We start from the raw sequence: 57,671 nt of genomic DNA, 5'->3' as shown, positions 1-57,671 counted from the left end.
CTCATCAACATCTTCTATTCGCATCAATTTCAAGTAATGTGACCAACTAAGATAAAATTTTCTTCCCGTGTTAATCGATGGAAGATCCTTGAATTGGCTAAACACTGTTTCGCCAATTTGATCCGCAGAATAAACCTTATAAAATTGACGAATATTTTTTAAATTTCCAACAGAAAATCCTTTTCCAAAATTCTGTGTTAAATAATCAGATAATCCCTTCAAGAGTTGCTGTCCATATGCTGCTCTCCGTTCTCCGCGCTGTTCTTCCTCTACGATTATTCTGCCAATTTCATAATAGGCATATACCATAGTGAGATTAACTGCCGTTTTAGCATTCTTCCTTGCTTGTAACAATACATTTCCTCATCTGTATATCCTACAAATGACTTGATATTGTATATTTTTTGTAATAAATCATAATCCATATACATTTCTTTTTATCCTAGCAATTATTTTTTTTTAACCATATTCATTAATAATTCTTCCATTTTAGGAGATAAGCAGCTTTTGGGCTTAAGCATTCTAATTATTTCACTTAAAACAGCACCAAAATCATCTATTATTTCTAACTCACCATGGTCAACCCAAACAAAATTCCTTGTTATTTTTGAAAAACATAATTGTTCACCATCACCTATTAAATCTGCAATTACAATCAAGTCTTCTGGTAAGTCTCCAGAGTTCATAACAAACTTGTCCGGCCCATAAAAATGTGCCAATGAGTTTCTAATTTGTGCTTCATTCGTGAAACTTAACCATTCTTTATATGTTTCAGGAATAAAAACATTGTGTTTATTTTCCCAATTAGAAATCATTTCATCTGATGCAGGTTGTTTGAACCATGAAGCATCGTCACCATAATCAGATGCAATCTGTTCGCATAAGCGCACAAGTTCTTTGATTTTCTCCATTAAACTATTGTGAGGAATATTCATAATAGTATCTCCCTGATTCTCATCCCGGTTTTAAGTTTCGGTTTATCAACTCTCAATCCACAATTTCATACCCTGCTGCCGCCAGAACTTCAAGTGCATCTTGAAAATTCTCCTTCTTCACCATAACATAATCCGTATTATATGTGGATACTGCAAATATCGAAATTCCGTTATCCGCCAGAACAGATGCGATCTTAGCCAGAATCCCGATCAAAGAAAACTCCAGTACTCCCTGAATGCGGAAGGCTCTCCAGCCATCATCACGCTTTATAACATTTGCCGGCACTTCACTCACCGGGCATACCAGAGACTTTTCCTCATCAGTTTTTCCTAGAAAACAATACTCAGAATCGAGATTCGCATATGTATAAGCTTCCACCTGACACACTGAAAATTCTTCATCAATCTTTTTTATCTCCATGACCTCTCCTTAAATCTATTTTGTAAGCACCTTTTTGCAATATCTATGTGCACCACAATGAGGACAAACTAATTTACGCTTTGTTAATGTATGTGCTCCCATTACATATGACTTCATATCCGGAACAAACCTTGTGTTGCAATCAGGGCATTCAAATGCTCCTGCCTCTCTATCAAGAATACACGCAATCACTATTCCGCCACATACCACTACTAACCCTATTGCGATAAGCAGAACCCTCAGCCAATTCTCCATCTCCAGAATTCCTGACAATAAAAACAATGGAAATGCCGCAACTATCGTAAGTGCCGCGACCATTGCAGACAAAATAATTTTCTTTTTGCTTTCCTGTGCCTCTCTAACTAAATTCACCATATTAACCTCCGCTTTCTTTCTATAATCCTCCTCAGATACTCTTTCGCCAGACAGTAATTCATTCACTGTTATCTCTAATTCATCACATAACGGCAACAGTAATGAAACTTCCGGAAAACCATTTCCCGTTTCCCTTAATTAAAGATATTGTTGGGTAAAAAAAGAAAGGTCAGTCGATTTTGCCGATGAAGCGGTAGTAGATTTCTACTTCCTGCTCACGGCTTCCATCCTCGCCCTTGACAGCTTCGTGGACGGTTATTTTTTCAATTAGAGTGTTCAGAAGTTCGGCGGTCAGCTCCACAGGGTTGACATACTGTTTCATTAGGGCAATCCACTTTTCAGCATCCGCTGCGGTCTGTACGGCGGCTTCCATCATTTCGTGAAGCTGTCTTATTTTTGTTTCAAGCTCCTTTTGCTCGTTCTGGTACTTCTCGGACAGCATATTGAAGTTATACTCGGTTATGCGTCCGGCAGACCAGTCCTCATACATTTTAGCAAACAGCCCGTCAACCTCGGCTTTACGCTTCTCTGCCTTTTTCAGCTCCGCAGCCTGCTTTTTCTTCGCAGAGTTCCTTTCCCTGTCGCTGACATTGAGCAGCCGTTTCAGCAGCTTGTCCTCATCTTTCTGTGCCAGCATAGACCAGTATTGCAGTCTTGCAAGCACATAGGCATACAGTACATCATAGCGGATATAGTGCATGGAACACTGGCGTAATCCCTGTCCGTTCTTGCTGCAATGGTAGTACCCGTATGGGTTTTTGTTCTGCTTGTTTTCCCCATAGGCTAAAGACCATCCGCAGTCTGCACATTTTATCAATCCTGCGAAAATCTGTGTCGTACCGTTTCTGCGTTTCCTGCGTCTGCTTGCAATCAGCTCTTGAACTTTTTGGAACACTTCTTCGGAAATGATGGCTTCGTGGGTATTTTCCACACGATACCATTCTTCCTGCGGCTTCCGCACCTTTTTCTTGTTCTTGAATGAAATGTTGCTCTGCTTGTTGTGAACGCTGTGACCGATGTAGGTTTCCTCTTTCAAAATGCTCTTGACCTGTGCAATCGTCCACGCATAGGCTTTTTCTGCGGGCGCACCGGCGTAGATATTGGCGAAAGTCCCGTATCTTTCATAGTTCAGCCAGCCGGGGGTAGGTACTTTTTCCTCCACCAGAATCCGTGTAATGCTGGCGGCTCCACGCCCGTGTACAGCAAGGTCAAAAATCTTCTCTACAATCCAGCGTGTTTCCGGGTCGATCAGAAGATGACCTTTTTTGTCCGGGTCTTTTACATAGCCCAGCGGTGCATAGGCTCCATAGTGTGCGCCATTGGCAAATCTTGTGTGCATGGCAGCCTTGACCTTTTTGCTGGTCTGTCGGGCGTGCATTTCATTCAGGATGTTTAAGAACGGTGCAAGCTCGCTTTCTCCGTTGATGGTGTCCACATTGTCATTGATGGCAATGTAGCGTACTCCCTTGCTGGGGAAATAGATTTCCGTGTACTGACCGGTCAGGATATAGTTTCTTCCCAGACGGGATAAGTCCTTTGTGACAACGCAGTTGATTTTCCCGTCTTCGATGTCATCAATCATCCTTTGGAAACTTGGACGCTCGAAATTTGTCCCACTCCATCCGTCGTCAATGTACTCGTCTACAACGGTCAGCCCATGCTCTGCGGCATACTGTCTAAGCATCATGCGCTGGGTCTGGATACTGCCGCTTTCCCCCTGTAATTCATCGTCACGGCTCAATCTCAAATATAGTGCAGTGTTATAAATCGTTGTATTGTATGGTTGTTTCACGGTTAAAAATCCTCCTTCTAAAAGAAACAACCCACGCTTATACAATACTCGCTGGTACAAGTATATCATAAGCGTGGGCTGATTGACAGTCGTTATTCCGTATTTTTTCAGGAAGCGGCGGCAGCGTGCTGGATCACATCTTCCAGCAGGCTGTCAAGCGGCTTCCCATCCTGTGCGAAATGCTCCGATACCTTGATACGGACTTTCCCCATGACAAAATACTGGGTGCCGTCTTTTTCGGTAAGCAGGGTGCCGCTGTTTTTGTTATTGCTCTCGTTTTTGCTTTTTGCCATAGGCAGTTACCTCCATAAATGAAATATGCCCGACAAGGGAATGTCAGACAGGTGTACAGCCGCAGACTGTCTCCGTGTCAACCAAACCGTGTCAACCGGCAGAAAAGACTTTGAAAACAATCCATAGGCGCTCTATTATTACTTTTTACTTTTTCTTTGATTTCTTGGTTGACATGGTTGACAAAGGAGAGAAATGCCCCAAATATCAGGCTTTTCCCCGTCAACCGGCTGTCAACCAAAGCGTCAACCAAACTGTCAACCGGTGGCTTTTCAGAATGGAAGTTCCATTTGCCGGGCTTCTTCTTCCGTGATTTCCTGAAAACCGTCCCCCTCCGGCGGAGCTTGGTTGACACGCTCCCAGCCTTTTTGAGAACCGTATTTCTTATACCGCTTCGGGCTTTTGTAGGCTACCCAGCCCTGTATGATGCCGCCCGCAATGCCGGTATTCATAATCTCGCAGATTGCCCGTGTCTCCCAGTCTGCCGGGGAATTTAAGTTCCCCAGCGCTTCCTCATAAAGCTGCTTGGAACATACCCTGTCGCCGGTGTAGTCCTCCAAATAGGCGTAGATCATGCCGGCCTGTGTGTCTTCCTGCATAAAGTCCTGCTGGTGGGCGTTCAGGTATCGGTTCATTTCCATGCTGAATGACAGCTTATACTTCCCACTGCGATAAACCGTCATGGCTTCCGCCCACATCTGTTCGATATACGCCCTCGCCGCCGCTTCATCGTCCAGTATGTGAACCTCCGCCCGTTCCGGGTACACCGTCACGGGGAGAAAGCGCCGGTTGCCGGTGCGGTCACGGGGCAAAAAGTCCTGCCGGTTGGTCGTCCCTCCAAATACACATTGCCGCAGCCGGTCTGCCGGATGTGTCTCATACGGCACTTTGTAGGTTTCTTTCTGGCGGCTTAAGAATGACTTGATTTCCTCAATACTCTTGGCGTTGGCTGTGGCAATCATCTCCGACATCTCGATAATCCAATGCCCTTGCAGCTTGCGGTACACATTTTCATCGTCCAGCTTTTTCAAATCGTCTGAAAACCATTCGTCCCTGCCTGCCAGCAGCCGGAAAAAGGTAGATTTCCCGGCTCCCTGACCACCAACCAGACAGAGCATGACCTCAAACTTGCTCCCCGGTCTGAATACCCGCCGGATGGCTCCCATCAGGAACAGTTTCAAGGCTTCATAGGTGTATTCGTCCGTATCGGCTCCCAGAAAGTGATGCAGGGCGTAACGGATGCGCTCTGTGCCGTCCCATTGCAGGCTGTTCAGGTAATCCCTGACTGGATGGTAGCGGTTTTCATTGGCAACAATCTTGATGGCGCTCTGCACCTTTTTCTCGCTGGTAAGCCCGTAATTTTCTTCCAGATACAAAAGCAGGTAGTTCATGTCCATGTCGGTCAGCGTGGTACTGGTGCGCTCCCAGCCCAGCGGCTTCACAATGTCAATCTGCTCCGTCAAAAGGTTCAGGCGCAGCGCCCCGCGAAACAGAGGGTCACGCTGGAACACCGTCAGGCAGTTTCGGATGCTGTTCTTCACGCCGCCTTTCTGCGTCCCCTCTAATGTTTCCCGGATTTCTGCCGGTGTCTGCGCCGGTTCCATTGTGTCCATCGTCCTTTTGACCGCTTCCTGCGTTTCCGGCGGCAAGCTCTGAAATTCGCTGTTCAAGCCGCAACACCTCCTTTCCCTGTGCGGCGATCAATGCCGCTTTTTCTTCTATTTCTCCGTATAACAAAATATCCAAAAGGTATTCTGTGTAGCTTATCCTCTGCAACGCTTCCACAAAAAGAGGATGCCAGATGGCATCCTGCGGCTGTGGGGCGTGTGCTGTTTTCCAATGCTCCAGCAGGCGCAGATAATCGCATAGCACCCGGAAACAATACCGTTCCGTTTCCTGAAATCTCTGCTCCGCTGATTTTTGTCGGGGCTGTGACCTGTTGTGACGCTTCCTATCTGGCGGCGCATTGCCGGATTTCTCATAGGAAACGCCGAAGTCCTCCGCAAGCCTGACCGCAGCTTCCCGTTTCCCCAATCCATGCAGCAAAGCGGCAAAGTCGATCACATCCCCGGAAGCCCCGCAGCCGAAGCAGTAAAAGCGGCTGTCCACTTTCATGCTGGGCGTGCGGTCATTGTGGAATGGACAGCAGACCATGCCGTTTCTCCCCACCCGGATTCCATAGAATGAAGCAGCCTGCCGAGTGGTAACAGACTGTTTCACCGCTTCAAATACATTCAAATGCTCCCTCCATAAAAATACTGGTAGCGGTAAAGCTGCCGATTATATCATAGCTCCATCTCATGTTTCTTTCTCTGTACTGCCTGTGGCTGCTCCCTCCGGCGCAGTGCGGTATCTACGGCGTTCTGCACCTGCCGTAGCCGTATGACTTCCTCCCGGAGTGGCTTGTGCTGCGGAGACAGTTCGGCATACTCTGTTTTTAACTGTGCGTATTCCTGTTTCCATGCTTTCAGGGCAATGGGTTTTCCGTCCAGTTTTTCTTTCAAAATACGGCGGGCGGCATAAAACAGCCGTAACTCCGCATCGTGGGATGTTTCAAATTTCTCCCTCTGTTTCTTAAACTTGATATTGTTCAATTCCGTATGAACAGGTTTTAGCCGCTGGTAATTCTCGCCCTCCCGTATCAATTCCTGCAATTCCTTTATCCGGGCAGATTTCTTTTTCATGGAGTCGCTTAACGCTTCAAATTCTTCGTTGACAGAGGAAAGACGCTCCTGCAAATCCTCTAATGTGAGCAGCTTGTTTTCCGTCAGATAATTGACGGCTTCGGCGAACTGCTTTAAGTTTCCGGTTCTGGCTTTATTGCTCCATGCCCCTGCGTTGCGCTGGTTGTAATAAGCGATCAACAGGTCGGCAAGGCTCGGTGTCTGCGGTTTGGAAAGTTCTTCTTTTACCTCTGCCATCCAGACAAACAGGGCTTTGATCTTCTTCCTCACATCCTGCATGAGCCGGTTGGTGGCTTTAATCCAGCGGTTCAGTTCCCCTTTCTCGGTGCGGATGCCCTTTGCTTCCATCTGCCGGACATTAGCTCCCTCGTGGACAGTAGGTATCAGGTCAAGCCCCTGCCGCACATAGGAACGGTGGTCGATACGCACATCCAGCCCTTTTTCCTCAAATTTTGTATTAACGGCAGCCGCCCACTGCTCCCGCCAGTGTTCCAGCGTTTCCGGCTCATGCCAGTCTGTTGTATGGACAGCGTTAAACATATAATCGCCGTTTTTATCCCGGATTCGGTTTCCATCTTCATCAAGAAGATATTCCCGACGCTGTTTTTGTCCCCATGTGCCATCCGGGTTCAAAGGGCGCATGGTTGTCATCACATGAAAATGCGGGTTAGGGATGCCGCCGTCCTCTTTCTCCGGGCTGTGAAAAGCAAGGTCGGCAATCATGCCTTTTGTCACAAACTGCTCCTGTACGAACTTCCTCGCCAGCTCCATGTTTTCTTCCAGCGTCAATTCATTCTGCATGGCAATATCAAAGGAATAGGCAAGCTGTGCTTTTGGATGTTTCTCGCAGTTCTCCACAGCATTCCAGAGGGTCGCCCGGTCAAGATATATTTCCGGCGCATGGGGCGGCAGCATGATTTCCGAAGCGATCACGCCGCCCTTTTTGGTGTAGTCGCTGACTTCTCCATAGTAGCTGCTGTAAAGACGCTCCCCGGCTCGATAGGCTGCGCTGGCAATGGCGCTCTGACCGGCGCTGCGCTTGATCTGTGCGATTGAAAAATGATAAAGTGCTATCCTTAGTCACCGCCTTTCTCCTGCCCGGAAATACGGGCGTGGTTCTCTGTGGCAGACCGGATGAAATGCTCCGCCTGCGGCAGATTCAAAATGCTTTCCATGAGGGAATAAAATTCCGCTTCGGATAGCTCCTTTGTCTGTGGTGCAATGCTCTCAATAGCTGCCCCACGGGTAATCAGCCGGTGCGTCCTCTGTTTCCGGGAACCGCTTTCCAGATACGCCTGCCGGTTTTTCAAACGCTGCATTTTCCGTTTTTCCTGTTCCAGCAGGACAGTGGTTTTTTCATATTCCTGCTTCAACTGTTCCAAAGATTTTTCCATGTTCTCACATCCTTTGCTGATAAGATAAAGAAAGACCATCCGCAGACAGTCCGTGTGTCAGTGCTTCTATAAAACCCGATGAAAAGGGAAAACCGCAGAGCGGATTTCTCTTTGCGGCGAGTACACAGGGGATAGCCGCTTTAGCGGCGCAAGGGGGTGTAGCCACCTTGTCGGAGCGAAGCGAACGCAGACCTCGGATTGCTGATTTTATCAGCGGCAGAGGTAAGCTCCGCAGGACGCACGATACATGGTCTTTAGACTATGTATAGAAGTGCGCCCTTAGTTCCTAAGGGATTTTGCCGTTTCCGGCAGTCTTGTCCTTTTTCTTGGAACGCTTGGAAAGATACTTCGGGCAGTCAACCACAACCGCCCGGAAGCTCTGTTTACATTCGTGCTGGCATTTCCGGCACAGTTCGTTGTAAGTGATACGGCTGCGGTCATTTAAGAAGAAAGACCATTCCAACCGCCGCTTGTTACTCATTCTTGCCATAACCGGCTCCTTTCTCCGTTTCTATCTGATGTACGCAGATAGGCTGTTTTGATGTAGCGTCTCGGTATCATTTTTAAGTTTTTTTCCCTCTGTATGCCCCTTTGGAAAGTGCGGCAGTATTGCAAGTCAGGGAATGATACCTCACGCTTATTTGTCGCTTCCCGGTACGGTTTCGGAGCCTTTTGCCATCCATTCAAAGAAAGCAATTTTGCTGACCTTGATAAGTCTGCCCCTGCGGAACGCTGGAAAGCCGGGTGTGTGTACCAGCTCATAGGCGCTCGCTCTTGAAATTCCCATAATCCACTGAATGTCCGCCACATCCAGAACCAGCGGTAAATCCTCGTAGCTGTTCAATCTCTTTTTATCGTTCATTCTGTTCCTCCCATAAATCAAATAGGTTAAAATGCTTCCTGTTGCCGTTCTCCCCAAAAGCCGTTTTCCTGCCCCATTCCTGCGGTGTTTCCCTGCATTGGTGCGCCGAATGCGTCACTTCTCCTGCCGGTCATATCCCTTTTGGACGGTCATTCACTTGTCAAGGTACTGTGCGGTACGAAATTACCAACCGCAATCATCATAGCGTACTATCCTTGACAAAACAATGATTCTGCGATACCATGAGTGTAACGGATATAACTGAATTATATAATTACCATAAACAAAGGCAGGGGATAGGGATGGAGAATCAGTTTATACGGCATGAGCCATGTTTTGAGAGGATTTTGTTTGTCCTGACGCTGGACAGGAAGAAAATGAAAGAGCGGATTTTGATTGGGGAAGAACAGCAGATCCGCTTCCGTCTGAACGGGAGCCAAAACGCAGAGGTGCTTTGTGATATGACACGCCCACTGGGAACTTTTTTGATAAACTTTGAGCGTGACACGGACAGAGACTGGAACTTATACGGGCTTTCTCCGCTGCGGCAAGCTCTCCACTCCAACCGATGGAAACAGCCGGAGCTGGAGCAGGCGGCAAGCGAATTTCTTTGGGAGAAATATCTTAGCAACGACCCTCTGAAAATGTATGTGGCGTTCCGTATCTGGAACAGCTATCTGCTTGCCAGAGAACCCCGTGACCGTAACGCTGCCTGTGACCGCTTCATGGATAAAATGAGCAGACTGACCGGGGTATTCCAAAACGAAACCATGAGCTTTGACAGGGAGACAGGAAAACCGAAACAATTTCAAGCTGGCAGCCTTTATTTCAAAGGCGCACCGTCAGAAGATACCCGGCTTGACCTCTGGTTCCCGGACAACCGGCGCACAGAAGAATGTGTGTCTGCCTATGCGTCCCTCTACCCGTTGATTACCTATTATCTGAACAGGCTGAATGACTGGGGGCTTTGCTTCCGGCGGTGCAAGGTCTGTGGAAAATATTTTCTGGCAAAGAGCCAGCGGTATGAGCTGTGCAGCGACAAGTGCCGAAAAGCACAGGCGCTTCAAAACAAGCGGGAATTTGACGAGAGGTCAAGAGAAAATAACTATGACCTGCTTTATAAAAATGAATGCCAGAACTGGCGCAACAAAATAAACCGGGTAAAAAATACCGCAGGCTTTCCGGCTGACCGTCTGGAAAAAATACAGGCTTCCTTTTCCGACTTTAAGAAAGAAGCCTTACAGAGAAAAAAGGCTGTAAAAACAGGAACGGCCAGCCCGAAAGAATTTACGGACTGGCTGTATCAGCAGAGTAATGTAATTGTTGAGCTGACCGAGATATGAAAAACTTTCTATCGTCAATTTCGCATTATTGCAATAACAGATTGCTTCTTCCATGAATGGTAATATTATCATCAAACTTTTGGAAGAACTATAAATGTCCGAGGTGCCTTTGATTTCGACAGAAAAACAGGCTGAATTGTTACAACGCTCGGACATTTCAAAAATTTCTTTGAGAAAAGGCGAAAAAGGCGGAGCAGCACACGCCGCCCCGCCGATCCCATGAGGTTATTCCATTGCCCGCATTTGTTCAATCAGAGATTGTTTTTTCTGTCTGCGGATTGTCCATACAGACAAGATCAGCTCCATTCCGAACAACACCAGAATGAACAGCCCCATTTCCAAAACCGGGAATTGATAAGGCACTACATTTCCGGCAAACATGGCAATACTCATTTCTCTGCAAGCAAAGATGGAAGCCGGAAGCCCAACGGTCAGCGTCGCTAATGTTGCAAAGAGTGCATAGCACAGCCCCTCGCAGATATTCATTTTACATAGCTGTTTTTGTGTTAGGCCGATGGAACGCAAAACACTGTTTTCCTGCTTTCTGGACATCTGGTTAGAGAGTGTCGTATTGATAAGGTTGATAACACCAAAAAGGAATACCAGCCATGAAAGCACTTCCATACTTCCGAATGCCACCTGATCTTCCGACTTCATATATTCAATCTGTATATTTATTTCATCTAAAGCAAGGTTACTATGGCTGGCAACAATATTTTTTAAGCCAGCTTTTACGGTTTCCGCTTTTTTCGGATCGCTTACAATACTCCACGAATAGTCAAATGAAGTAATTTCTGGGTGCAGTTCGTGGAACAATACTTCTGGTGCAAATGCAACAGCCCCATTGATACCTAATTTCCCCTGCCCTGTATATGTGCCCGGGCCAAATAGCCCTGATATAGTAACAGGAACGGATGGCTGTCCCTCTCCGAAAGATATTTCAACCGTCGAACCAACTCCCATATCTTCATAATGATCTACAATCGAGCCTGAAATTACGATACTATGAGAATCTGTCGGCATCGTTCCCTCCGTCAATGCTGCCTCAACCTTAGCATAATTCTGGTCGGTCAGCATATCACAGTTTCCAGTGTTCTGATTGATGTCCCCCTTAAAAGTTGTATGAAGCGTTTGTCTGTTTACAATTACATCTGTGACACCATCAATAGATAAAATTTCCTGCTTTAATTCCTCGTTCAGTGGATTTTCCACTGCCATAAGTTCTTCTTTTGGCACTTCTGATTGTAGATAAATTTTATAATCGCCATCTGGAAAATAAAGTCTTGCCCGTGCTTCCGGGGAGCGCGTTAATACAATGGAAGATACCACAAGTAGGATAATTCCGCCCAAACTCAATGAGGCTACAATAGCAACTGTCTTTTTTCGGTCACGCCTAAAATTCGCAATTCCCATTGAAACAGGATTGAGCTTGATATTCTTTTTCCGACTGCGGATGTCCTTTTGTGCCGGGGTAAAACGGACGGCTTCAATCGGGGAAATCCCTGCCGCAATTTTTACTGGCTTACGGATGGAAATGGACACCATAAACCAGCAGCTTATGAGTGTCAGGGAAATCATAACCACATAGGAAACAGCGTTAAATCCCTTGGAAAACAGGAGAAAACCAGCGCATACGCCCAGCACTGTACCAATCAAAATTCCGATACTGCCGAGTTTGCGTCCCTCCCGCTTTACAATCCGCCTGATTTGCTTTGGCGTTGCACCAATCGTCCGAAGCTGCCCGTAGCTCTTGATTTTGTCATTGATGGAGATACGGAAGATACTCTGGATCACAATATAGCCGCCGATCAGCACAATGGCAATCACGCCAGCCATCAGTGCAAAATCAAAGGGCTTAGAAACATAAGTAAAATACCTGTTGTTCATGCGGGGATTAGGAAGCTGATATTTCTCTGCAATCTCCCTGCAATAAGAGGTTATCAGTTCCTCACCCAACTGGTCGCTGTTTTTGAGATGGACATAGGCGCGATAGCCAGCCGGGTCAAACCCATTCCATTCTGTCAGGGCAGCTTTGGAAAGAATGATAGCGCAGGTATTCGCTTCTTTTTCATTTACGCTGTTCATAATGCCGGTAACGACATAATCACCCTGAAAGCTCTCGGTGTCTAAGGTCACAGTGTCCCCAATCTTGGCATTGTTTCCATAGGTGGAAAGAAAGTATTCGCTTACGACAACTTCATTTGCTTTTTCAGGAACCCGGCCCTCTAACAACTCCATCTGCGCCTTGGCAATCTCCATCATTTGCGCGTCGCAATACACATAGGACGCATGATAGCCTTGTTCCGAAAGTTCCTCACCGAGCATATAGTAGCCGCCTACACGCTCAAACTCCGGCAGTCCTTTCAGGGTTTCAATATCGTTTTCCTCTACGCCCAGCCAGACCGCCTCATAAGTATCGACAACCTGATTGCGCTGCATTTGTGTCAGGGAAGTAGACACAATTCCTGTAAAGCAGATCAGAAACGCCGCCAGCGCAACGGCGATCACCACCATCAGATTCCGGCGCTTCTCACTTTGTAAACTTTTCTTTGCCAGCTTCTTTGTAATGGCGCTGGTGTCATTCTCAAAAGGCCATGTCATAGCCTGCCACCTCCTTACTCCACAATCTTTCCGTCCTCAATGCGGACAATCCGATCTGCAAGGCGGGCTATGTCGTCATTGTGGGTAATCATCACAACCGTTTGCCGGAACTCTGCACTGGTACGCTTGATAAGCCCCAGCACCTCGGCGCTGGTCTTGCTGTCAAGGTTGCCGGTCGGCTCGTCAGCCAGCACGATAGCCGGTTTGGTAATCAGGGCGCGGGCAATCGCCACACGCTGCTGCTGTCCGCCGGAAAGATTGTTCGGCATATTTTTCAGTTTATCTTCCAGCCCCAGCAGGTGAACGATCTCGTCCAAAAACTTCTGATCCACCGTGTCCCCGTCCAGCTCCACCGGCAGGACGATGTTCTCATACACATTCAGGATGGGAACAAGGTTATAGTTCTGGAAGATAAAACCGATGTTGCGGCGGCGGAAGATGGTGAGCTGTTCGTCATTCATTTTTGACAGCTCTTTGTCCCGGACAATCACATTGCCGGAAGTAGGGGTGTCCAGCCCGCCCATCATGTGAAGCAGGGTGGACTTGCCGCTGCCGGAGGTTCCCACAACGGCCACAAACTCGCCGTCCTCCACGGAGAAGTTCACGCCGTCAAGGGCGCGGGTGATGTTCGGCTCTGTGCCGTAATACTTTTTCAGGTCGATAGTCTGTAAAATGCTCATAAAATTCAATCCTTTCTTTGTTTGTTGTAAATGCGGAACGCTGCTACGCCAGTGGCCGCCAACTGTACCAGAATCAGCACAGCGAACAGGTCGAAGCTCTCATAGTAGAACAGTTTATCCCAAAACAGGAAAACATCACAGAGAGCAGTCAAGGCAACCGTCCAGCGGATGTGCCGGGCCAGCCATTGCCAGAACACCAGCACAAGGGCAACGGGCGGGACGATCAGCAGCGCCAGATTCAAAATCAAGGTCGGGGTCAGTTCCATTGCGTCGCCTCCTCACTTTTGTTGATAAGGGTATTGTAAAACCCAAATGTCCGCGAAATGTTACAGCGGCCAAAAATTTTCATTGAAAATCGGGGTGAAATGTTACAAAGCTCGGACATTTCAAAATCAGTTTGCCATTTTGATCCGTTCCACCAACGAATTTCTGCATTGAATTTTTAGACAGATAGCAGAAATTATAATAGGTGTTATTATTAAGCAGACACCGTAAATCAGTAATGGAATAAAAGGAAAAGCATATTGAAAATAAGTTAATCCATTCGCAGACAATATCCGTACTAACAAATAACCCATCAAGGTTCCTGCCACAACCGTAATAATCAAGCATGGAATAATCAGTAAGACACTTTCATGCAGCAGCATTTTCTTTATCTGTTTTTTTGTCATACCGATAGACTCTAATATTCCAAATTCTTTTCTCCTTGTACTGATACGACTAATCAAGGTGTTTGTCAGATTAAAAATGCTAAACATAATGACAAAGGCAGATACTCCATAAACTTGTACGCTGGTATTATGAATCGTATTTGCCGAAGATGCTTTTACCTCTTGTAAGGTTTCCATTACCAAATCAGGGTGTCGGGACAGTATTTTATTTAATTTGCTTTCTACTGATTTACCCACTTTTTCATATTCAGGTACGGACAAAGTTAAGGAAGCTGTTAAATCCATATCGCCCCACAACTTTTCTATGGTTTCTTTTGGAAGATAAAAGCCCTCATTCATACTTTTTTCGGAAGTACCGGCAATCAAAACATCTATGCTGTGTTCAGTTCCATCAAACCATCGTAATGTCACTTTTTCTCCTATTGACGGGCAAGTATGATAGACTTCTTTCTGTACGCTTGTTCCCAATATAACCATAGCGTCTTGTTCCACCAATGTTTCGTATGTCCAATCAACAGGAAACGTTTTCAAAATTTCTTCCTGATTATCAGGCGTAATCGGAATAATGGGAATTTCTAATTGTTCATTGTGATACTCAATAATAGCTGCGGTTCTCTCCGTAGCATAAATCTCTTTAACTTCCGGGATTTGTTGCAATTCTTCCATGAGTTCCTGTGAAAAAGGCGTATCAACTTGATACTCCGAAATACCATACGGTTTCGGATTGACTAATGTATTGTGGTTAATCGTAATATAATATTCTCCATCTTCCAAATTCCCCATTCTCGCAAAGGAATCTGGATTCCATGATGATATAAAAGTGGCTCCAACCATAAATAAAATCCCGCCGATTGCAAGCGAGGCAATCGTCAGATTGTGTTTTTTTCGATTCTGCTTTTCGCTCAATACGGCTAAAGAATACGGTGAGAGACGAATATGATTTTTCCTGTTGCACACTCTACTTTCTTTTAGTTCTGGATCGTTTCCAACATATTTTGTTGCTTCAATAGGGGAAATATTTGAAGCTATTTGTGCGGGCTTGTATACGGAAATTTGTACGATGATAATACCTAATATTATTGCAAAAATACTTGTGGCTATGGCATTGATAATCGTTATTCCATTCGGCTCTAACAAATATGCAAATATGATACCTACTGTAATACCGGCAGGTATTCCGAACAGGCAGAAACGATACCCCTCTTTACGAATCATCCGCTTAATCTGTTTTTCTGTCATGCCAATAGTTTTGAGCTGTCCAATCTGCGACACTTGATTTGATACCGAAAGGTAGAACACACTGTATATGACAATTCCGCTTGAAAATGCAATAAAAAGAGTAGCTAAAAGAACACCTCCCATTCCTGATCCACTAATAAGTGAGGAACAGAATTTGCTATTAAAATAAAGTTGGTTCCTGCTTATGTCTTGGGATAAAGCCAGACGATATACTGTATTCTCAAAATCAATAAGTCCCATTTCCGTGGCACCATTTACACGAATCAAGGCACTATATGGAATATCAGATAATAACACACCCTGTTCTGCATACGCTGGGGAGACATAAAAGTAAAATGTTCCTGTTTCCACATTATCAGTAAAACCAGTAATGATGAAATCCTCTGTTTTACTCCCCGCCGTTGGTAAAGTGATGGTATCTCCTATATTTAGCTGATACCCCAGCTCTAATTGAACATTTTTATCAATTACAATTTCATTGTACTGTTCTGGACAGGTTCCACTGACTAATTCATAGGATTTTATAATTCCAAAACCAGTCGGCATATAAACCGCTTCAAATTTGATCCCATCCATCAGAAAACTATCACTATGCTTATAGGGTACAATATCTTCAAGATCAGGTTCTTTTTTCAGAACTTCTATCTGTTCTGCTGTAAGCCCCCCGATGGTAGCTTGCTGCATTTGATTCAAAATCTTTTGTTCACTAATTTTGCTGCCTTGTTGGAATAAGGAGATTCCCACAATCAAACTAATTGCCAGCGCAATGGTCAAAACATTAAAAAAGCAAAAAATACGATTTGAAGATACATTGCGTTTTGCTAATTTCTTTACAATGACGCTGGTATCGTTCTCAAAAGGCCATGTCATAGTTGTATCACCTCCATATTTGATAAGGGTATTGTAAAACCCAAATGTCCGCGAAATGTTACAGCGGCCAAAAAATTTCATTGAAAATCGGGGGGAAATGTTACAATGCTCGGACATTTCAAAAAAATTTACGGCGGGCAGCCGGAAATGGCCGTCCGCCGCGTTCTATTTTGTAGGCAGCATAATGGAAAATTCCGAACCCTTGCCCGGCTCCGAAATCACCTTGATATAGCCGCCCTGCCGCGTTACGATCTCGCGGGCCAGATACAGGCCAATGCCCACGCCCTGCTGTTCGTGTACTTCTTCCTCACGATAAAATCGCCGGAAGATGGCGGCCTGATTGCTTTCGGAAATGCCCTTGCCGGTGTCGGTCACTTTGATCTCTACATACATTTCCCACAGCACCACCAACACAGCGATTTTCCCGCCTGCCGGGGTGTACTTTACCGCATTGTCCAGCAGGTTAAAGAGGGCTTCGGATGTCCACTTGCTGTCATGGGAAACGGTCAAATCCTCCGGGCAGTCCACGGACACAGCGATTTCCTTTTTCTCCGCTGCATACACGATCCCACTCATGGCCTGCGCCACGGTATCAAAGAGGCGGCCCGGCTTCTTATCCAACTGGATCACGCCCGTTTCCAGACGGGAGGTTTTCACAAGGGCCTGAAAGAGAAAGTCCAGCTTATCCGTCTGGCTGCGGATTCCCCGGATAAAGTCGGTGCGCTCCGCCTCGGTCATAGGCTTTTCCAGCAGGGTGTCCGTCGCCATTTTCAGATTGCTTACCGGCGTTTTCACCTGATGGGAAATATCTGATACAAGGGTCTGTAACTCCTGCCGTTCCTCGTCCACCCGGCGGCGGTTCTCCTGCATGATCTGGTAAAGCCTTGCCAGCCGGTGTCCGATTCTGGCAAGCTGGGTTTCGCTGTCCTCCGGGCGCTGGGGCGCTTCATTTCCGGCTATCATGTGGTCTAAGGTCTGGCACAGGTCAGCGGTAAACTGCGACAGCCGCTTTCCAAACGCCTGCGTCAGTACAAAAATCCCCACAAGAGCGCACAGCAGCAGCGCCCCGCCTGTCAGCAGCACCGCCGTCTGTTTTGTCACAAGAAACAGGGCTATGGTGATCCCGGACATGGAAAGGACAAGTCCTATTGCCACCCGGCCAAACAGCCGCTTTACCGATAGGTTTTGAAACTTCATTTTGCCTCGCCCCCCGTCCATTGATAGCCCATGCCGTAAACGGTCTTGATGTAGGGCGCGCCGCCGTCGGCTTCAATCTTGCTGCGAATCCGGCTGATGGAGGTTGTCAGGGTGTGTTCGTCCACAAACCTTTCGTCTATATCCCACAGCTTTTCCAAAAGCTGCCCACGGGTCAGCACTTGCCGGGGATTTTTGCGGAACAGGTTCAGCATTTTATACTCCATCGGGGATAGGGTCAGGGGCTTGCCGTTTAAGGAAGCCGTCTGCTCCGAGAAGTCCAGAAACAGCCGCCCGTCGTCGTAAATGTCCTTGGCCGGTTTGTGGTGTTCCAGCATAGCGAACATGGCTTTGATTTTTCGCTGCAAGGCCCCGATCACAAAGGGCTTTGTGATGTAGTCCACCGCGCCCACCTCATAGCCCCGTATCTGGTCGCTCTCCTGATCGTTGGCGGTCAGGAATATTACGATGGTGTCCGGGTGCTGGGGCTTTATCAGCTTGCACAGCTCAAAACCGTTCCCATCTGGCAGGTTAATGTCCAACAGCACTAAATCAAATTCCCGCTGGCGGATGGCTTCGGCTGCGGTTCTGGCATTTAGAGTAGAAGTCACGCCGTAGCCGTCTGCGGTCAGGTTATAGGCTAACATCTTATTCAAAAAACTGTCGTCCTCGACAATTAAAATCTGCTTCATATCCTCACTTCCTTTGCTTTTTGCAGATAGTATAACAGGCAAATGTCCGAGAATTGTTACAAGGACAAATATATTTATCATATTACAGCTTTTTTATGTGTACTGCAATTTTATAAAAGAAAGGACAGCAGTATCATCAAATTGCTGTCCTTGCGGTTTATTATAGCTGGTAGTGTATAAGCGTGGGTTCATCATATTTGGTGTGGTATCTTTAACTATGGGAAACTCCTCGTTCCCATTTTGAAATTGTTTTATCGCTGATTCCAAGTTTTTCAGAAAGCTGTTTTTGAGTATATCCCTTTCTCTTTCTCTCATCAGCGATGAATCGCCCAATTTTAATCTGGTTCATCTGCTTTCCTCCTTTCTGGCTCAATTATCTCCCCATTTTATTGCCAATCACACCCACGAGGCGTAGAATATGGTGAATCTATGCGGGTTCTACGCTTCGTAGACTAGGCAAAATAAGCTATTTGCTCTGAATATTCCATACATATCCCCTTGCATTTATTATCAACGCAATTGAACATACCACTGTCATAAACAACGGCACCACAACAAATCCAGCACTAATATTTTCTTTACTTCTAAATGGCGTTTTTTCCACCTGACAATTATGTCTTGAAATAATTCCATCTATTTTTGTCACATATTTCTCATCAAAGCTACTTATATCTTCTAAATCACTTACCATCTACGACAGCCTGCAAACCATTATATATTCCTCATCATTCTCATCCACTATCTGGAATCCGACTTTTCTATACATTCCGACCGCATAGTTCTGCTTTTGCACAGACAGTGAACCGCTCTTATATCCACAGTTTTTCAGCTCCTCCAGCATCCTTTTCATCAGCTCTGTTCCAATGCCGTAATTCCTGTATTCTTTGAGTAGTGAGATTGCAAAAGACGGTGTATCGTCATCAACATGCCCATAGTCATCCATAATACGAACCCACACAGCTCCAACAACTTTATCATTTGTCTCTGCGACAAATGCCATATCCCCCGCTCTGTTTCCAAAGTCGTCAACGTACACTTGCAATTCCGGCTGATTGATAATGTCCCTTGGAGGTGCCTCCACGCCCTCCGGAATAAATATTGCCTCATATAAAAATGTATCTAATATCCCGGTTTCTTCCTGTTTTAATCTTCTTATTGTGTAATCCATAAAGTCCCTTATTTTTTATTTTCTAAAATAGAATCACGATCTCTTCTTTACCGGATGCCTTATAACAGTTTTACATTTTTCCGGTGCAGTTTTTCTTGGGTCTGATAGATAGATTTCGTGATGATGTCGTTCATCAGTGAAATCATTTACATACCCATTATCTTCCAAATATTTATCCATCACTGCTACTGTCTCAGGTTCATTATCAAATGCTCCTATATGCATGATCTGAACACACAAACCTTCATCAATACTCAGAAATTCTGCATTGGTACAATCCATCTTTTTCTTCCTTGACGCAGTCTCAACCGCCCAGTCAAAATCCTTCTTTGTTACAAAATCAGGAAGACGAATAACAGAAATCCAGTTAAATGCAGATTTATCTGTATAATCCACACCTTCCACATTATCCTGCCACCAAAAGCCTTCAAGCGGTGGGACTACATATTCAAAAAATCCCTCTATTTTGTAATCAGTCTTATAACTCATCTTGAGAGTGTACGCAACAGTATATAAAACGCCAATCGCAGCTTTATATTCTCCGCCCTCTTCATTCGGGTCGCCCTTGCTCCTTACCGCTATGTAATTCGCCTTTGGAATCGTTACGACCTGTGGCTTATTTTTCGGCAAATAAAACCCTTTGTATTCTTTCTTAAAATCAAACGCCATAACTTATCTCCTCAATCTTAGCAATATCACCATATTCATCCTGTTTTTTTCAAGCTTATTATCATAACCCTTGATAGTCCATATACGCACTATGACAATGCTGTTACTTATCGTAACAGGTGTTTGCCGAGCCCATTTTTCATTCTCATGTATATTCAGTATTGTGTATCGAACATATGTTTGTTATAATATATTTGGTGCTACCCTATTCGGTAGGCGGTTAACCTTCACCACAGGAGTTTGTAGCCTGTGTTTACATAGAAAATCCATTTATGGAAATCTATCACGGAGGTTTTTGCTTATGCTTACAACGGATCTTTTTATAGCCATCATCAGCTTATGTCTTACTTGCTTTAATCTTGGTTATGCCGTTGGCTCTAGGAGCAAGAATAAGACAAAAAAATAACCGCCCAGCCTGGTAAACTGTGAGCGGTTATTTTATACCATTCATATATCAAGGCTAACCGTCTATCGGTAGCACCTTTTGATATTATACTAGCATTTAGCCGCTTGCATGTCAAACGTATATTTGCTTATCATTTACCCTTATAATTTTCACCTATCTCACTTATCCACTATCTCAAGCTCATCCCGTGTAACCCGGCACGTGAGATTTAACACCTCCACGCCGGCTGCCTTCGCCTCATAGAAAGTCTCCGCGAACTCCCTGTGTATTTCCGCATTTGGCCTGACCTCAGTTATCCCTGTCATCGGAATGACAAATGCAACATAGCATTTATATCCCTCGGAGACCGCCTTCATCAGCTCCCGCAAATGCCTGACTCCCCTGTCGGTGGGTGCATCCGGGAAATATCCTATACCACCGATCTCCTGAGTGCAGCCCTTGACCTCCATGAGATACTTCGTGCCATCCTTTTCCATATAGAAATCAATCCTTGAATCCCCGTATACATACTCCGGCTTTATAAAGTCATAATCCTTAGTTTTAAGCCATTCCAAAACCACCTTATTCGGCACCTGACTATCCACGTTCACCCAGCCAAGCTTTGGATCCTCCACCGCTATGAGATCGTATTTCGTCTTGCGGTTTGGATTTGCAGACTTCTCAAGGCTGACCGTGTTCCCCGGTATCAGCAGACTGATAAGCCTCCCCGTGTTCTTTACGTGCACGGTCTCTGTAACTCCGTCTATCTCCACATGGGCTGTGAACCTGTTTGGCCTTTCTACGAACTTGCCTGAGATAACATTTGTATATTTCACCTTGCCTTACATCTCCCATCTATTCCACAACAGAGCGGTTCATCATGTAGAATGAGAACCTTGCCTTGTCAACAAGCTGTCCCTTGTCATCGTAAATATTTGCCTCGTACAGTGACACCTTCTTGCCCTGGCGGATCTCGATTCCCTCACAGATGAGATACTCCGTGTTCATAGCCGGAGCTATATATGTCATGGTTCCATCTATAGTTGAAGAAAACTTTCCGTAGGTACATGCCGCGATTCCGCTCACTATATCCGCAAGTGAGTACAGGCATCCACCATGCACAGAACCATATGGATTAAGGACATCCTCTGTGACCATCATCTTGCCCTTCACATATCCAAGGCTCATATCGACCAGCTCTATCTTCAGGTTCTGAACATAGATGTTGTCCTTGTTAAACCTTATCAGTGCCTGTTTCACATCCTCGGACATAGCTTTTTTGTTGTCGTTTATCTCATTCATGCTCCATTTTACCTTTCAACTCTATTTTCAAGTTCATACATCCTGCGCACATATCAAAAGCACTTGTCCAGAATATCCGGATCAAGTCCTTTTCTTCCCGTTATAAACCCAATCCCAAAGTACAGCACCGCACCTACCATCAGTCCCCACACGACCGCATTTATCCCAGCGATCTTGATAAAATACGTTGCAAATATATATGTCGCGATCGCACCTACGCTGCTGCACACCGCCGCCTGCTTAGTTCCCTTCTTCCAGAACAGACCTCCCACAAGAGGCCAGAAGAATGTGCATTCAAGTCCGCCAAATGCAAACATGTTGAGCATGAAAATTATATCCGGCGGATTGATCGTGAGAACCATCACCACCACGCCGAGCAACATCGTAAGTACCGTGCTCACCAGCTTGACATTCTTGTCGTATTTCTCATTTTTCACCGGATCATCACCCACCACGTAATTCTTCCACAGATCCTTCACTATAGCTGCTGTGGCAAGTATGAGGAGCGAATCCGCTGTCGACATGACTGCTGCCATCGGCGCTGCGAGGAATATCGCTGCTATTCCAGGCGGCATGATCTTCTGTACTATATATGGTATAAAATAATCCGAAGTTGGAAGATTGTCCGTATCGACAAGTGCGCCAGCCCATGTTCCTGCAAGATGCATTCCTACGATTACAAAGCTGCATGTGAGAACTCCGATCCACATCGCTCTGTGCATGCTCTTCGTATCCTTAAATCCCATGGCGCGCACAGCAGTCTGGGGAAGTCCCAACGTTCCAAATCCCACAAGCACCCAATAGCTGAGCAGTCCTCCTGGCGTGTATTTCGAGAAAATGTCATCGTACACCTCCGGCAGATTTGTCTGAAGACCGGCATCTATCGCGGCAAGACCGCCCCCGCTCCTTAAGACAAAGAATATAAACAGGAATGTTCCGATACACATTACTATTCCCTGAATCGTGTCAGTTATGACAACCGCACTGAATCCGCCGATGGCTGTGTACAGGATCACGACTGTGCCAAATATCAAAAGTGAACTCACATGATCCATTCCCGTTATGGATGCTATAAGTGTGGCCCCTCCCGTAAACTGGCTTATCATCTGTGCTATGAAGAAAACTATAAGTCCAAGGCTCGTGATGACCACCAGCGCATCGCTCTTGTATCTCGCCTTGAAGTAGCCCACTACTGTCACAGCACCCGTTCGTCTGGACACTATCGCAAGCTTATTTCCAAGCACACCGAGCACCAGAAATGTGACCGGGATCTGAATAGCAGCTATCCACGCCTGTGCATATCCATATGTAAGACCCGCTGCACCCGGTCCTGATATAAATGAACTAGCGGAGGTATATGTTGCCATGATCGTCATGGCTAGGACTATTCCATTCATATTTCTTCCGCCTATGAAATACTTCTTCTCGGACGTTGTGTGCAGACTTTTCTCCGCCCTTCTGCTGTAGACAAAGCTCACCACAACATTGAATAATAGATATCCGAGAAAAACCGATAAGATCAATATCTGATTACTGTTCATTTTCACCCTCACTCTCATCCTCTTCATATTGGAAATCTACAAACACAAACTTAAGCAGCCAGAATACACCGATTACCGCAAGCACCACTGTTCCAAGCACCGAGACCACAAACCACGCCGGCATATGGAACACCGTCCACCCGGTGCCATTTAGCAGGAACGCGGTTAGCACATGCCATAAAAAACATATAAATACCACAAGCAACGTCGCTTTGATCTCTTTTATACACTGCCTGTGCTGTTCTTCCTTTGTCAGTTTCATCATAATAATATATCCCCTTATATTTCATAAATACATCGAACAATGCTCATTATATCACGCTGATCAGTTTTTTCATAGTTGCCCCGCCAGCCACCCAAATCCTGTGCATATACAAACTCTGTATTGTTGTCTGCACAAAAAAACTGGCGCACAGACGTTTCGTCCATACACCAGCTATTTATAGTTTACTGTATACCAATTTATGTTATGCTATTTTATCTTTTACATTTTCCAATTCATATAACGTATCCGGATCTATATCCAGACATTTCGATGTATCCCTCGTTCCTGTCACATCCCATGCCAAAGTTCCATTCAAAATTGTACATGAATTCAAAAAGAAATCTTTGTCTCTAAGCGGTTCAAACACTTTCTTATCCAGTAGTGGTTTTGCATCATAACATACAATTTTGCCATCCTCAAAATACACATATACTGTATAATCTTCAAATGGAACTACCTGTACTATATCATATATCATGCCAATTCCCCCTCTCTGTATAATACATAACTTTTAAATCAATGGATTTATTCTGTTTAATGGCAAACCATCCTTCGATAATTCCCAATTCTGCATTAACTCATCTTGATGAATTACGCACCATGCAAGTATGAGCTTTAACTGCCTTGAAGGCAATGCACCTTTTATAACCCGTGCTTCATTTATATCTATTATAGCTTTATTTCCGTTATATTCTGCCTGAAAATGTGGCGGATTATGATCATCATAATACATAGTTATTCTGATTCCATAAAACAGTGATATTTCTGGCATACTATCAACCTCCAATTATTATTGATAATATTATACTATATCATTCCAAGGCTGTTCAATAACTATCATGACTATATCAAAAGATAACCTAAGTAGATTTAGTCTTTTCTAAAACAGCATACACACCCCGGCGACCACAGCGCAGATAGGAATATATATAATAAAGTGCATAACATGCATCTTCATATTGTATCCGAACATATGAGGTCCCACAACTCCCTTGACCTCCGGATAATAACGCGGGAAGAAGTTTGAATGACAGAGCAGCACCCAGTCAAAGAAACCTATATCATAGATCTCCATCACATACATTATCACTATGAATCGCGCGAAGAACTTCCAGTAGCCGAAATCATGCCGTACGCCATCCCACACGCTAAGCACGATAGCTCCTATAAACAGCAGAAGTGCAACTACTTCTATACACCATCCAACCGCATGAGCTCCGCGAAATCTCTCTTTTCTGTCAGGAATCACCGCCAGATTCTCCTTCGGTGCTGTGCTCATAAATCTCTTATCCTGTACAAATGCGACCATTCCATACAGAAGAAGGAAATAGGCCACCATAACAATTACCGCCGCAACTATTGTCACCAACATCTCTTTTGCCCCCTTAACACTCTTTTGTATTAATTTTTAGGTTAGTTTTCACTAACCACACTAACACATCTATTTCCAAATGTAAACCTTAGAATGTACCTATTCGTACCTTAGCAAATGCAAATCTAATGAAATTACGACAAGAATTTTTATGCGTAGAATTGAGCTGTCTGTCAGTCCATGTAATCCGCATTCCGCCGCAAAATGACACCCATTCAATATATAAAAAGCGCCGGCACATAAGCTTGTTGATATGTCCGCAATAGAACAGATATATCAACACCACTAATGCACCAGCGCCATGTTTACTCTATATACATTTTAATTCAGATCTTTATACATTGATCTCCGCAGTAACGCCGAGGATATCCTTGTTCTCATCGAGGATAGGCTGAATGACCTCTGCAAGGAACTCTCTTGTCTGCTCAGGAGCACGACCTACGAAGTTCTTTGGCTCAAGGATAGATACGATCTCCTCCTTTGTCATACCAAAGTCAGGGTCTGCTGCGATACGGTCAACGAGGTCATTCTCTTTTCCAAACTTCTTGACCTGCTCGCCTGCAAGCATTGAGTACTCTCTGATCTTCTCATGAAGCTCCTGACGATTGCCGCCACGCTTAACAGCATCCATCATGATATTCTCTGTTGCCATGAATGGAATCTCCTTCATGAAACACTGGTAGATAACCTTGTCATATACCACAAGACCATCTACAACATTCAGGTACAGATCAAGGATTCCATCAACTGCAAGGAATGCCTCTGGAACTGAGATACGCTTATTTGCTGAGTCATCCAGTGTTCTCTCAAACCACTGTGTTGCGGCTGTGATAGCAGGATTGAGCGCGTCGCACATTACATAATTGGCAAGTGATGCTATTCTCTCACTTCTCATTGGATTTCTCTTGTATGCCATAGCTGATGAACCGATCTGGTTCTTCTCAAATGGCTCCTCTATCTGCTTTAAGTGCTGGAGAAGTCTGATATCATTTGAGAACTTGTGTGCACTCTGTGCGATGCCTGAGAGCACATTAAGAACTCTTGAGTCGACCTTTCTTGAATATGTCTGGCCTGATACAGGATAGCACTCAGCAAATCCCATCTTCTCAGCGATCTTTCCATCTATCTTTCTCACTGTCTCGTGATCTCCTCCGAAGAGCTCAAGGAAACTTGCCTGCGTTCCAGTTGTTCCCTTTGATCCGAGAAGCTTCTGCTGGCTGATCATGTACTCTATATCAGAGAGGTCAAGGAGCAGCTCCTGCATCCAGAGTGTTGCACGCTTGCCGACTGTCGTTGGCTGTGCAGGCTGGAAATGTGTAAATGCAAGAGTTGGAAGATCCTTATACTGATCTGCGAACTTTGCCAGCTCATTTATAACATTGATGAGTTTCTTTCTGACAAGCTTTAATGCCTCTGTCATAACGATAACGTCTGTGTTATCGCCTACATAGCAGCTTGTTGCTCCAAGGTGGATTATTCCTGCTGCCTTAGGGCACTGAACACCGTATGCATATACGTGGCTCATTACGTCGTGACGAACCAGCTTTTCTCTCTCTCTGGCAACATCATAGTTGATGTCATCAGCGTGAGCCTTGAGCTCCTCGATCTGCTCATCTGTGATTCTTGGATTGCCGTTCTCGTCCTTGAGACCAAGCTCCTTCTCTGTCTCAGCAAGAGCTATCCACAGCTTTCTCCATGTCTTAAACTTCATATCAGGTGAGAAAATATACTGCATTTCCTTACTAGCGTATCTTTCACACAGTGGGCTTTCGTACTTGTCCTTACTCATGTCTTTACCTCTTTCTTCCTGTAGTCTCCCGCATCTGCCAGCTGACAAATGCTTTTATATCTTATCACACAACTATTATACATGGGTTTCAGATTATTTCCATGCTTTTTTTGCATAAACCAGAAATTCGGAATCCTAATTTATGTGTGACTCCGATCCTCTCTTGAAGTCCTCGTGGTCGCCTCTGATGTCCTCTATAGGCGGTTTCATCGGATACTGACCGCTGAAGCATCCATGGCAGTACTGTCTTCCGCCTGAGAGCTCCGGAAGTCTCTCCATCTTCAGGTACGCCAGAGAGTCGGCACCTATGATCTTGCATATATCATCTACAGACCTGTTGTATGCTATGAGCTGCTCTCTGTCCGGAATGTCAGTTCCAAAGTAGCATGGATACAGGAATGGAGGTGAACTGATCCTTACATGGACCTCAGTCGCTCCCGCCTCCCTGAGCATGCCAACTATTCTGTCACTCGTAGTTCCACGAACTATAGAGTCATCTATCATTATGACACGCTTGCCATTTACAGCCTCCTTAAGGACGTTCAGCTTGACACGCACGCTGGACTCTCTCTGGCTCTGCTGTGGCTTTATGAATGTTCTTCCCACATATCCATTCTTGACAAATGCCGTTCCATATGGAATACCCGATTCTAGTGAGTAACCCATAGCCGCCGCATTTCCCGATTCAGGAACGCCAACTACCACATCAGCGTCAACCGGGCTGTCCTTTGCAAGGCATCTTCCGGCTGTGATACGCGAATCGTACACAGACATTCCATCTATGACTGAATCAAGTCTCGCAAAGTATATATACTCAAATATACATCTTGCATGCTGCTCCTGGCACATGTTCTTGTACGACTGGATTCCGTACTCAGGTGATATGGTTACAACCTCTCCAGGCTCCACATCCCTGACAAATTCGGCACCTATTGTATCGAGCGCACAGCTCTCAGATGCCAGTATGTATGCGTTATCACGCTTTCCTATACAAAGCGGTCTGAAACCAAATGGATCTCTGGCTCCGATAAGTTTTCTAGGACTCATGATGACAAGTGAATATGATCCCCTTACTTTCTTGAGAGCTCTAGTGACAGCCTCCTCAACGGAACCGCACTTAACTCTCTCCCTGGCTATATGGTAAGCTATTACCTCAGAATCAATTGTAGTCTGGAATATAGCGCCTGTGAGTTCCAGCTCACGTCTAAGCTCAGGAGCATTTACCAGATTGCCGTTGTGTGCAAGTCCCAGAGTTCCCTTTACATAATTGAGAACCAGCGGCTGTGCATTCTCTATAGTGCTGGCACCGGCTGTTGAATATCTCACATGACCCACACCGATATTTCCCTTTAGCTTGCTCAGTGAATCAGGTGTGTACACCTCATTCACAAGACCCATGCCCTTTAAGGAGCTGACCTTGCCCTTAGGACCGGCAGTGTCTGACACCGCTATACCGCAGCTCTCCTGCCCACGGTGCTGCAATGCAAACAGACCATAGTAGATCGTGTTCGCCACATCATTTCCATCGAAATCATAGATACCGAAGACTCCGCACTCCTCATGCATCTCGTCCTCGTCATAATAATGGGATCTTAAACATTCGTTCATAGATATATGCCTCTCATGTTATATTATTGCAATTGCCACAAACCTGTGATTCACATCATAAGTATAGCGACAATCATATCTTTCACCACATAAAACTTTATCTGTTTTGCCACAACATGTCAACAGATAAATTCTATCATTTTCAGGCTGATACCCCACTTTTTTCATGCATTTTCACCAACAGCAGTATATTTCGCAAGTATTTATCTATTTAGACTTGAGAAAATCCACACCTCTCTGTCGCAGCCCCGCCTCACCGGTCGTGCTGTACTTCTCTCCTGTCGCAGCAGGTTACCACATAGTCCTTCCGGCTTCCACCTGGAATTGAAAAAAGCCCAAAAGATACAAATTTACGTACTTTGTATCTTTTGAGCTTTTATACCACTCTCTACTCCACAGCGTATCCCTTTGCCTTTATGAGATCCACCATCTTGTATACATACTTCTCACACAGCTCATCTGTGGCTGCCTCGACCATAACTCTGATAACAGGCTCTGTACCGCTCTGTCTGAGAAGAAGTCTTCCGTCGTCTCCAAGCTCTGCTGCTATCTCATCGTTCAGTTTCAGCACATCAGCATCGTTCATGACTGCATCCTTGCTTGACACCTTGACATTCACAAGGAGCTGTGGATATATCGTCAGGCTGTGGAACAGTTCTGAGAGCTTGACCTTACGTCCAAGTATAGTCTCCATGATCATCAGTGAGGTGAGGACACCATCACCGGTTGTTGCATACTTGGAGAAGATGATATGTCCTGACTGCTCGCCGCCGATGGAATGTCCGTGCTCCATCATATTCTCGAACACGTACTTGTCACCGACTGCCGTCTTCTCATAGTTGATGCCCTTCTTGTCAAGTGCTTTGTAAAGTCCAAGGTTGGACATGATAGTTGTGACGATGGTATTGTTGTTCAGCTCGCCCTTATCCTTCAGATAACGACCGCAGACATAGAGTATCTTGTCTCCATCCACGATCTCGCCCTTGTCGTCCACTGCAAGACACCTGTCCGCATCACCGTCAAATGCAAATCCCACATCAAGTCCCTTCTCCTTGACAAATGCCTGGAGCTTATCAATATGTGTTGAACCGCAGTCCGTGTTGATATTTGTTCCATTTGGCTCATTGTTGATGACATATGTCTTTGCTCCGAGAGCGTCATACACTGACTTTGCAACCAGATATGATGCACCATTTGCACAGTCAAGACCAATCCTCATTCCCTTGAAAGGCCTGGTTGGGATCGTGAGCAGATAACCTATATATCTGTTTCTTCCCATGGTGTAGTCGGTGGTCTTACCGATGCTGTCCTTCTTTGCAAATGGTATCTCGCCGAGCTCTCCGTCTATATACTGCTCTATCTCATTCTCTATGGCTGCCTCAAGCTTATAGCCCTGACCATTGATGACTTTTATACCATTGTCATAGTATGGGTTATGGCTGGCCGAGATCATGATACCACAGTCAAAATCACCTGTGCGGACTATATACGACACACTAGGTGTAGGCGTTACATGCATCAGATATACGTCTGCTCCGCTGGCAGTAAGTCCTGCAACCAGCGAATACTCGAACATGTAGCTTGAAAGTCTCGTATCCTTTCCGATGACAACGTGTGCCTTTCCATCTTCATGCTGCTTGCCGTAGTAATAACCAAGGTATCTTCCAACCTTATATGCATGCTCCACAGTAAGGTCTACATTTGCCTCGCCTCTGAATCCGTCTGTTCCAAAATATTTACCCATTGTAAAATCCTCGATTCTATTATTCTATAACCTCATCCTGTTCACTTTCCTGAACAACCAGAAGATCTATCGCTCTCCTGTGGATGTGTATCTTGGTTTCCTTATATTCTCCGCCGAACTCACCATCGCATGTCCATGCAACCGGATCCTCTGCATCAAACTTGACCCTGTGAGCCCTGAATGAAACCATGCTTTTCTCATTCATATCACCTGTAAGGAGTGCCCTGACAACTCTCTCCATATCTGCAGGAGTCTTCATCGTCCTTATCAGTACTCCCTCAAAAAGTCCGTCATCGAATTCAACGCCTTTTCGGGTTATACTCTTAAAACCTCCAACAGATACCGAGTTGGACACCATACCGAATATGAACTCGCCTTCCTGCTCGTCCCCGTCTATCGTAACCTTCATCTTGTAAGATGGTACATTTGCCAGACTTTTTATCCCCTGCAATACATATGCCGCATGCCCAAATATGTTCTTCATATTCTGCGGCGTTGCATATGATGTATCTGAGAAAATTCCGAAAGCTGCGACATATACAAAGTTCTTGTCGTTCAGACTTCCTATATCTATGGAGAACGGCTCTGCCTTCACTATCATCTCAGCCGCCTCAACCGTCTCTCTCGGTATGTCCATGCTCCTTGCAAAGTCATTGGTGGAGCCACACGGAATATATCCAAGTGGAACCCTTATCCCGCTCTTCATATATCCTGTAACTGTGTTGCCCAAGGTTCCATCGCCCCCCGCACATACGATCACATCGTAGTTTGCGCCTTCCTCCTGAACAATTCTCTCTGCGTCATCTGCCGATTTCGTAAGATATGTCCTGACCGCATAATCGCTGTTGCAGAACACTTCCAGCACATCCACCAAAGAATTCTTCAGAGTAGTTCTACCCGCTTTGGGATTCATGATGAACAGCATATTCTTCATACTTTCAATAACACAACCTTTCCCTTTGAAACTGCTTATTTACTTGTGATCCTCCTTGTACTTCATGTACAGATCATACCCCTTCTTGCGGAGCTTGCATGATGGACAATGTCCGCAGCCCTCGCCCTTGATGCCATTGTAACATGTGAGTGTCATATCTCTGATAACATCCAGTCCGCCCAGCTCATCAGCCATCTTCCATGTCTCCATCTTATCGATCCACATCAATGGTGTTATTATATCAAACTCGTAGTCCATTGCAAGGTTAAGTGTTGTATTTAACGATTTGATAAATATATCCCTGCAGTCCGGGTATCCTGAGAAGTCGCTCTGGGACACTCCTGTTATTATATCAGATATTCCCCTCTGTTTGGCAAATATTGCTACAAATGTAAGAAATACCATGTTTCTTCCATCGACAAATGAATTCGGCGTGCCCTCCTCAGGTGCATTTTCGTCAACCTTCATATCTGTTCTTGTCAGTGAATTTGGCGCAAGCTGGTTAAGCAGGCTCATGTCGAGTATGTGATGCTCCACTCCGAATTTGTCCGCGATCTCCTTAGCACACTCAAGCTCTAACGCATGTCTCTGTCCATAGTCAAATGATACGGCGTACACTTTCTTATACTTCTTGAGTGCCCACAACAGACACGTTGTGCTGTCCTGTCCGCCGCTGAATACTACAACTGCCTCATCCTTATTCTTTAAATTCTGCATGATCTCATCCTCCATATATAATCAAATATGATATTCCAAACCGCATTATAACGCTCACGGATAAACAAATTCACCATTATCAATTCAGTGTACCGATAACTATCTTCCCGCATTGTACATCATCAGCATCTTGTTCTGCAGAGCTGTGTCGCTCTCAAATCTTCCCCTGAGAGTGGTCGTCATGGTCTTGCTTCCCGGTTTCTTGATGCCCCTTGCCGTCATGCAGCTGTGATGTGCCTCTATCATGACCGCCACGTCCTCAGTTCCAGCAGCCTTGGATATGACGTAGGCTATGTCCGAGCCTATCCTCTCCTGGAGCTGAAGTCTCTTCGCCACCATATCCGCAATCCTCGCTATCTTAGAAAGTCCGAGCACTCTTCCATTTGGAATGTATGCGACTGACACCTTCATGTCGTACATAAGCGCCATGTGATGCTCACAGTAGCTGAACACCTCTATATCCTTGACAAACACCATGTCACCGGCCTGCCTTGCCACTCCATCCTCAGCAAATGTCTTGCCGAACATCTCGGCCAGCTCGTCATTGGTGTAGTTCATTCCCTCAAATACTTCCTCGTACATACGCGCAACCCTGTCAGGAGTCTCTACAAGTCCCTCCCTGTCAGGATCATCTCCAAGGGCAATCAATATTCCTCTTACGTGTTCCTTTATAGCCTCTTTATCTATCGCCATCTTATACACCTCTTTCTTCCGGATCCCAAATGAACTTGTGAAGCTGTAACTGAAGCTTCACATCATTCATATCGTTCTCGATCATAAAATCCACTATATCCGCAGGATCTATGCTGCCATACACAGGGCTGATGAATACTCTCGTCTTCTCATCCAGCGCATACTCCCTAACTATCTCAAAACATTTTTCCAGATCCTCCTGTGAACCGACCACAAATTTCACCGAATCATTCTTGTCTATATAGTTATAATTTGCAAGGCACATGTCATTCTCCATGCCGCTGGATGGACATTTGTAATCCAGCGTGTACGATACATTTCCCCCAAGAGCCTTGAACTCTGCGATATCCACACTTCCATTTGTCTCAATCTCGACCCTTACATCATCCTCCAGCTCAAATGCAAGGAGGAGCTTATCTATGTCCTTCTGTATCAGCGGTTCCCCACCTGTCAGGGTTACATTCTTCACCTCTGTTCTTCTGACATAATCGATGATCTCATCCTCGGTGAGTTCCTCATAAGGAACGCCTGCCTCATTTGCCCACTTGGTATCGCAGTAACCGCAATCAAGATTGCATCCAGCAAATCTTATGAACACGGCAAGTTCTCCGGCTCTTGCAGCCTCACCGTTGATACTTATAAATCTCTCTACTACTCTGTATGTGCTCACGACTGTATTTCCTTTCTCCCGGTGTATATTCTCCATTCTCTCACATCTTCCAGATTTTTAGACCTGCCAGCTTCTCACCGGAATCCTATCATATATATTTACTCACAATAAGAAGCCACGTTGTTCGGTGTCTCATACACACTTGCCTCTATGACCTTGTAGCCCCGGCCTGCCATCTCATCATATATATACTTTGCAAAGTTCTCAGCAGTAGGTCTGAAATCAACCTTCACGATCCTCAGATTTTCCGCCAGCAGCGCATCCTCCGTCGCCGGCTTCAGGCTTCCCGTTTCCATGATAAGGCTGTGGTCAAAGTGATCCGCAATCTCCTTCAGATCCTTCTTCAGATTGGAGAAATCAACCACCATTCCTCTGTTCTGTGTATCGCTCTCAAGAGTCTCTGCACCGACCTCGATCTCCACAGTCCATCTGTGTCCGTGGATATTGCTGCATTTACCGTCATAATCTTTCAAAAAATGGGCGCTGTCAAAACTTGCCTTTGTCTTTAACTTATACATAACTCCTCCTATAAGCATCCAACTGTTCACCACAAAAAAAGACCAGAATAGGACATTCTGATCTTCTTATGTCCTAGTTTTGTTTAGTGACAGGATGGTACTAATGAACTGTCAATCTATAATATTGTATTTATGCTTTATTCGTATATTATATCTGACTATTTCCTATCAGATATACCAGCTTATGTCTCTTACTATGCTTTAGATATTAAGGAATCCCTTAACCTCTGCCAGCATATCCTCCTTGTCACATACTGTGTCGTGGAGAACCTTTGCTGATCTGATATCCTCTATAGCCTGAGGTACCTTTACACCTGAGAGCTTCTCAAGCTCGTCGACAAGCTCAAAGTCTGTCTTGGAATCATACTCAGCGTCTATAGCGTTCATAACGCTTCTTGTGAACTTGTATGGGCTTGCTGTTGACGCGATGACTGTAGGTGTCTTATCTCCTGTCTCTGCCACATACTTTTCATATACTGTAGCCGCAACTGCTGTATGTGTATCGATAATATAATCATCTGACTCATATACCTTTTTGATGGTAGCTGCTGTCTCTGCCTCTGTTGCATATCCACCATAGAACTCAGCAAGCTTTGCCTTCATATCGTCTGTGATGGTGTACACTCCATCTGTTGTGAGTTCTTTCATAAGCTCTGAGTTCTTCTCAGCATCATTGCCAGCAATCTTGTATATCAATCTCTCAAGGTTGCTTGAAATGAGGATATCCATCGATGGTGATGTTGTGAGTATGAACTCTCTGTTTCTATCGTATGTTCCTGTCTGGAAGAAATCAAACAGAACCTTGTTGTCATTTGATGCACAGATGAACTTTGCGATTGGAAGTCCCATCTCCTTTGCGTAGTATGCAGCAAGGATATTACCAAAGTTACCTGTTGGAACATCCACGTTGATCTTATCGCCGGCCTTGATGGTTCCGTCTGCAACAAGTCTTGTGTAGGCGTATACATAGTATACCATCTGAGGGACAAGACGTCCGATGTTGATGGAGTTTGCTGATGAGAACTGATAGCCCTTCTCATCCATGTACTTTGCAAGCTCAGCATCTGAGAACATCTTCTTCACACCTGTCTGGGCATCATCAAAGTTACCTGTGATACCAACAACAAATGTATTGTCACCCTTCTGTGTAACCATCTGCTTCTCCTGGATTGGGCTTACACCGTGCTTTGGATAGAACACGATGATCTTTGTTCCAGGAACATCTGCAAATCCTGCAAGGGCAGCCTTACCTGTATCACCTGATGTTGCTGTGAGGATGACGATCTCATTCTTTACGCCATTCTTCTTTGCTGATGTTGTGAGAAGATATGGAAGGATTGAAAGTGCCATATCCTTGAATGCTATTGTTGATCCATGGAAAAGCTCAAGATAATATGCTCCTGCCTTATTCACAAGTGGTGCTATAACCGGTGTATCAAACTTTGAATCATATGCTGAATCTATACAATGCTTAAGCTCAGCCTCTGTGAAGTCTGTGAACATAAGCTTCATAACCTCGTATGCAACCTGCTGATAGTTCATCTTTGCAAGATCTTCCAGAGACACATCAAGTGCTGGTATAGAATCTGGTACAAAGAGTCCCCCCTCATTAGCAAGTCCCTTAAGTATAGCCTGTGATGCTGTTGCTGTCTCATTTGCATTTCTTGTGCTTCTGTAGATAAGTTCCATTTGCCAATCTCCTTAATAAATATATTTAAACATTTCGTTATGTACTAAACTCAGGAATCACCTGTATTCTTACAAATAATCGTGTGCATTATAACACAGCATTTTATAAAAAACAAGCTATAGCCCGCCTCATTCGTGCGACTTTTCCAACACTTTCCCAACACTTATCTCACTGCATTTAAAAACCCGCCTTACGGCGGGTCTTTAATATATCTGTATACAATTTCTGCTTTTTATTACTTTACATATACATCATAGTAGCCTGTTGCGAAGTTAAGAGCTGCCTGATGGTTTGAGAAGTAGATATCAAGATGATTGCCATTGATAGCTCCACCTCTGTCCTGAACTGTGTATGTATGACCATCAACTATAAGCTCTGTACCAAATGCAAAGTTACTTGGCGCTGCACATGTCACACCCTCGACTGCAGGTGCACCTGAAGCTGTTGTCGGGTTATCCATGTTGCTGTACTCACCGCAGCAGATTGGACATGGACAATATGCCGTAATCCAGAATGTTCCGAGATATGTACCTGATGCCTCACCATTCACATAAATAACCTTGTCATCAGGAAGTCCATCTGTTGACTTCTCTGTTGATGGATCAACTGATATCTGATCGTCAGGAAGTCCTGCTGCTGACTTATCCTTATCCTTAACCTTCATCTGTGTGGTAGGTTCTGACTTTGTTGTGTCTGCTGCCTGCTGTGCAGCCTCTGTTGCACGAGCCTCTGTTGTGCTCTCCTGAACTCCACCGCTTATGGCTGAAGTCTTCTTAACTGTCTTCTTGCTTGAGAGGGCTACTGAACCAGTCTTGTTGACATCTGACAGAGTACCATCTGCCAGTGCAACTGATGATGTTGCCTCTCCATAGTCTGCTGTGTTGTCTGCGTATAATGTATTACCTGCTGCTGCGATCGACACTCCCTTGCCCTTGGATGAAACCATGCTGTCATCTGATGCGATAACTGCGTATGATGAAAATCCAACTGCCAGGAGTACTGCTCCTATGCTAATCTTCTTTACGTTCCTTTTCAGTGATGTCTTCATTAGTTTCTGTGATTTCATACGTGATGAATCTGAAAACTTTTGCATAACCTTTTCTCCTTAATTTCTTTACGGTTTCAGAATTGTTACAAAACCGTTAAAATTTAACTCATGACGCTATTATAATCTCTGTCGAAAGAAAGGTCAAGCAAAGTGGCTATTTTTGTAAATCATGCACAACTCGCATAAAATCTTTAATTCAGTTAATGTAAATATGCAACATTTTAAAATGCCGTTTTTGTGCATATTTTACATTTTAGTACCGTAACATTTTTGAAACAAATTAGCATCTTGTATATTTTTACTTTAGAATTTTTAATAAATTCTTTATTTCCTGTTACATTTTTTGTTTTTATGTTAACTCACAATGACTTTTTCAGGTGCGCTGTCAGCCCATATACAGAGCAGTTCCTCAAGCTCCTCGTAAGTCTCAACCTGGTTCACATTGCTCCTGAGCTTTGCCGAATCATACATTCCGACTGAGTACCATGCCACGTGCTTTCTCATCTCATGGATACCTGTGTACTCACCCTTGAACTCAACCATGAGTCTCGCATGTCTCAGCATCATATCCTTCACTTCATATATGTCAGGCTTGTCCGGCAGTTCGCCATGCTCGTAGTAGTATTTCATATCGCGGAATATCCACGGGTTGCCCCTCGCACCTCTTCCTATCATAAAGCCGTCACAGTTCGTCTGCGCCCTCATGTCTATGATGTCCTGAGGAGTGTTTATATCGCCATTGCCAATGATCGGGATGATGCACGCCTCCTTCACCCTGGCTATGACGCTCCAGTCCGCATGTCCCTGATAATACTGCTGCCTTGTCCTTCCGTGCACCGCCACAGCGGCAGCCCCGCTCTCCTGGGCTATATGTGCTATCTCAGGCGCATTTATATGCTCTGAATCAAATCCGCTTCTTATCTTGATGGTCAGCGGTATGCTTATAGCTTTTGCCATGGCCTCGACTATCCTTCCAACGAGAACCGGATCCTTCATCAGCGCAGATCCCTCTCCATTGTTGACCACCTTCGGCACAGGGCAGCCCATATTTACATCTATGAACGAATAACCGTTGCTCTCTATCCTCTTTGCCATCTCCGCCATGATCTCAGGATCAGAGCCAAAGAGCTGCAGCCCAAATGGCTTCTCCCGCTCATCCATAGCCAGAAGCGGCTTCGTGTTCTTATTTTTATAATATATTGCCTTGGCACTCACCATCTCGCTGTACAGAATATCACAGCCCTGTTCCTTGCATAAAAGACGAAATGGCTGGTCACATACACCAGCCATCGGCGCCAGGATCAATTTATCTCTGAAATCCATAAATTTCTCCATTGCTTCTATAATAATATATAATTTGCAAAATCCGACTTATTTCTGCTTGTCCATGATAAGTCTGAGTCCGTGAAGTGTGAGATCCGGATCATACACATCTATGCAGTCCGTGTTCTCATATATCATCTTTCCAAGTCCGCCGGTAGCCACGACCTTCATGTTGTCGTATCCTGACTCCTTGCGCATTCTCTTCACTATATACTCTGTCTGGCCAATATAGCCCATGCACACACCGGCCTGCATACTGGATATCGTGTCCTTGCACAGTATCGTCTCAGGCACCTTTATCTCTATCTCAGGAAGCTTGGCTGTTCCCGTCCACAGAGCATTTGCAATAAGCCTTATGCCCGGCGATGTGACCTCAGCCTCAAACACGCCATCGGCATTGATGAGGTCGTACGTTGTGGCAGTTCCAAAGTCCACCGTGAGAACCGGTCCGCCATACATGTGATAAGCCGCAACTGCGTCAACTATTCTGTCAGCTCCAAGCTGCTTCGGGTTTGGCAGCGCTATATTGATCCCCGTCTTTATTCCCGGCTCAACTATGAGTGGTGTTATTCCAAAATATTTCTTTATGCCATTCACCAGGGAATGCATGATCTTCGGAACAACCGAAGCGATTATAACTTCATCTATAACATCAGTTGACAACTGTCTCATTCTGAGCCAGTCGCGCAGAAATACTCCGTACTCATCCGATGTTCTCGATATCCCGGTGGTCATCCTGAAGGTCTTCTCCAGGCGTTCTCCGTCAAACAGTCCTATCGTAATATTTGTATTTCCAGCATCAATAGCAAATAACATGCCCCTTTTTCCTTCCTGATCTTCCAATTATTTTATATCATTCATTTACAAGACTGTTAATGTCAACACCCTGTATAAATATCTTATAGAACAGCTCCAGACTCTGGAACAGCTCCTTCTTTTCATTCTGCAGCTTCTTGACCTTGAGTCCGCATCCTATGTCGTCAAATAACAGGTCATCCTCAAGTGCCCTCGTCTGTATCTTCAGATTGCCGGCGTCGTCAAACACCAACATAAATATTCCTCCGACCTCCTGTGTAAACGCTCCACACATGGCGTGAAGCTCGTCCTTTATCTCATCAGGAAGCTTTGAAAATTCCTTGTTCAGATAAAACTTCTGATTATATATCGAGCTGGCGCACAGAACAAGCTCGCCATCCTCTGTCCTGGTTGAAATCTCCATAACCGCTCCTATCCTATAACGTCCGCCATATCGTACATTCCTGCAGGCTTGCCCTTGAGGAACTTTCCTGCCTCAACAGCACCCTTTGCAAATACTGACTTGGAATATGCCGTGTGCTTGAACTCTATAACCTCATCAATACCTGCAAATATCACCTCATGCTCTCCAACTATAGTGCCGCCTCTGACAGCAGAGATTCCAAGCTCCTTCTTATCCCTCTTCTTTCTCACCTGGCTTCTGTCGTACACATACTCATACTGCTCATTGCATGCCTCATTGATTGAATCAGCAAGAGCAAGAGCTGTTCCGGATGGAGCATCCACCTTCTGGTTGTGATGCTTCTCAACTATCTCTATATCATATCCGGCTGGTGAGAATACCTTCGCAGCATCCTTCAGAAGCTTCATGAGTGTATTGATTCCCAGTGACATGTTCGCTGACTTGAGTATGGCAACCTTTGCACTGCACTCCTTTACCTTTGCAAGCTGCTCATCTGAGAGACCTGTTGTGCAGAGAACTATAGGAGTCTGTGTCCTCACACCGTAATCGAGGAGCTTGTCAACAGCTACAGCCGCTGCAAAATCTATGATGACATCAGCCTCGACATCGCAGGCATCTATGTCTGTAAATACCGGATATCCGTTATCCCTGTTGTCCACAACATCTATTCCCGCTACGATCTCGGCATCAGGATCGCCTGCAACGATACCTGTTATTACCTGTCCCATCTTTCCATTGCAACCATGCATTATGATCTTTACCATGTCTGTCTATCCTCCATATATATAAGCTTTGTCATTTGTTGTCGTCTTTTGTGTGGTCTATGCACGCTGACATGCGCATATATTTCAACATGTACTCCATTTTACACATTTGCTGTCCATTGTGCAACGTTTATATCCACCTCGGCAAATAAAAATGTCTGCAGCCAGTTGAGACCGCAGACATCTGTATTGTTTCTATGATAATTACAGTCCTAGAGAACTCCGTACTCTTCCATTGCCTTCTTGAGCTTCTCCACGTTCTGTGGCTCCATCTCAGTGAGCGGCATTCTCATTGTTCCATCACACATACCAAGAAGCTCTACAGCCTTCTTGACAGGTATTGGATTGACCTCGCAGAACAGTGCGTTGCAGAGATCAATGGCCTTGAGCTGGAGATCAAGACTTCCCTGAACATCTCCGTCAAGATACTTCTTAACCATATCGTGTACATCCTCAGGGATTATATTGGCTGTCACTGAGATAACTCCCTTTCCGCCAAGTGAGAGAAGAGGTACAACCTGATCGTCATTTCCTGAGTAGATATCTATGCATCCCTTTGCAAGGCTTGCAAGCTTTACAACCTGACTTATATTGCCTGAAGCTTCCTTGATACCGACAATGTTCTCAACGTTCTGTGCAAGATATACTGCTGTTTCCGGCTGGATATTGCAGCCTGTACGTGATGGCACATTGTAAAGGATTATAGGCACATTTACTGAATTTGCAACGGCTGTGAAGTGTGCGATGAGGCCCTTCTGTGTAGCCTTGTTGTAGTATGGTGTAACCACGAGCAGACCGTCCACTCCGTAGCTCTCTGCCTCTGTTGAGAGATATATTGCTGTTGCAGTACAGTTTGAACCTGTTCCTGCTATTACCTTTATTCTGTGGTCAGCGAACTCTACACACTTCTTCACGCACTCAAGATGCTCCTCGTGTGACAGTGTTGAAGCCTCGCCTGTTGTTCCGCAGATAACTATGGCATCCGTCTTGTGTGCTATATGAAACTCCACGAGCTCCTTGAGCTTATCATAATCCACATCTCCATTTTCAAGAAATGGTGTTACAAGTGCAACTGCTGAACCGGTAAAAATTGACATATTGTCGTCCTCCTTAAAAATAAATAGTCGATACAATATAGCATAAAAATGGGCTGGCAAAAAGCCAACCCATAAAAACATCTCATTCTTACAAGTAGCTCTCCATCCTCAGATGACAGTCATACAGTTCTTAACTGCACAACCAGCAACAGATCCTGTGGAATATCCATCACTTCGGCGGTCTTCCCTTTCGTCAGGCATCTTCTGCATCCACATGCATCAGCCTGCTTAATCATTAATCCCGCGCCTCTACTATATTGTATTCAGTTTAACCTTAGATAGTGCTACTATATCACCGCATCCAGACCATGTCAACCATATATTTTACTGCGTGCTTCACAAGGATTCCTCCCACTGACGTGGGTCCCTCCTTATGAAATATCATTCAAGACATTCCATCTTGCTCACAGACACCTCGTATGCCACCTTGCTGATCACCTGGTCATTGTCGATACGCTTCTGATACTCCCTGCTCTGGATCCTTCCCCAGATGGCCACATGCTCTCCTACCTGGAGCTTTCCGGCAAATCTCGCATTTCTGCCCCAGCAGATACATGGTATGTAATCGCTCTTGCCGTATGCTCTGTTGACCGCCAGCAGCACATCCGCGATCTCCCTTCCAAGGGGCGTCATCCTGTACACAGGTGCCTTACATATGTAACCGTCAAGATAGATCTGATTTGGTCTGTTCTCATCCTCAGCATCATCCTCGTCGATGGTCTCGATCTCTCTCACAAACACAGACAGTATAAGGCGGTTTCTGGTCTCCTCATGCTTGTTGTATGACCTGAACTGTCCCTTTGCCATGATGCGCTCCCCTATGTGGGATTCGTTCACATCGAACAGTCTGTCAGACACCATGAGCGGAATAGTATCGTAAGCATCGCTGAGTCTGCTGACGATGAGATCCACCATATAGAAGCCCTCGCCAAATATCTCGTGGCTGAACACGAACTCTGATGCTATCTCTCCTGCCACCACTACCTGATTGTTGTTTAATGTTTTTTCAGTCATATTTTCTCCCTCCGTTATAACAAACTTTTGCATACTTTAAAAGTTATGCCACGCAGTACAAAAATATGCTGTCTTGTTTGATCTAGTTTTGTCGGTCTCTCTTTCGCTGTCTCATTACCTCATACGACAAAAGAGTCGCCGATATTGCAGCGTTCAGCGATTCGACCTTGCCCTCCATCGGAATCCTGAGAAGTCTGTCGGCTCTGCACGCCACCTCATCCGTCAGGCCATTTCCCTCATTTCCTATGAGGAATGCCACCCTGTCCGGGAATCCTATGTCGTAGAGATCGTCGCCGTCCAGATGTGCTCCGTACACCACAACGCCTGACTGTCTCAGCTCCTCCACAGTCCCGGGCAGGTCATCGCACATGACAAATGGCACCCTGAATATGGCACCCATCGTCGATCTGACTACCTTCGGATTGTACGGATCGCATGAACCTTTTCCTATAAGCACGGCGGTCACACCTGCTGCCTCGGCGCTTCTGAATATAGTTCCCATATTTCCGGGATCCTGGAGCGTATCCAGCACAAGAAATGTCTCTCTGTCATTCCTGCCGAGCACGGAATCAAGCTGATAATGCATGCATTTCACCACAGCCATGCACCCCTGTGGAGTCTTGGTCTGTGACACCCCTGCGAACACTCCGTCGCTGAGTATCCAGGTATTCCTGCCATCAAGCACACCCATGCTCTTGAATTCATCCCTGTATTCCTTAAGCGCACTCTCCGACAGATACACCTCCTGAACATTCTGAAGCGGAAGCTCCCTGAACATGCGTATCCCCTCGACCACGAACACGTCTCTGTCCTTTCTGAGCTTTGCATCCTTGTTCAGCTTATTAAGTTCTTTTATCCTCGGATTACTGTTTGCTGTAATTACTTCCACTTTTTTCTCCTTTTGCGGTATTTCTGTCACACTTTTCTGAGCAATACTCTGTCTTTGCCGTATTCCATCTGGAGCGCGTACACCACGCCGGAATTCTCATCCACACAGAATCCCCGGCCCATATTCTTCGCCTGTCTGGACTTCTTGAGCTGCACGTACACCGGACATGTGCCCTTGTACTCCTCAAGGATCGACATAAATGCAGACTCGTTCTTCATGTATTCGTCCACATCATCGAACAATACCCAGAGCTGGCTGTTGCTCTGAACAGGCTTCTGTCTGTTGTTCCATGGCTTCCCCGACTGAAAGCTCTTGCCACCTTCTGCCTCCTCAAAGCTTATCATATCCGACAATATGAGCTTGTTTTCCTTCTCACCGAGATTCGCCCTGCCCCTGACAAACACTCTGGAATCCACCAGAAGTCTGTCCCTGAACTTCTCGAAATCCCTCGGGAATACTATAACCTCGACCTGTCCGACCAGATCCTCTATCGTCACATACGCCATATTCTGATTGTTCTTGGTGAGCTTCACCGTCACCCTTGATATGAGTCCGCCGATGACATACATTGCATTGTCCTGAAGCTTCTGTCCATCTCCGTCACCCTGATCCCGGCTCATCTCATCGTCATCCTCGGTGTCCACCACGAAATCCGTCGCCTGAGCCGTGCATGTTCTCTGCATAAGCTCGATATATTTGCCAAGCGGATGTCCCGATATATACACTCCGAGCACAGACTTCTCAAGCGCCAGCTTCTCCTGATCTGAATACTCCTCCACATCAGGGTAAGGCACGAGATTGCTCTGCACAAAATCGTCTCCCATCAGGTCAAACAGAGACATCTGCCCTGACTCCCTGCTCTTTCTCTCCCTTGCGGCTTCCTCCGCTATGGCCGGCAGAGCCATCATCATCTGCTTTCTGTTTGCTCCCATATCATCAAATGCACCGCTGAGTATCAGAGCCTCAACAGTTTTCTTATTTGTGTCCTTTGAAGGCATCCTTGTGAGGAAATCCCTGAGATCCTTAAACGGTCCATTCTTGGTCCTCTCCGCCTCTATCCTGTCGACAACAGCACCGCCGACACTCTTTATACCGGAGAGTCCGTATCTTATCTTGCCGTTGCTTATGGAGAACTTTGCCACTCCCTCATTTATATCCGGAGGGAGCACCTCAACTCCCATCTGCTTACACACACTTATATACTTTGCAACCTTGCCATTGTTGTCAATTACCGATGACATCAGCGCAGCCATGAACTCCACCGGATAGTAATACTTAAGGTACGCTGTCTGTGCCGCAAGTACCGCATATGCCACGGAGTGGGACTTGTTAAATGCGTACTCCGCGAACTTCATCATCTCGTCAAATATCTTATTTGCCACAGTCTCCGAGATTCCATTTGCCACGCATCCTGGAACATTGAGCTCCTTGTTGCCGTACACAAAGTTATGACGCTCCTTCTCCATCTCCTCAGGCTTCTTCTTCGCCATGGCTCGGCGCACAAGGTCACTTCTTCCCAGCGTATAGCCCGCCAGCTTCATAACGATCTGCATTACCTGCTCCTGGTAAATGATACATCCATAAGTCGGCTCAAGTATCTCCTCGAGCTCAGGAGTATCATAGTGAACCAGCTCACGGTTCTCCTTGCCCCTGATGTAGTCGTCTATGAACTGCATAGGACCCGGTCTGAACAGAGCAACACCGGCAATTACATCGTCCAGACTCTGTGGCTTCAGCTTCATCATGAAGTTTCTCATGCCCTCACTTTCGAGCTGGAACATACCCTCGGTCTTTCCCTGTCCCATGAGTCCAAGTATATTCGGATCATCGTAATCTATATTGTCTATGTCTATATCCTTGCCTGTTGTCTGCTTGACAAGCTTGACTGTATCCTGCACAACGGTCGCCGTTCGGAGTCCCAGGAAGTCCATCTTGAGCATTCCCAGATGCTCCACCGTGTTCTTCTCAAACTGGGTTACCACCGCGCCCTCGGCTCCAACTGACAAAGGCGCATACTCCTCTATCGCCTCACGGCCTATAACCACTCCCGCCGCATGCATTCCTGCATTTCTAGGGAGTCCCTCAAGCTTTCTGGCTATGTCCACAAGCTCCTTGATCTCGTCCGAGCCCTCGTACATATCCCTGAAATCCTTGCTCGTCTTGAGTGCTATATCTATGGTCATATCCTTCTCTGCAGGTATTGCCTTTGCAAGGGAATCACACACCGCATACGGGAGATCCATGGCTCTTCCAACGTCCCTTATGACGTTTCTTGCGCCCATGGTCTGATATGCTATTATCTGTGTCACGCACTCCTCGCCATATTTCCTTACGCAGTAGTCGATGACCTCCTGACGTCTGATATAGCAGAAATCTATATCAATATCCGGCATGGATACTCGCTCCGGGTTCAGGAATCTCTCAAAGAGAAGGTTGTACTGCAAAGGCTCAATGGTCGTGATGTCCAGACAGTAAGCAACCACACTTCCAACCGCCGAACCTCTTCCAGGTCCAACCGCAATTCCCTGCGATTTTGCAAAATGAATGAAATCCCACACTATCAGGAAATAATCCACAAATCCCATGCTCTTTATGACAGACAGCTCATAATCTATTCTCTGTCTGACCTCGTAGCCGTGGGTTCCCTCGGCCATCTTACCGGACTCCTCATATGTAAATCCGTACTTTTTCTCCATACCCTCATATACCAAATGATCCAGATATTCCTCCGCGGTATATCCCTCCGGCACATCGAATCTCGGAACCTTCTGCTCGCCAAATACGATATTCACATTACACCGCTCTGCGATCTTATGTGTATTCTCCAGAGCCTCCAGGGCGTATGGGAACAGCTCAGCCATCTCCTCCTTTGATTTGAGGTAGAACTGACCTCCCTCATAGCGCATTCTGTTCTCGTCCTGAACCTTGTGGTTAGTCTGTATACACAGGAGAACATCATGTGCCTCCCAGTCCTCGGCATAGATGTAGTGCGAATCATTTGTCACGACCATAGGGATACCCAGTTCCTTTGACAGACGCATGATCCCCGCATTCACAGTTGCCTGCTCAGGTATTCCGTGATCCTGCATCTCCAGAAAATAGTTTTCCTCGCCAAATATATTCCTGTATCTTATCGCAGTCTCCTTCGCACCGTCATAGTCGCCCTTTCTGAGCTTTGTCGCAACCTCACCGGCAAGACAGGCGCTGAGCGCTATAATTCCCTCATGGTACTTCTCCAGCACCTCCATATCGACCCTCGGCTTATAGTAAAAGCCCTCGGTAAATCCTCTGGTCACGATCTTGGACAGATTATGATATCCCAGATCATTCTCCGCCAGAAGGACGAGGTGATAATATCTGTCATCGCCCTTTCCAACTTCCCTGTCAAATCGTGATCCCGGACTGACATACACCTCACATCCGAGAATAGGTTTTATCCCCTCTCTGAGACAAGTCTCATAGAACTCTATAACACCGTACATGACGCCGTGATCCGTTATTGCGAGGGAATCATATCCCAGTTCCTTTGCCCTGCGCACAAGTCCGTCTATCTTCGCCGCACCGTCCAGCAGACTGTAGCCTGTATGCACATGCAGATGTGTAAACTCCATATGTCTCCTCCTTATTTGTTATGCAGTATCTCCCGCCTTATATAGTCAAATGTATAATCTTCGCCCTTCTCAGCCAGAGTCGTTAGCATGTCCTCCAGCAGATCCGCCGATTCAGGGTGCAGATGATGTCTGGATCTGCCCCTCAGATAATACTCAAGCGGAAATGAATCCGTATACTTATCACCATTATAATTCTTGCTGGCAGCCACCCTGTCGCAGAACATCTCCACAACGTACTTCTCCGGCATGCGCATTCCCACCAGCTCCACACAGTTCCTGTCAACACTGTAGTCTACCCAGTATTCCAGATGGTGCTTGTTTCTTCCCTTGTGGTGCAGCCATGCGCTTGAATACCCCTTGCTCTCGCGCTCCGCATCATTCGGGCTTCTTGTTCCCTGATAATACTTTGCCCCGACTGAGAACTCAGTCCACGAATACTTTGACAGATCGTGCACAAGCCCCTGCCAGTATAATCCGCACTTAAAGCAGTTATGCATGACCATTCTCTTATGTCTGTTTATGGTTTTCAAATGTCTGTACCATTTTGGAGCATCCATATCATCCCGTCCTTTCCCACTGAGTACAAAAGGCTGCCGCAAAAACTTTTGCAGGCAGCCTTCCTCAATATTGAAGCCGAAAAAGGGACTCGAACCCTCGACCCACGCATTACGAATGCGTTGCTCTACCAACTGAGCTATTTCGGCATCTATAAATTACTACCATACGCTATCGGTTAGAAACACCAGATACCATATAGCGGTATATTTACCAATCCTTTATCGACAAACATGTCATCTGTAGATATCCTCACTGAAGTCTGATTGTCATATCTCTGTTTGAATACTCTGGAGCTCTGGGCCTTGGTGTGCGGACTTGTCTGAACATCCACTGGAATGACCTCTCCATCGCCCTCATACACGAAATCAACCTTCGCTGTGGCCGATGAGATCCAGAAATACAGATCCCCGATACTCCTGTTCACATACAGCTCTGCAAGAGCGTACTGCTCTGCTATAACTCCATCCATCATATCAAGAACATTATCTGTGTCAATATCCTGAACCAGAATACCAGCCATGACCCTGAGCAGACCATGATCAAGATGATACAGCTCAAATGACTTGTCATCCTTCTGGTTTGCCAGAGGAAGCACTCCATTCCTGACTCTGTACACCTGACGCACAACGCCCATCCTGACGATCTGATCAACTGACGCCTCATACTCCCTGGCACGGGCCTTCGGATCAACGTATCCATACATGAACTTCTTGTTCTCCTTGGTAAGCTGAACCGGAATACTGTTCCATATAGCCATGACCTTGGTAAGATATCTCTTCGGAGTGGAGTTTATCAGATATTCAGTAGTTCTGTCAAGTATAGACTTCAAAACCACATCAACTCTTCTGAGATCTCCTGTCTTATAATATTCATCCACCGCCTCCGGCATTCCTCCGGTCACGAAGAAAGTCTCAAGCATTGTCTGGACGCTGTCCCTGACCTCATCCGGCATCGGTGTGATCTTCTGGTTCTCTATAAATGCACAGAGCTTTCTGCCCTTTCCCGCTTTCAGGAATTCCTCAAAGTTCATAGGCATCATCTCATATACGCATATGTCATCCTGGCACTCTTCCTCTCCCGGGATTGGTCCACAGGATGTCGCAATGACACAGATCCTGCAGTCAGTATTGTATCTGCTATACTCAACAAGGTTGCCGAGCAGTCCCACACAGTTCTGCGCATTGTCAAATATAAGAAGCTTATCCTTGAAATCATACTTGTCAAGCGACGTTGTAAGCTTGGCATGAAGCTTCTCCGGCCTCCTCTCCTTTGCTGCATATGCGGCAAAGTCCGGATACTTGTCCATGTCTATTATTATATGATCCTCAAAAAATCCCATGGCAAAATCAGCCACAGCCCATGTCTTGCCAACAAACTTGCCACCACGGACAACTGCAATCTTATCCGCTCCGGTCTCATACCATGTTGCAAGGTCATTCATAACATTTCTAAACAAGCATCTCACCTCGATTCGACCACTTTTTCCAAATCTATTATAGGATACCACTAAAAATTTGCAATGTAAATAGTTAAACCCATATCATTGCACTCTCTGATTTTTTATCACTTTATACTATTCATACAGGAATTTTTCCCTGAAATACGTCTTAAGTGCTGGTTCATCGATATCCATGTACTTCATCACAACCTCATACAGGAACTCCTTATAATATTCCCAGTCTTTTCCCGACATATCCAGCTCCTGTACATCCTCATAGAATATCTCTCCAAGCTTATTACGAAGTCTTATAGTCGCTACATATAAGTTGATATTACCATTTGCATTCTCTGACTTCACCACATCCACCGTCATGTCTCCATACTTCAGATGGGTCTCTCCACGCATGATCCTTACTTCCTTCTCAATGCGCGAAAGGCATTTCTCCTCAACCATATCCCGCAGGAAATACCCACGATTTTCAAAGAGATATTTCTTTATGGACATGAGAATGATCTCATTCTGAGAATAACCGGTATAATCAGATAATCTCTCCAAATCCCTCGCCATTCTGGAATCCATTCTCAAAGGCTTGCTCGTGAGCTCTCTCTTGTTAAGTCCCGGCATAATATGCTCCCTTTCTCTATCCCTATGGGGTAAAAAATCCGGAGGAGATATGTCCTCCGGGATCATTCTGATCTAATTGATATCCTGTTGTATTACTCGCCCTTGCCGATCGACAGGAATCCACTCTCATTAGCCTTCAGCAGGAATGCAAGACCGATGTTCTTCTTGCCCTCCTCTGTCGCCTTGTAGATCTCACCTGTCTCAACAAGAGACTTGGCTATTGCAACTACGACATCCTTGAACTGCATCATCTGACGTCTGTCCTTAGAACTCAACTTAAATATGTACTGGTTCTTGGAGCTTATCAGAAGGATGCTGAATGTATGTACGTTATCCTTTGAAGCCCTTATTGCAGATCCGATCATTCTTGAGTTGGCAATGATGACATCCGCATTCTCATCAGGCAGATACTCTGAAACTATCAGCTTGTAGATCTTCAGGTAATCCTGCTCTGCCGTAGCATTGACAGGCATCTCGGCAACTGCAAACTCAACGACGGAATCAGCCATCTTGATAGTACCGCCATCATCATTGATGACTGCGTTACACTCCTTTGGAACACAGAGTCTGAAGAACTTGTTCTCCACAACCTTCTGTCCCTTGGCAGGTTCTCTGAGTATGAGATCTACATAGTTCATCTCCAGCTTGTTCATCGCAACTATCGCTGACTCATCGCCGGTCTCAGCAAGATCGATAAGAGCGTCGTACAGGCTCCATATCTGCTGAGTAGTTGTAGGAACGAGCTCTATGAGCTTCTCAATAGCAGGAACATATCCCATACTTGCATTCTCTATGTACAGCTTGACCGCCTCATCGCTGGCCAGGCCCTTCTCAACCTTGTAATTAATAACCTTAAATAAGTTCTCCTTATCCCAGTCATCGAAGTTCGCATTGAACGCCTTCTCGAAATACTTGATACTCTTGATCTCGCCCTTGTAGTTATCCTGCTTCTCCTGTACCTGATAGATTCTTCCGAGCTCATATCCGGCACGGGCGCTTCCAAGACCAAGTGCCTCAAGATAAGCCTTCTCAATCTCATATGGTGTTGCAATGTAGAAGATCTGTCTCTGCTTCATCATGGCTATCTTGATAGCCGCTGACTCGCTTCCGGCCTCCACTGCACGCTCCCACTTCTCAACAGCCGTCTGAAGGTCCTCTCCCTTGAGATCCTCAAGATCCTTGATATAGCCCTCAGCCTCCTGAATACCGTTCTCTCTGGCCTTCTTGAAGTAAGACAGTGCCTTGACTCCGTCTCTCTTCGTTCTGAGCAGACCGTAATAATATATTCTTCCAAGATAGAATGCAACTCTCTTGTGTCCAAGACGCTCTGCATTCTCATACCAGTTAACTGCCTTCACATAATCCTTGAGCTGCTGGTCATATACGATTCCAAGAAGGAATGCAAGCTCAGGATCCTTAGTTGCCTCAAACAACTGCTTTGCATAACTTATAGTCTTCTCAACATCCCTGTATGGGCTGTCCTCATCGTAGTACAGCTCTATCAGAAGGTAACTTGCCTTTATGCTTCCAAGCTTAAGAGCCTGCTTTGCGGCTCTCATGGCGCCCTCATAATCCTCAAGGTAGTAGCAGTATATAGCCTCGTTATAATACTGCATATCCTTTCTGTTGGCACTGTGGTCACTGGCCAGCGTAGGATCTACAAACGCAAATGAGTTGGCTGTCTCAAATATGATCTCCTCGTACTGCTCTATGATCTCCATTGTAGCACACACGAATCTCATACATGCCAGTCTACGTCCATGATAGAAGGCAAATGACACGATTCCCTTCTCCATGTCCTTGTGATAGTAAGTTGTACATATTCCATCTGCATACTCTGTGACATACGCCTTGAGCTGCAGCTCTTCGTCAAACGCATCGTTACAGTATCTCAGGTAATTCTCAAGAGTCATCTTGGAATCCTTTGGCACACTGTCATAATATACATACATTGCAAAATCCTTATATGTAAGACTTGGTGCGTAATACTCCTCACCTGTTGACTCGTTGATCGTCTTCACCCAGCCCTTTGGAAGCTTGTGGATGAATCCCTCAACCTGATCATGTACATATGTGTACTGATACTGAAGTCTTGAAGCCTCGATAACCTTGTAACGTGGCTCCTTTCCCTTTGCCTTTCTGGCCTCTGCTATATCCGTGTACAGCTTGTCCTTCTCCTCGAACTCAAGGCTGTCACCGTGGGTACTAATGTACTCAACTCTCTCGTATGAAGCCTTCGCCTTGGCATCGCCGGTATCAGCGAGCTTCTTGTACCACATCATGGCCTTGTCCAGATCGATAGGTACGACATAATCACTCTTGTTGCCATACTCATCCACTCTGTTAAGTCCGCTCTCATATATCGAACCAAGGCTCATATACGCTGCCTTTATACCGTAATCTGTGGCTGCAAGCTCATAATACTTGATGGCCTTTGAGAAGTTCTGGACTTCCAGAAGCATCTTGGCAAGCTTGAATATAACATCGCCGTCATGGTTCTGATTCACATACTTCTCGTAATACTTGGTAGCCTTGTTCAGATCCACATCCACAACTGCGTTGCGGTACTTTCCCTTCTCATAAAACTCTGCAAGTGCAAGAAGAGCATCATCCCCATATGACTTATACTGCGCATCCATTATTCCTATGTCTGCAACCTGTTCAAGTATGTTTACTGATTCCTCAGCATCTCCGTTGTCCATAAGGTTCATGGCTTTGTTGAACTGGAGCTCCACATTGTTGACCGGTTCCTTCTTTTTGGAAAATCTGGATACGAATGGTATCTTCTTTAATAATCCGTCAAAAAATCCCATATCCTGTTCCTCCGACAAATGTCCATTGATAAATTTATTTTACCACATACACATCCGAGGTGCAATAAATCATCCAAATTACTTATTGTTTTTTGTCAGATATTCTGAAAGTGCATTGACTGCTGCCTCTTCGTCGGCGCCGTCTGCAACTATAGTGAGCTCACTGCCATTCTCGAAGCTCATGCTCATCATACCCATAATGCTCTTAGCATTGATTCTCTTATCTCCGGTAACAAGGTGAACCTTGCTGTCATACTGACTTGCAACCTGTACAAGAACTGCAACAGGTCTTTCCTCTGCCTCTCCCATCATTGATACAACAACTGTCTTTTCGATCATTACATCCTCCTTGGGCTCATCAACAGCCCCGCATTTCTTCTGCGATCTCACTTATTTTTCTTAATCTATGATTAACCCCCGACTTACCGATCGGCGGCGTCATCATCTCACCAAGCTCCTTAAGGGAAGCATCCTCATTCTCCAGTCTGGCAAGCGCCAGCTCCTGAAGGTTATCGGGCAGATATCCTATGCCCTTTGTCTCTATTATGTAATTAATGTCATTCATCTGCTTTACGGCAGCGCTCACGGTCTTGTTGAGGTTTGCAGCCTCACAGTTGACCCTGCGGTTGATATTGTTACGGATATCCTTCCTGATCCTTATGTTCTCCATATTCATCAGGGATATGTGTGCGCCCATTATCCCAAGCATATCAACTATCATCTCCCCATCCTTCAGATAGACGACGTAGTATTTCTTCCGCTGTATTATGCGGGCTTCCACTCCAAATCCTTTTATTATCTCCTGTATGAACTGTGCCCTTCCCTCGTTCTCGCACACCACCTCCATGTGGTAGCCCTTGTTCGGATCACTGATCGATCCCGAGGTCATGAACACTCCTTTTATATATGCTCTCCTGCAGCAATCCTGCTGAACATCCATCCTGCTGACCTTCATGAGCTGACACTGTATCAGTCCCTCATATTCATGTTCGTTTTCTATCTTCAAGGTCATCAGTATCGTATTGACAATCTCTGGAGAATTGATCTCCATCCTGTATACTCTGCTGTCAGCTCCGGTCCTTCTTACACTTGAGTCCGGAATATATCTGAACAGCCTCTTTATCAGGGAAGCTATCTCCTTTGCGATAACACTTCTCTCTGTAACTATCACCAGCCCGGCCGGTCTGCCAGCCCAATATCTCACATATGCCACCATTGAAATCATCGCAGCCAGCTCAGCTATCTGACAATGCCTCGCTCCCGGAACATTCCCTGCCAGCTCCATCTTAACGTCTGAAGAAAATGACATATTCCACCTGCTATACTATCTGTTATTACATGCTACAACTTCTTGACTATTGAATCCTTCAAAATATCCCTGTGAACTATCCTCACTGTATACTTTGACTTCTGCAAACGGGCATAGACAGCATTGGCTATCGTGACGGATCTGTGTTTTCCGCCTGTGCAGCCGATGGAAATGACCAACTGATTTTTGCCTTCCTTGATATAATTCGGTATCAAAAATGTTATCAGATCTATAAACTTTTCCAGATACTCAGGGCCCTCCTTGCAGTTCATAACATAGTCCTGTATCTCTTTGTCGTTTCCCGTTTTCTCCCTGAGTTCAAGGTCATAGTACGGATTAGGCAGAAATCTCACATCCTGAACTATATCAGAATCCCTCGGTATTCCATACTTAAAGCCAAATGACATGACCGTAATTATGAAATTCGAATACTCTTCATTCTGCACAAATATCTTGTCAAGCTCCGCCTTAAACTCTCTCACAAGGAGGTTGGTAGTATCGATTATATAATCAGCCTCCTCCTTGAGGAAGCCGATAAGCTCACGCTCCTTGTTTATTCCATCTATTATTCGCCCACCCTTGACCGAAAGAGGATGGTTTCTTCTAGTCTCTTTATAACGCTTTACCAGAGTTGCATTGGAACACTCAATGAACAGGATCTCATAATTCATGCCCTCTCTTCTGATATCCGCCAGGCACGAATTGAGTTGTGACAAAGCCCTTCCACTTCTGATATCAACACTGATAGCAACATCATCCACCTGGATCTGCTCATCATAAGCGATCTCGGCAAATCTTTTTATGAGCTGGATAGGCAGATTATCAACACAGAAAAATCCGGCATCCTCAAGCGTCTTAAGCGCCGTTGCCTTTCCTGCTCCACTCATTCCTGTCACAATAACAAATCTCATGCTCTGTTCTCCCTGTCTCACTGAATGCTAGAAATCGCCAAGCATCTTCACCTCAGGCTCCAGCATCACGCCAAACTGATCCATAACCTTCTTCTGTACATCACGGATCAGACCTGCCACATCAGCAGCGGTTGCACCGCCCCTGTTCACAACAAATCCGCAGTGCTTCTCGGACACCTGTGCTCCTCCCACAGAATATCCCCTGAGTCCTGCATCCATTATAAGTTTACCCGCAAAATATCCCTCAGGTCTCTTGAATGTAGAGCCCGCCGACGGATACTCAAGCGGCTGCTTTGTTCTTCTGGAATCCGACAATTCCTTCATTCTGTCATCTATATCCTGCTGCACACCTGCTGCCAGCTTCATGGTAACCTCAAGAACTATGAGCCCCTCAGCCTCCACAGCACTGTGTCTGTACGAAAAATCCAGTTCATCCGATGACATATCATATATATGTCCATCGGCATCCATCACCTTGACACTGGTGACAACGTCCTTCATCTCACCGCCATAAGCTCCCGCATTCATATACACCGCACCGCCTATAGTACCGGGAATCCCGGAAGCAAACTCAAGACCGGTCAGCGAATTATCCCTTGCCAGTCTGCTGACTCTCACCAGCTTTGCCCCGGCCTGGGCTGTTATCACATCACCATCAACTGTTATCCCATTCATATTGTCCATTATATTGATTATCATGCCCCTGTAGCCAGCATCCGACACAAGCAGATTACTGCCATTACCAAGGACAAAATACGGTATCTCACATTTCCGACAAAGTTCTATAATCCCCACAACCTGATCTGCATCAGAAGGACTCGCAAAATAGTCGGCAGGACCGCCCACCCTGAAGGTAGTGTGTGCGCTCATCACCTCATCTGCGCTTGCATTCTTCTCTCCGGTTATCTCTCGAATACTGTTCAATATATCTAAATCTGACATGTCAACCTCATACAATCTGTCTTCTATATTTTATTCACATGTGCATGTATTTTAAAACAAAAGTAAAAGCACCCCCTGTCACAGAAAACTGCTTTTTTCTTAACATACACAATAAAAGTCTTTAATATATTGGATTTTACGGCACTATTCATCACCATTAAATTCATCATACATTAAAGACTTTTATAATTCAATATTAAAATTTAATATAAATTTACCATCTTTCGCAAAACCTTTGGATATTTTCACAAATTCTACTGGTAAATTTTACCGAAATTACATTCAGGTCAATTACCTTCCAAGCATGCTGCATGCACTTCCATAAATACCTGCATCATTGCCAAGCTGTGCAAGTGCGAACTTTGTCTGTCTGCATGCATGGAATGCATAATGCTCGAAATACTTCTTTACTGAATCTGTAAGTATGGAGCCCGCCTTTGACACGCCTCCACCGATTACAAATATCTCAGGATCAACTACACATGCTATCTGTGCAAGCGCACGACCCAGGATACGTGCCTGTGTATCAACTATCTCAAGTGCAAGCTCGTCTCCTGCCTTTGCTGCGTCAAATACATCCTTTGCAGTAACAGCCTCGAGCTCACGGAGAGTTGACTTCTTATCTGAAGCTGCCATAGCTCTGCCCGCAAGTCTTACCACGCCTGTTGCAGATGTGTACTGCTCCAGACATCCCTTGTTTCCGCATCCACATGTCTCAGTCTCTGAATCGTCAACACATATATGTCCGATCTCACCGCCGGCACCATTCACGCCGAACAGCATCTTGCCGTTGAGTATGATTCCGCCGCCAACACCTGTTCCAAGTGTTACCATTACCAGATTGCTGTGGCCCTTGCCACCGCCCTGCCACATCTCTCCGAGCGCAGCGACATTTGCGTCATTTCCAGCCTTTACGGGATATCCGACCAGCTTCTCCAGCTCGTCCTCAACATTCAGTATTCCCCATCCGAGGTTTACACACTTGAGAACCGTTCCATCCTCCTTGACAGGTCCCGGAACTCCGATTCCAACGCCCTCAACATCTTCCTTTGCAAGCTTCTTGCTTTCAATAACTTCCTTTATAGAATCAGCAATGTCCGGAAGAACATTCTTTCCACCGTCCTCTGTGCGGGTCTTGATCTCCCACTTGTCGAGCAGTTCGCCCTCAACGGTAAAAAGTCCCATCTTTACTGTAGTTCCTCCAACATCAACTCCAAATACATACTTAGCCATGTTTTTTCTCCTTCCACATTCTCCGCTTTTTATTGTAATATCACGGCCGGCAGTCATTTACTGCTTGTCACCACCGCCGTTGCCCTTCATAATATTCTGTGTAACTCTGTTATAAAGCTCCTGAGCTGCATTGTATCCCATCTTCTTCTGTCTGTGGTTTACAGCCGCCGACTCAACTATGATCGCGATATTCCTTCCCGGTCTGATTGGTATGTTGTGACTTACCACCTTATTTCCCAGGAACTCCATATAATTGTCCTCAAGTCCGAGTCTGTCGTATTCTGTATCTTTGCTCCACTCCTCCAGGTTGATGACAAGATCGATATTCTGATCTATCTTAACGCACTCAACACCAAACAGTGATTTCACATCTATTATTCCAATTCCTCTGAGCTCAATAAAATGCCTCGTTATGTCAGGAGCTCTTCCTACAAGAGTCGCATCGCTGACCTTCTTGATCTCAACCACATCGTCCGCAACAAGTCTGTGTCCTCTCTTCAGAAGCTCCAGCGCCGCCTCCGACTTACCGATTCCGCTCTCACCCATGATCAGTACGCCCTCGCCGTATACATCGACAAGAACCGCATGCACCGATATTCTTGGAGCCAGCTCCACATGCAGCCATCTGTCCACCTCATGTACAAATGCAGATGTGACCGCATCGGATGTGAGTACCGGAACCCCGTGCTTCTTCGCCATCTCTATGATAAATGGATATGGCTCAAGACCTCGGCAGAATATAAGGCATGGCGGCTTGTATGAGAAGAACTCATCCATAATGCGCTTGTTTTCCTCCTCAGTATGCATAGCTGCCACATAGGCATGCTCAACATTACCACAAATCTGTATTCTTCCCGCATCAAAGTGTTCGAAGAATCCACCAAACTGTACTGCCGGTCTGTTCATACCCGGATCCTGGATAAGTATCTTATCCGTATCGATCTCCGGAGTATGGTTCTTGAGATCCATCTTCTCTATAAGCTGTGTAACCGTAACACTGTAAACCATATAAACCCTCTGCAACACCGAAACCGATGTTTTTCCTTTCCTAATATAGTCAATATGACTTATTTTATCGCAATTAATTATACTTATGTACGCTCTCTGTTGTCAAGCAGACATGCACAATTACACAGCCAAATATGCAACTCATTTGTGGTCTATTTATTCAGGAATCTCTCCTCGTCCTGAACCATGCTGACCTCGCTACCATCCCTCGCATCTATCAGCACAAGCTGTATCGGGTAAGTGTCGGAATGATCCGAATCCAACTGTGCAAATGAGTACACAGGTATGGCCTCATACTCGCCATCCCCTGTCTTTATCCTGAAATATGTGAGTCTCACATCGTTGAACTCCACTGAATTATATCCGGTATAATCCGCAAAGTGGCTCTCCATGACTCCCTTGAGGCTTTCCACCGCAGAATCCCAGGTGATCAGTGTCCCTGCATCCTGAATATCCCCCGCGGACTTCATCGGCCAGGTGCATGTAAATCCCGTAAGTTTCTCTCCTGTAAATGCGATACTGTATGTGGACTGCTCCGTGTAGTAGTATTTCTCTGCAGAAAACGAACCACTGTCCTCCGCCTTCTTCTGATTTGAGATGGTGTCTATGCCAAATGCATCCGGCTGATATAGCGGCTGTCCATTCACGGACGCCTGAAATGTCACAGAGTATCCATCCTTCTCATATCCTACAACCTCTCCATACTCATCACTATATTGACGGTAAAGCTCCGACTGCGATGTTGGAACCACATCCTT

59 protein-coding genes, 1 tRNA gene and 1 riboswitch (2 of these 61 running past the window's edge) are annotated in these 57,671 nt (G+C 45.5%); of the genes, 1 reads left to right on the top strand and 59 read right to left on the bottom strand.

Features of this window, described 5'->3' with window-relative positions; genetic code table 11:
- The 12 genes from DW025_RS12695 to DW025_RS12640 all read right to left on the bottom strand — a co-directional run.
- Positions 1-354, bottom strand: the start of a protein-coding gene (locus tag DW025_RS12695; RefSeq protein ID WP_270227060.1) for a PDDEXK nuclease domain-containing protein. 666 nt of this gene lie to the left of the window's left edge; only the first 354 of its 1,020 coding nucleotides appear in the window; the start codon lies at positions 352-354; its stop codon lies beyond the left edge, outside the window.
- 95 nt (positions 355-449) lie between these two features.
- Positions 450-935: an SMI1/KNR4 family protein gene (locus DW025_RS12690; protein ID WP_120000153.1), complete on the bottom strand. Its 486-nt coding sequence runs from the start codon at positions 933-935 to the stop codon at positions 450-452.
- A 52-nt stretch (positions 936-987) separates the two neighbouring features.
- Positions 988-1,356 carry an ACT domain-containing protein gene (locus DW025_RS12685; protein ID WP_120000151.1) on the bottom strand — a complete coding sequence of 123 codons (369 nt, stop codon included), beginning with the start codon at positions 1,354-1,356 and terminating at the stop codon, positions 988-990.
- Positions 1,357-1,371: 15 nt separating this feature from the next.
- Positions 1,372-1,797: a transcriptional regulator gene (locus DW025_RS12680; protein WP_243104985.1), complete on the bottom strand. Its 426-nt coding sequence runs from the start codon at positions 1,795-1,797 to the stop codon at positions 1,372-1,374.
- A gap of 103 nt (positions 1,798-1,900) precedes the next feature.
- Positions 1,901-3,523, bottom strand: a complete 1,623-nt coding sequence (locus tag DW025_RS12675) for a recombinase family protein (RefSeq protein ID WP_071431012.1) — start codon at positions 3,521-3,523, stop codon at positions 1,901-1,903.
- 107 nt (positions 3,524-3,630) lie between these two features.
- A complete protein-coding gene (locus DW025_RS12670; protein WP_004849804.1) occupies positions 3,631-3,816 on the bottom strand; it encodes a hypothetical protein in 186 nt (61 codons plus the stop codon).
- Between the two features lie 270 nt (positions 3,817-4,086).
- Positions 4,087-5,427, bottom strand: a complete 1,341-nt coding sequence (locus DW025_RS12665) for a virulence-associated E family protein (RefSeq protein WP_009321442.1) — start codon at positions 5,425-5,427, stop codon at positions 4,087-4,089.
- Positions 5,312-6,052 (bottom strand): CHC2 zinc finger domain-containing protein, encoded by a 741-nt coding sequence (locus tag DW025_RS12660; protein WP_014079457.1) that lies wholly within the window; start codon positions 6,050-6,052, stop codon positions 5,312-5,314. The genes DW025_RS12665 and DW025_RS12660 overlap by 116 nt, the downstream gene beginning before the upstream one ends.
- Before the next feature lie 47 nt (positions 6,053-6,099).
- Positions 6,100-7,572: a MobQ family relaxase gene (gene mobQ, locus DW025_RS12655; RefSeq protein ID WP_074104019.1), complete on the bottom strand. Its 1,473-nt coding sequence runs from the start codon at positions 7,570-7,572 to the stop codon at positions 6,100-6,102.
- A gap of 2 nt (positions 7,573-7,574) precedes the next feature.
- Positions 7,575-7,892, bottom strand: a complete 318-nt coding sequence (locus tag DW025_RS12650; protein WP_008816380.1) for a DUF3847 domain-containing protein — start codon at positions 7,890-7,892, stop codon at positions 7,575-7,577.
- Positions 7,893-8,178: 286 nt separating this feature from the next.
- Positions 8,179-8,382 (bottom strand): hypothetical protein, encoded by a 204-nt coding sequence (locus DW025_RS12645; RefSeq protein ID WP_004614949.1) that lies wholly within the window; start codon positions 8,380-8,382, stop codon positions 8,179-8,181.
- Positions 8,383-8,529: 147 nt separating this feature from the next.
- The gene (locus DW025_RS12640; protein WP_024726897.1) at positions 8,530-8,754 is read right to left on the bottom strand and encodes a helix-turn-helix domain-containing protein; all 225 of its coding nucleotides are present in this window, start codon (positions 8,752-8,754) and stop codon (positions 8,530-8,532) included.
- 302 nt (positions 8,755-9,056) lie between these two features.
- Between DW025_RS12640 and DW025_RS12635 the strand changes: the two genes are divergently transcribed.
- Entirely contained in the window at positions 9,057-10,097 is a 1,041-nt protein-coding gene (locus tag DW025_RS12635; protein ID WP_008816376.1) for a DUF6076 domain-containing protein, read from the top strand.
- Positions 10,098-10,322: 225 nt separating this feature from the next.
- On the opposite strand, the gene DW025_RS12630 is transcribed toward DW025_RS12635, so the two are convergent.
- The 47 genes from DW025_RS12630 to DW025_RS12400 form a co-directional block, all read right to left on the bottom strand.
- Positions 10,323-12,698, bottom strand: a complete 2,376-nt coding sequence (locus DW025_RS12630; RefSeq protein WP_120000149.1) for an FtsX-like permease family protein — start codon at positions 12,696-12,698, stop codon at positions 10,323-10,325.
- Positions 12,699-12,712: 14 nt separating this feature from the next.
- The gene (locus tag DW025_RS12625; RefSeq protein ID WP_005362411.1) at positions 12,713-13,378 is read right to left on the bottom strand and encodes an ABC transporter ATP-binding protein; all 666 of its coding nucleotides are present in this window, start codon (positions 13,376-13,378) and stop codon (positions 12,713-12,715) included.
- A 5-nt stretch (positions 13,379-13,383) separates the two neighbouring features.
- A complete protein-coding gene (locus DW025_RS12620) occupies positions 13,384-13,644 on the bottom strand; it encodes a hypothetical protein (RefSeq protein ID WP_120000147.1) in 261 nt (86 codons plus the stop codon).
- A 126-nt stretch (positions 13,645-13,770) separates the two neighbouring features.
- Positions 13,771-16,158: an ABC transporter permease gene (locus DW025_RS12615; RefSeq protein ID WP_117142396.1), complete on the bottom strand. Its 2,388-nt coding sequence runs from the start codon at positions 16,156-16,158 to the stop codon at positions 13,771-13,773.
- 165 nt (positions 16,159-16,323) lie between these two features.
- The gene (locus DW025_RS12610) at positions 16,324-17,355 is read right to left on the bottom strand and encodes a sensor histidine kinase (protein WP_120000145.1); all 1,032 of its coding nucleotides are present in this window, start codon (positions 17,353-17,355) and stop codon (positions 16,324-16,326) included.
- On the bottom strand, positions 17,352-18,044 hold the full coding sequence (locus DW025_RS12605; RefSeq protein WP_118701108.1) for a response regulator transcription factor: 693 nt from the start codon (positions 18,042-18,044) through the stop codon (positions 17,352-17,354). The genes DW025_RS12610 and DW025_RS12605 overlap by 4 nt, the downstream gene beginning before the upstream one ends.
- A gap of 211 nt (positions 18,045-18,255) precedes the next feature.
- Positions 18,256-18,393, bottom strand: a complete 138-nt coding sequence (locus tag DW025_RS12600; protein ID WP_120000143.1) for a helix-turn-helix domain-containing protein — start codon at positions 18,391-18,393, stop codon at positions 18,256-18,258.
- A 117-nt stretch (positions 18,394-18,510) separates the two neighbouring features.
- Positions 18,511-18,735 (bottom strand): hypothetical protein, encoded by a 225-nt coding sequence (locus tag DW025_RS14985; protein ID WP_187115847.1) that lies wholly within the window; start codon positions 18,733-18,735, stop codon positions 18,511-18,513.
- Positions 18,736-19,212 carry a GNAT family N-acetyltransferase gene (locus DW025_RS12590; RefSeq protein WP_117548581.1) on the bottom strand — a complete coding sequence of 159 codons (477 nt, stop codon included), beginning with the start codon at positions 19,210-19,212 and terminating at the stop codon, positions 18,736-18,738.
- A 33-nt stretch (positions 19,213-19,245) separates the two neighbouring features.
- Positions 19,246-19,881, bottom strand: coding sequence for a GyrI-like domain-containing protein (locus DW025_RS12585; RefSeq protein WP_120000141.1), 636 nt, complete (start codon positions 19,879-19,881; stop codon positions 19,246-19,248).
- 564 nt (positions 19,882-20,445) lie between these two features.
- A complete protein-coding gene (gene sfsA / locus DW025_RS12580; protein ID WP_120000139.1) occupies positions 20,446-21,102 on the bottom strand; it encodes a DNA/RNA nuclease SfsA in 657 nt (218 codons plus the stop codon).
- Between the two features lie 19 nt (positions 21,103-21,121).
- Positions 21,122-21,568: a PaaI family thioesterase gene (locus tag DW025_RS12575; RefSeq protein ID WP_015533260.1), complete on the bottom strand. Its 447-nt coding sequence runs from the start codon at positions 21,566-21,568 to the stop codon at positions 21,122-21,124.
- Positions 21,569-21,621: 53 nt separating this feature from the next.
- Positions 21,622-23,109 (bottom strand): sodium/pantothenate symporter, encoded by a 1,488-nt coding sequence (gene panF, locus DW025_RS12570; RefSeq protein WP_120000137.1) that lies wholly within the window; start codon positions 23,107-23,109, stop codon positions 21,622-21,624.
- Positions 23,099-23,374, bottom strand: coding sequence for a YhdT family protein (locus DW025_RS12565; protein ID WP_004849642.1), 276 nt, complete (start codon positions 23,372-23,374; stop codon positions 23,099-23,101). The genes panF and DW025_RS12565 overlap by 11 nt, the downstream gene beginning before the upstream one ends.
- A gap of 202 nt (positions 23,375-23,576) precedes the next feature.
- Entirely contained in the window at positions 23,577-23,852 is a 276-nt protein-coding gene (locus tag DW025_RS12560) for a DUF2442 domain-containing protein (RefSeq protein ID WP_120000135.1), read from the bottom strand.
- A gap of 33 nt (positions 23,853-23,885) precedes the next feature.
- Positions 23,886-24,146 (bottom strand): DUF4160 domain-containing protein, encoded by a 261-nt coding sequence (locus tag DW025_RS12555; protein ID WP_118757543.1) that lies wholly within the window; start codon positions 24,144-24,146, stop codon positions 23,886-23,888.
- Between the two features lie 108 nt (positions 24,147-24,254).
- Positions 24,255-24,746, bottom strand: a complete 492-nt coding sequence (locus DW025_RS12550) for a hypothetical protein (protein ID WP_117548577.1) — start codon at positions 24,744-24,746, stop codon at positions 24,255-24,257.
- Between the two features lie 334 nt (positions 24,747-25,080).
- A complete protein-coding gene (gene purB / locus DW025_RS12545) occupies positions 25,081-26,535 on the bottom strand; it encodes an adenylosuccinate lyase (RefSeq protein WP_120000133.1) in 1,455 nt (484 codons plus the stop codon).
- A 135-nt stretch (positions 26,536-26,670) separates the two neighbouring features.
- Positions 26,671-28,143 carry an amidophosphoribosyltransferase gene (purF, locus tag DW025_RS12540; RefSeq protein WP_120000131.1) on the bottom strand — a complete coding sequence of 491 codons (1,473 nt, stop codon included), beginning with the start codon at positions 28,141-28,143 and terminating at the stop codon, positions 26,671-26,673.
- 388 nt (positions 28,144-28,531) lie between these two features.
- A complete protein-coding gene (gene glmM / locus DW025_RS12535) occupies positions 28,532-29,887 on the bottom strand; it encodes a phosphoglucosamine mutase (RefSeq protein ID WP_117548575.1) in 1,356 nt (451 codons plus the stop codon).
- A gap of 19 nt (positions 29,888-29,906) precedes the next feature.
- Positions 29,907-30,821, bottom strand: a complete 915-nt coding sequence (locus DW025_RS12530) for a diacylglycerol/lipid kinase family protein (RefSeq protein WP_120000129.1) — start codon at positions 30,819-30,821, stop codon at positions 29,907-29,909.
- A gap of 39 nt (positions 30,822-30,860) precedes the next feature.
- Positions 30,861-31,538, bottom strand: a complete 678-nt coding sequence (gene queC, locus DW025_RS12525; protein WP_055143853.1) for a 7-cyano-7-deazaguanine synthase QueC — start codon at positions 31,536-31,538, stop codon at positions 30,861-30,863.
- Positions 31,539-31,637: 99 nt separating this feature from the next.
- The gene (gene folE / locus DW025_RS12520) at positions 31,638-32,231 is read right to left on the bottom strand and encodes a GTP cyclohydrolase I FolE (protein ID WP_117548574.1); all 594 of its coding nucleotides are present in this window, start codon (positions 32,229-32,231) and stop codon (positions 31,638-31,640) included.
- A gap of 1 nt (position 32,232) precedes the next feature.
- Positions 32,233-32,937 (bottom strand): putative 7-carboxy-7-deazaguanine synthase QueE, encoded by a 705-nt coding sequence (gene queE / locus DW025_RS12515; protein WP_165854788.1) that lies wholly within the window; start codon positions 32,935-32,937, stop codon positions 32,233-32,235.
- Between the two features lie 62 nt (positions 32,938-32,999).
- A complete protein-coding gene (gene queD, locus DW025_RS12510) occupies positions 33,000-33,419 on the bottom strand; it encodes a 6-carboxytetrahydropterin synthase QueD (RefSeq protein WP_187115846.1) in 420 nt (139 codons plus the stop codon).
- A gap of 201 nt (positions 33,420-33,620) precedes the next feature.
- Positions 33,621-35,108, bottom strand: a complete 1,488-nt coding sequence (thrC, locus tag DW025_RS12505; RefSeq protein WP_022216593.1) for a threonine synthase — start codon at positions 35,106-35,108, stop codon at positions 33,621-33,623.
- A 236-nt stretch (positions 35,109-35,344) separates the two neighbouring features.
- Positions 35,345-36,202 (bottom strand): 3D domain-containing protein, encoded by an 858-nt coding sequence (locus DW025_RS12500; RefSeq protein ID WP_117548572.1) that lies wholly within the window; start codon positions 36,200-36,202, stop codon positions 35,345-35,347.
- A gap of 309 nt (positions 36,203-36,511) precedes the next feature.
- Complete coding sequence (gene dusB / locus DW025_RS12495; protein ID WP_117548571.1) at positions 36,512-37,480, bottom strand: tRNA dihydrouridine synthase DusB; 969 nt, start codon at positions 37,478-37,480, stop codon at positions 36,512-36,514.
- Between the two features lie 48 nt (positions 37,481-37,528).
- Positions 37,529-38,296, bottom strand: coding sequence for a type III pantothenate kinase (locus tag DW025_RS12490; protein WP_118016773.1), 768 nt, complete (start codon positions 38,294-38,296; stop codon positions 37,529-37,531).
- A gap of 37 nt (positions 38,297-38,333) precedes the next feature.
- A complete protein-coding gene (locus DW025_RS12485) occupies positions 38,334-38,699 on the bottom strand; it encodes a DUF6145 family protein (protein WP_015533275.1) in 366 nt (121 codons plus the stop codon).
- An 8-nt stretch (positions 38,700-38,707) separates the two neighbouring features.
- Positions 38,708-39,463 carry a 4-hydroxy-tetrahydrodipicolinate reductase gene (gene dapB, locus DW025_RS12480; RefSeq protein WP_022216597.1) on the bottom strand — a complete coding sequence of 252 codons (756 nt, stop codon included), beginning with the start codon at positions 39,461-39,463 and terminating at the stop codon, positions 38,708-38,710.
- 212 nt (positions 39,464-39,675) lie between these two features.
- Positions 39,676-40,560 carry a 4-hydroxy-tetrahydrodipicolinate synthase gene (gene dapA, locus DW025_RS12475; protein ID WP_120000128.1) on the bottom strand — a complete coding sequence of 295 codons (885 nt, stop codon included), beginning with the start codon at positions 40,558-40,560 and terminating at the stop codon, positions 39,676-39,678.
- Positions 40,561-40,647: 87 nt separating this feature from the next.
- Positions 40,648-40,820, bottom strand: a riboswitch (Lysine riboswitch).
- A 121-nt stretch (positions 40,821-40,941) separates the two neighbouring features.
- A complete protein-coding gene (locus tag DW025_RS12470) occupies positions 40,942-41,574 on the bottom strand; it encodes a single-stranded DNA-binding protein (RefSeq protein ID WP_117548569.1) in 633 nt (210 codons plus the stop codon).
- A gap of 82 nt (positions 41,575-41,656) precedes the next feature.
- Positions 41,657-42,463: a TrmH family RNA methyltransferase gene (locus DW025_RS12465; RefSeq protein WP_117548568.1), complete on the bottom strand. Its 807-nt coding sequence runs from the start codon at positions 42,461-42,463 to the stop codon at positions 41,657-41,659.
- Between the two features lie 26 nt (positions 42,464-42,489).
- Positions 42,490-46,074 carry a DNA polymerase III subunit alpha gene (locus tag DW025_RS12460; RefSeq protein ID WP_120000126.1) on the bottom strand — a complete coding sequence of 1,195 codons (3,585 nt, stop codon included), beginning with the start codon at positions 46,072-46,074 and terminating at the stop codon, positions 42,490-42,492.
- A gap of 11 nt (positions 46,075-46,085) precedes the next feature.
- Positions 46,086-46,631 (bottom strand): DUF5662 family protein, encoded by a 546-nt coding sequence (locus tag DW025_RS12455; protein ID WP_015533282.1) that lies wholly within the window; start codon positions 46,629-46,631, stop codon positions 46,086-46,088.
- Positions 46,632-46,705: 74 nt separating this feature from the next.
- Positions 46,706-46,778, bottom strand: a tRNA-Thr gene (locus tag DW025_RS12450).
- 29 nt (positions 46,779-46,807) lie between these two features.
- Entirely contained in the window at positions 46,808-48,088 is a 1,281-nt protein-coding gene (locus DW025_RS12445) for a DUF4143 domain-containing protein (protein ID WP_022216601.1), read from the bottom strand.
- A gap of 117 nt (positions 48,089-48,205) precedes the next feature.
- On the bottom strand, positions 48,206-48,697 hold the full coding sequence (locus tag DW025_RS12440; RefSeq protein ID WP_118016777.1) for a hypothetical protein: 492 nt from the start codon (positions 48,695-48,697) through the stop codon (positions 48,206-48,208).
- A gap of 92 nt (positions 48,698-48,789) precedes the next feature.
- On the bottom strand, positions 48,790-51,510 hold the full coding sequence (locus DW025_RS12435; RefSeq protein ID WP_120000124.1) for a tetratricopeptide repeat protein: 2,721 nt from the start codon (positions 51,508-51,510) through the stop codon (positions 48,790-48,792).
- Between the two features lie 78 nt (positions 51,511-51,588).
- Positions 51,589-51,849 carry an HPr family phosphocarrier protein gene (locus tag DW025_RS12430; RefSeq protein WP_117548563.1) on the bottom strand — a complete coding sequence of 87 codons (261 nt, stop codon included), beginning with the start codon at positions 51,847-51,849 and terminating at the stop codon, positions 51,589-51,591.
- 19 nt (positions 51,850-51,868) lie between these two features.
- The gene (gene whiA, locus DW025_RS12425) at positions 51,869-52,819 is read right to left on the bottom strand and encodes a DNA-binding protein WhiA (protein ID WP_117548562.1); all 951 of its coding nucleotides are present in this window, start codon (positions 52,817-52,819) and stop codon (positions 51,869-51,871) included.
- A gap of 32 nt (positions 52,820-52,851) precedes the next feature.
- Complete coding sequence (gene rapZ, locus DW025_RS12420; RefSeq protein ID WP_015533288.1) at positions 52,852-53,730, bottom strand: RNase adapter RapZ; 879 nt, start codon at positions 53,728-53,730, stop codon at positions 52,852-52,854.
- Between the two features lie 27 nt (positions 53,731-53,757).
- On the bottom strand, positions 53,758-54,672 hold the full coding sequence (gene murB, locus DW025_RS12415; protein ID WP_117548561.1) for a UDP-N-acetylmuramate dehydrogenase: 915 nt from the start codon (positions 54,670-54,672) through the stop codon (positions 53,758-53,760).
- A gap of 291 nt (positions 54,673-54,963) precedes the next feature.
- Positions 54,964-55,905: an ROK family glucokinase gene (locus tag DW025_RS12410; RefSeq protein ID WP_120000313.1), complete on the bottom strand. Its 942-nt coding sequence runs from the start codon at positions 55,903-55,905 to the stop codon at positions 54,964-54,966.
- Positions 55,906-55,962: 57 nt separating this feature from the next.
- Positions 55,963-56,913, bottom strand: coding sequence for an HPr(Ser) kinase/phosphatase (gene hprK, locus DW025_RS12405; RefSeq protein ID WP_015533291.1), 951 nt, complete (start codon positions 56,911-56,913; stop codon positions 55,963-55,965).
- Positions 56,914-57,065: 152 nt separating this feature from the next.
- A protein-coding gene (locus DW025_RS12400; RefSeq protein ID WP_120000122.1) for a hypothetical protein crosses the window boundary here: on the bottom strand, positions 57,066-57,671 show its end. It continues 789 nt past the right edge of the window; 606 of the gene's 1,395 nt are visible here — the last part of the coding sequence; the start codon falls outside the window, past its right edge; it ends in the stop codon at positions 57,066-57,068.

Origin of the sequence: Coprococcus sp. AF38-1 (assembly GCF_003603945.1) — a bacterium.
Taxonomy (GTDB): domain Bacteria; phylum Bacillota; class Clostridia; order Lachnospirales; family Lachnospiraceae; genus Coprococcus; species Coprococcus aceti.
Note: the sequence above shows the minus strand (reverse complement) of the source record. Positions and strands in the feature narration are given on the sequence as shown.

Bases quoted from the DNA above. Each gene is read 5' to 3' on its own strand.
- DW025_RS12690 (WP_120000153.1), bottom strand. From the start codon at position 935: ATGAATATTCCTCACAATAGTTTAATGGAGAAAATCAAAGAACTTGTG.
- DW025_RS12685 (WP_120000151.1), bottom strand. From the start codon at position 1,356: ATGGAGATAAAAAAGATTGATGAAGAATTTTCAGTGTGTCAGGTGGAA.
- DW025_RS12670 (WP_004849804.1), bottom strand. From the start codon at position 3,816: ATGGCAAAAAGCAAAAACGAGAGCAATAACAAAAACAGCGGCACCCTG.
- DW025_RS12665 (WP_009321442.1), bottom strand. From the start codon at position 5,427: ATGGACACAATGGAACCGGCGCAGACACCGGCAGAAATCCGGGAAACA.
- DW025_RS12650 (WP_008816380.1), bottom strand. From the start codon at position 7,892: ATGGAAAAATCTTTGGAACAGTTGAAGCAGGAATATGAAAAAACCACT.
- DW025_RS12645 (WP_004614949.1), bottom strand. From the start codon at position 8,382: ATGGCAAGAATGAGTAACAAGCGGCGGTTGGAATGGTCTTTCTTCTTA.
- DW025_RS12640 (WP_024726897.1), bottom strand. From the start codon at position 8,754: ATGAACGATAAAAAGAGATTGAACAGCTACGAGGATTTACCGCTGGTT.
- DW025_RS12635 (WP_008816376.1), top strand. From the start codon at position 9,057: ATGGAGAATCAGTTTATACGGCATGAGCCATGTTTTGAGAGGATTTTG.
- DW025_RS12630 (WP_120000149.1), bottom strand. From the start codon at position 12,698: ATGACATGGCCTTTTGAGAATGACACCAGCGCCATTACAAAGAAGCTG.
- DW025_RS12625 (WP_005362411.1), bottom strand. From the start codon at position 13,378: ATGAGCATTTTACAGACTATCGACCTGAAAAAGTATTACGGCACAGAG.
- DW025_RS12620 (WP_120000147.1), bottom strand. From the start codon at position 13,644: ATGGAACTGACCCCGACCTTGATTTTGAATCTGGCGCTGCTGATCGTC.
- DW025_RS12615 (WP_117142396.1), bottom strand. From the start codon at position 16,158: ATGACATGGCCTTTTGAGAACGATACCAGCGTCATTGTAAAGAAATTA.
- DW025_RS12610 (WP_120000145.1), bottom strand. From the start codon at position 17,355: ATGAAGTTTCAAAACCTATCGGTAAAGCGGCTGTTTGGCCGGGTGGCA.
- DW025_RS12605 (WP_118701108.1), bottom strand. From the start codon at position 18,044: ATGAAGCAGATTTTAATTGTCGAGGACGACAGTTTTTTGAATAAGATG.
- DW025_RS12600 (WP_120000143.1), bottom strand. From the start codon at position 18,393: ATGAACCAGATTAAAATTGGGCGATTCATCGCTGATGAGAGAAAGAGA.
- DW025_RS14985 (WP_187115847.1), bottom strand. From the start codon at position 18,735: ATGGTAAGTGATTTAGAAGATATAAGTAGCTTTGATGAGAAATATGTG.
- DW025_RS12590 (WP_117548581.1), bottom strand. From the start codon at position 19,212: ATGGATTACACAATAAGAAGATTAAAACAGGAAGAAACCGGGATATTA.
- DW025_RS12585 (WP_120000141.1), bottom strand. From the start codon at position 19,881: ATGGCGTTTGATTTTAAGAAAGAATACAAAGGGTTTTATTTGCCGAAA.
- DW025_RS12575 (WP_015533260.1), bottom strand. From the start codon at position 21,568: ATGAATGAGATAAACGACAACAAAAAAGCTATGTCCGAGGATGTGAAA.
- panF (WP_120000137.1), bottom strand. From the start codon at position 23,109: ATGAACAGTAATCAGATATTGATCTTATCGGTTTTTCTCGGATATCTA.
- DW025_RS12565 (WP_004849642.1), bottom strand. From the start codon at position 23,374: ATGATGAAACTGACAAAGGAAGAACAGCACAGGCAGTGTATAAAAGAG.
- DW025_RS12560 (WP_120000135.1), bottom strand. From the start codon at position 23,852: ATGATATATGATATAGTACAGGTAGTTCCATTTGAAGATTATACAGTA.
- DW025_RS12555 (WP_118757543.1), bottom strand. From the start codon at position 24,146: ATGCCAGAAATATCACTGTTTTATGGAATCAGAATAACTATGTATTAT.
- DW025_RS12550 (WP_117548577.1), bottom strand. From the start codon at position 24,746: ATGTTGGTGACAATAGTTGCGGCGGTAATTGTTATGGTGGCCTATTTC.
- purB (WP_120000133.1), bottom strand. From the start codon at position 26,535: ATGAGTAAGGACAAGTACGAAAGCCCACTGTGTGAAAGATACGCTAGT.
- purF (WP_120000131.1), bottom strand. From the start codon at position 28,143: ATGAACGAATGTTTAAGATCCCATTATTATGACGAGGACGAGATGCAT.
- glmM (WP_117548575.1), bottom strand. From the start codon at position 29,887: ATGGGTAAATATTTTGGAACAGACGGATTCAGAGGCGAGGCAAATGTA.
- DW025_RS12530 (WP_120000129.1), bottom strand. From the start codon at position 30,821: ATGAAGAATATGCTGTTCATCATGAATCCCAAAGCGGGTAGAACTACT.
- queC (WP_055143853.1), bottom strand. From the start codon at position 31,538: ATGCAGAATTTAAAGAATAAGGATGAGGCAGTTGTAGTATTCAGCGGC.
- folE (WP_117548574.1), bottom strand. From the start codon at position 32,231: ATGGCGATAGATAAAGAGGCTATAAAGGAACACGTAAGAGGAATATTG.
- queE (WP_165854788.1), bottom strand. From the start codon at position 32,937: ATGGAGAATATACACCGGGAGAAAGGAAATACAGTCGTGAGCACATAC.
- queD (WP_187115846.1), bottom strand. From the start codon at position 33,419: ATGTATAAGTTAAAGACAAAGGCAAGTTTTGACAGCGCCCATTTTTTG.
- thrC (WP_022216593.1), bottom strand. From the start codon at position 35,108: ATGGAACTTATCTACAGAAGCACAAGAAATGCAAATGAGACAGCAACA.
- DW025_RS12500 (WP_117548572.1), bottom strand. From the start codon at position 36,202: ATGCAAAAGTTTTCAGATTCATCACGTATGAAATCACAGAAACTAATG.
- dusB (WP_117548571.1), bottom strand. From the start codon at position 37,480: ATGGATTTCAGAGATAAATTGATCCTGGCGCCGATGGCTGGTGTATGT.
- DW025_RS12490 (WP_118016773.1), bottom strand. From the start codon at position 38,296: ATGTTATTTGCTATTGATGCTGGAAATACAAATATTACGATAGGACTG.
- DW025_RS12485 (WP_015533275.1), bottom strand. From the start codon at position 38,699: ATGGAGATTTCAACCAGGACAGAGGATGGCGAGCTTGTTCTGTGCGCC.
- dapB (WP_022216597.1), bottom strand. From the start codon at position 39,463: ATGGTAAAGATCATAATGCATGGTTGCAATGGAAAGATGGGACAGGTA.
- dapA (WP_120000128.1), bottom strand. From the start codon at position 40,560: ATGTCAATTTTTACCGGTTCAGCAGTTGCACTTGTAACACCATTTCTT.
- DW025_RS12470 (WP_117548569.1), bottom strand. From the start codon at position 41,574: ATGACTGAAAAAACATTAAACAACAATCAGGTAGTGGTGGCAGGAGAG.
- DW025_RS12460 (WP_120000126.1), bottom strand. From the start codon at position 46,074: ATGGAGTTTACACATCTGCATGTGCATACAGGCTACAGTCTGCTGGAC.
- DW025_RS12455 (WP_015533282.1), bottom strand. From the start codon at position 46,631: ATGGATGCTCCAAAATGGTACAGACATTTGAAAACCATAAACAGACAT.
- DW025_RS12440 (WP_118016777.1), bottom strand. From the start codon at position 48,697: ATGCCGGGACTTAACAAGAGAGAGCTCACGAGCAAGCCTTTGAGAATG.
- DW025_RS12435 (WP_120000124.1), bottom strand. From the start codon at position 51,510: ATGGGATTTTTTGACGGATTATTAAAGAAGATACCATTCGTATCCAGA.
- DW025_RS12430 (WP_117548563.1), bottom strand. From the start codon at position 51,849: ATGATCGAAAAGACAGTTGTTGTATCAATGATGGGAGAGGCAGAGGAA.
- whiA (WP_117548562.1), bottom strand. From the start codon at position 52,819: ATGTCATTTTCTTCAGACGTTAAGATGGAGCTGGCAGGGAATGTTCCG.
- rapZ (WP_015533288.1), bottom strand. From the start codon at position 53,730: ATGAGATTTGTTATTGTGACAGGAATGAGTGGAGCAGGAAAGGCAACG.
- murB (WP_117548561.1), bottom strand. From the start codon at position 54,672: ATGTCAGATTTAGATATATTGAACAGTATTCGAGAGATAACCGGAGAG.
- DW025_RS12410 (WP_120000313.1), bottom strand. From the start codon at position 55,905: ATGGCTAAGTATGTATTTGGAGTTGATGTTGGAGGAACTACAGTAAAG.
- hprK (WP_015533291.1), bottom strand. From the start codon at position 56,913: ATGGTTTACAGTGTTACGGTTACACAGCTTATAGAGAAGATGGATCTC.